Source organism: Streptomyces sp. NPDC002870 (genome assembly GCF_042888505.1).
Taxonomy (GTDB): domain Bacteria; phylum Actinomycetota; class Actinomycetes; order Streptomycetales; family Streptomycetaceae; genus Streptomyces.
This window is the reverse complement of sequence record NZ_JBIAPW010000012.1, coordinates 1-56572: the sequence shown is the minus strand read 5'-3', so window position 1 is coordinate 56572 and position 56572 is coordinate 1. Positions and strand designations below refer to the sequence as shown.

50 protein-coding genes and 1 pseudogene (1 of these 51 cut by a window edge) are annotated in these 56572 nt (G+C 69.9%); 27 read left to right on the top strand and 24 right to left on the bottom strand.

Features of this window, described 5'->3' with window-relative positions:
* From ACFYWY_RS17215 to ACFYWY_RS17205, 3 genes are all read left to right on the top strand, one after another.
* Window positions 1-1136, top strand: the 3' end of a protein-coding gene (locus ACFYWY_RS17215) for a PQQ-binding-like beta-propeller repeat protein (protein WP_389186507.1). The gene continues 1309 nt to the left of window position 1, outside the view; 1136 of the gene's 2445 nt are visible here — the last part of the coding sequence; its start codon lies beyond the left edge, outside the window; it ends in the stop codon at window positions 1134-1136.
* Window positions 1137-1242: 106 nt separating this feature from the next.
* Window positions 1243-1758, top strand: a complete 516-nt coding sequence (locus tag ACFYWY_RS17210) for a hypothetical protein (RefSeq protein ID WP_389186503.1) — start codon at window positions 1243-1245, stop codon at window positions 1756-1758.
* Between the two features lie 71 nt (window positions 1759-1829).
* Window positions 1830-2381 carry a hypothetical protein gene (locus tag ACFYWY_RS17205; RefSeq protein ID WP_389186499.1) on the top strand — a complete coding sequence of 184 codons (552 nt, stop codon included), beginning with the start codon at window positions 1830-1832 and terminating at the stop codon, window positions 2379-2381.
* A 115-nt stretch (window positions 2382-2496) separates the two neighbouring features.
* Here ACFYWY_RS17205 and ACFYWY_RS17200 read toward each other — a convergent pair whose 3' ends face one another.
* Genes ACFYWY_RS17200 through ACFYWY_RS17190 form a run of 3 tightly spaced genes read right to left on the bottom strand, consistent with a single transcriptional unit; the run spans window position 2497 to window position 4845 of the window.
* Window positions 2497-3273 (bottom strand): enoyl-CoA hydratase/isomerase family protein, encoded by a 777-nt coding sequence (locus ACFYWY_RS17200; protein ID WP_389186496.1) that lies wholly within the window; start codon window positions 3271-3273, stop codon window positions 2497-2499.
* Entirely contained in the window at window positions 3270-3695 is a 426-nt protein-coding gene (locus ACFYWY_RS17195) for a Zn-ribbon domain-containing OB-fold protein (RefSeq protein ID WP_389186493.1), read from the bottom strand. Before ACFYWY_RS17195 ends, ACFYWY_RS17200 begins: the two co-directional genes overlap by 4 nt.
* Window position 3696: 1 nt before the next feature.
* Complete coding sequence (locus ACFYWY_RS17190; protein WP_389186490.1) at window positions 3697-4845, bottom strand: lipid-transfer protein; 1149 nt, start codon at window positions 4843-4845, stop codon at window positions 3697-3699.
* A gap of 59 nt (window positions 4846-4904) precedes the next feature.
* Between ACFYWY_RS17190 and ACFYWY_RS17185 the strand changes: the two genes are divergently transcribed.
* Window positions 4905-6467 (top strand): FadD3 family acyl-CoA ligase, encoded by a 1563-nt coding sequence (locus ACFYWY_RS17185; protein ID WP_389186932.1) that lies wholly within the window; start codon window positions 4905-4907, stop codon window positions 6465-6467.
* A gap of 152 nt (window positions 6468-6619) precedes the next feature.
* Here ACFYWY_RS17185 and ACFYWY_RS17180 read toward each other — a convergent pair whose 3' ends face one another.
* The 3 genes from ACFYWY_RS17180 to ACFYWY_RS17170 form a co-directional block, all read right to left on the bottom strand.
* Entirely contained in the window at window positions 6620-7015 is a 396-nt protein-coding gene (locus tag ACFYWY_RS17180; RefSeq protein WP_389186487.1) for a hypothetical protein, read from the bottom strand.
* Window positions 7016-7200: 185 nt separating this feature from the next.
* Window positions 7201-10194, bottom strand: coding sequence for a BTAD domain-containing putative transcriptional regulator (locus ACFYWY_RS17175; RefSeq protein ID WP_389186484.1), 2994 nt, complete (start codon window positions 10192-10194; stop codon window positions 7201-7203).
* 178 nt (window positions 10195-10372) lie between these two features.
* A complete protein-coding gene (locus tag ACFYWY_RS17170; RefSeq protein ID WP_389186929.1) occupies window positions 10373-11149 on the bottom strand; it encodes a polysaccharide deacetylase family protein in 777 nt (258 codons plus the stop codon).
* Window positions 11150-11346: 197 nt separating this feature from the next.
* Here ACFYWY_RS17170 and ACFYWY_RS17165 point away from each other — a divergent pair, with 197 nt between their 5' ends.
* The 11 genes from ACFYWY_RS17165 to ACFYWY_RS17115 all read left to right on the top strand — a co-directional run bounded on the left by ACFYWY_RS17165 (window position 11347) and on the right by ACFYWY_RS17115 (window position 23472).
* Entirely contained in the window at window positions 11347-12573 is a 1227-nt protein-coding gene (locus tag ACFYWY_RS17165) for an amidohydrolase family protein (protein ID WP_389186481.1), read from the top strand.
* A 150-nt stretch (window positions 12574-12723) separates the two neighbouring features.
* The gene (locus ACFYWY_RS17160; protein WP_389186478.1) at window positions 12724-13137 is read left to right on the top strand and encodes a PaaI family thioesterase; all 414 of its coding nucleotides are present in this window, start codon (window positions 12724-12726) and stop codon (window positions 13135-13137) included.
* A 53-nt stretch (window positions 13138-13190) separates the two neighbouring features.
* On the top strand, window positions 13191-13832 hold the full coding sequence (locus tag ACFYWY_RS17155) for a pentapeptide repeat-containing protein (RefSeq protein WP_389186475.1): 642 nt from the start codon (window positions 13191-13193) through the stop codon (window positions 13830-13832).
* 149 nt (window positions 13833-13981) lie between these two features.
* The gene (locus ACFYWY_RS17150; protein WP_389186926.1) at window positions 13982-14890 is read left to right on the top strand and encodes an LLM class F420-dependent oxidoreductase; all 909 of its coding nucleotides are present in this window, start codon (window positions 13982-13984) and stop codon (window positions 14888-14890) included.
* An 11-nt stretch (window positions 14891-14901) separates the two neighbouring features.
* Window positions 14902-15675 (top strand): SDR family NAD(P)-dependent oxidoreductase, encoded by a 774-nt coding sequence (locus ACFYWY_RS17145; RefSeq protein WP_389186472.1) that lies wholly within the window; start codon window positions 14902-14904, stop codon window positions 15673-15675.
* A gap of 104 nt (window positions 15676-15779) precedes the next feature.
* On the top strand, window positions 15780-16901 hold the full coding sequence (locus ACFYWY_RS17140; RefSeq protein ID WP_389186469.1) for an LLM class flavin-dependent oxidoreductase: 1122 nt from the start codon (window positions 15780-15782) through the stop codon (window positions 16899-16901).
* Window positions 16902-17255: 354 nt separating this feature from the next.
* Window positions 17256-18995 carry an amidohydrolase family protein gene (locus ACFYWY_RS17135; RefSeq protein ID WP_389186466.1) on the top strand — a complete coding sequence of 580 codons (1740 nt, stop codon included), beginning with the start codon at window positions 17256-17258 and terminating at the stop codon, window positions 18993-18995.
* Window positions 18992-20452 carry an aldehyde dehydrogenase family protein gene (locus ACFYWY_RS17130; RefSeq protein WP_389186463.1) on the top strand — a complete coding sequence of 487 codons (1461 nt, stop codon included), beginning with the start codon at window positions 18992-18994 and terminating at the stop codon, window positions 20450-20452. Before ACFYWY_RS17135 ends, ACFYWY_RS17130 begins: the two co-directional genes overlap by 4 nt.
* Window positions 20453-20716: 264 nt before the next feature.
* A complete protein-coding gene (locus tag ACFYWY_RS17125; RefSeq protein ID WP_389186461.1) occupies window positions 20717-22276 on the top strand; it encodes an APC family permease in 1560 nt (519 codons plus the stop codon).
* 79 nt (window positions 22277-22355) lie between these two features.
* On the top strand, window positions 22356-22856 hold the full coding sequence (locus ACFYWY_RS17120; RefSeq protein ID WP_389186459.1) for a hypothetical protein: 501 nt from the start codon (window positions 22356-22358) through the stop codon (window positions 22854-22856).
* 112 nt (window positions 22857-22968) lie between these two features.
* Window positions 22969-23472 carry a DUF1203 domain-containing protein gene (locus tag ACFYWY_RS17115; protein ID WP_389186456.1) on the top strand — a complete coding sequence of 168 codons (504 nt, stop codon included), beginning with the start codon at window positions 22969-22971 and terminating at the stop codon, window positions 23470-23472.
* A 22-nt stretch (window positions 23473-23494) separates the two neighbouring features.
* Here the strand turns inward: ACFYWY_RS17115 and ACFYWY_RS17110 are convergent, their stop codons facing one another.
* Window positions 23495-25027: a CehA/McbA family metallohydrolase gene (locus ACFYWY_RS17110; protein ID WP_389186453.1), complete on the bottom strand. Its 1533-nt coding sequence runs from the start codon at window positions 25025-25027 to the stop codon at window positions 23495-23497.
* Between the two features lie 369 nt (window positions 25028-25396).
* Here ACFYWY_RS17110 and ACFYWY_RS17105 point away from each other — a divergent pair, with 369 nt between their 5' ends.
* The gene (locus ACFYWY_RS17105; protein ID WP_389186450.1) at window positions 25397-26224 is read left to right on the top strand and encodes an LLM class F420-dependent oxidoreductase; all 828 of its coding nucleotides are present in this window, start codon (window positions 25397-25399) and stop codon (window positions 26222-26224) included.
* A 184-nt stretch (window positions 26225-26408) separates the two neighbouring features.
* Here ACFYWY_RS17105 and ACFYWY_RS17100 read toward each other — a convergent pair whose 3' ends face one another.
* Together ACFYWY_RS17100 and ACFYWY_RS17095 are read right to left on the bottom strand one after the other, a co-directional pair.
* Entirely contained in the window at window positions 26409-26663 is a 255-nt protein-coding gene (locus ACFYWY_RS17100) for a DUF397 domain-containing protein (protein WP_389186447.1), read from the bottom strand.
* Window positions 26660-27514 (bottom strand): annotated as a pseudogene (locus ACFYWY_RS17095) (Scr1 family TA system antitoxin-like transcriptional regulator). The gene ACFYWY_RS17100 and the pseudogene ACFYWY_RS17095 overlap by 4 nt, the downstream one beginning before the upstream one ends.
* Before the next feature lie 124 nt (window positions 27515-27638).
* Between ACFYWY_RS17095 and ACFYWY_RS17090 the strand changes: the two are divergent.
* Complete coding sequence (locus ACFYWY_RS17090) at window positions 27639-28055, top strand: ATP-binding protein (protein ID WP_389186444.1); 417 nt, start codon at window positions 27639-27641, stop codon at window positions 28053-28055.
* A gap of 1010 nt (window positions 28056-29065) precedes the next feature.
* On the opposite strand, the gene ACFYWY_RS17085 is transcribed toward ACFYWY_RS17090, so the two are convergent.
* The 3 genes from ACFYWY_RS17085 to ACFYWY_RS17075 form a co-directional block, all read right to left on the bottom strand.
* The gene (locus tag ACFYWY_RS17085; protein WP_389186441.1) at window positions 29066-29410 is read right to left on the bottom strand and encodes a hypothetical protein; all 345 of its coding nucleotides are present in this window, start codon (window positions 29408-29410) and stop codon (window positions 29066-29068) included.
* A gap of 216 nt (window positions 29411-29626) precedes the next feature.
* Window positions 29627-30310 carry a transposase gene (locus tag ACFYWY_RS17080; RefSeq protein WP_389186924.1) on the bottom strand — a complete coding sequence of 228 codons (684 nt, stop codon included), beginning with the start codon at window positions 30308-30310 and terminating at the stop codon, window positions 29627-29629.
* A 4-nt stretch (window positions 30311-30314) separates the two neighbouring features.
* Window positions 30315-30989 (bottom strand): hypothetical protein, encoded by a 675-nt coding sequence (locus ACFYWY_RS17075; RefSeq protein WP_389186439.1) that lies wholly within the window; start codon window positions 30987-30989, stop codon window positions 30315-30317.
* A 173-nt stretch (window positions 30990-31162) separates the two neighbouring features.
* Here ACFYWY_RS17075 and ACFYWY_RS17070 point away from each other — a divergent pair, with 173 nt between their 5' ends.
* From ACFYWY_RS17070 to ACFYWY_RS17055, 4 genes are all read left to right on the top strand, one after another.
* A complete protein-coding gene (locus tag ACFYWY_RS17070; RefSeq protein WP_389186436.1) occupies window positions 31163-33769 on the top strand; it encodes a bifunctional FO biosynthesis protein CofGH in 2607 nt (868 codons plus the stop codon).
* 4 nt (window positions 33770-33773) lie between these two features.
* Window positions 33774-35096, top strand: coding sequence for an ATP-binding protein (locus tag ACFYWY_RS17065; RefSeq protein WP_389186434.1), 1323 nt, complete (start codon window positions 33774-33776; stop codon window positions 35094-35096).
* Window positions 35062-35412 (top strand): hypothetical protein, encoded by a 351-nt coding sequence (locus ACFYWY_RS17060; RefSeq protein ID WP_389186432.1) that lies wholly within the window; start codon window positions 35062-35064, stop codon window positions 35410-35412. Before ACFYWY_RS17065 ends, ACFYWY_RS17060 begins: the two co-directional genes overlap by 35 nt.
* 115 nt (window positions 35413-35527) lie before the next feature.
* Complete coding sequence (locus tag ACFYWY_RS17055) at window positions 35528-36643, top strand: ADP-ribosylglycohydrolase family protein (RefSeq protein WP_389186429.1); 1116 nt, start codon at window positions 35528-35530, stop codon at window positions 36641-36643.
* A gap of 85 nt (window positions 36644-36728) precedes the next feature.
* Here ACFYWY_RS17055 and ACFYWY_RS17050 read toward each other — a convergent pair whose 3' ends face one another.
* Window positions 36729-38309, bottom strand: coding sequence for a sodium:solute symporter family protein (locus ACFYWY_RS17050; RefSeq protein WP_389186426.1), 1581 nt, complete (start codon window positions 38307-38309; stop codon window positions 36729-36731).
* Window positions 38310-38619: 310 nt separating this feature from the next.
* Window positions 38620-39402: an SDR family oxidoreductase gene (locus ACFYWY_RS17045; protein ID WP_389186423.1), complete on the bottom strand. Its 783-nt coding sequence runs from the start codon at window positions 39400-39402 to the stop codon at window positions 38620-38622.
* Between the two features lie 84 nt (window positions 39403-39486).
* Between ACFYWY_RS17045 and ACFYWY_RS17040 the strand changes: the two genes are divergently transcribed.
* Complete coding sequence (locus tag ACFYWY_RS17040; protein WP_389186420.1) at window positions 39487-40341, top strand: hypothetical protein; 855 nt, start codon at window positions 39487-39489, stop codon at window positions 40339-40341.
* 186 nt (window positions 40342-40527) lie between these two features.
* On the opposite strand, the gene ACFYWY_RS17035 is transcribed toward ACFYWY_RS17040, so the two are convergent.
* From ACFYWY_RS17035 to ACFYWY_RS17025, 3 genes are all read right to left on the bottom strand, one after another.
* On the bottom strand, window positions 40528-40737 hold the full coding sequence (locus tag ACFYWY_RS17035; RefSeq protein WP_389186417.1) for a DUF397 domain-containing protein: 210 nt from the start codon (window positions 40735-40737) through the stop codon (window positions 40528-40530).
* Window positions 40738-40956: 219 nt separating this feature from the next.
* A complete protein-coding gene (locus tag ACFYWY_RS17030; RefSeq protein ID WP_389186414.1) occupies window positions 40957-41814 on the bottom strand; it encodes a helix-turn-helix domain-containing protein in 858 nt (285 codons plus the stop codon).
* Between the two features lie 252 nt (window positions 41815-42066).
* Window positions 42067-42798, bottom strand: coding sequence for a GPP34 family phosphoprotein (locus ACFYWY_RS17025; protein WP_389186411.1), 732 nt, complete (start codon window positions 42796-42798; stop codon window positions 42067-42069).
* Between the two features lie 246 nt (window positions 42799-43044).
* Here ACFYWY_RS17025 and ACFYWY_RS17020 point away from each other — a divergent pair, with 246 nt between their 5' ends.
* The 3 genes from ACFYWY_RS17020 to ACFYWY_RS17010 all read left to right on the top strand — a co-directional run bounded on the left by ACFYWY_RS17020 (window position 43045) and on the right by ACFYWY_RS17010 (window position 49067).
* The gene (locus ACFYWY_RS17020; RefSeq protein WP_389186408.1) at window positions 43045-45972 is read left to right on the top strand and encodes a serine hydrolase; all 2928 of its coding nucleotides are present in this window, start codon (window positions 43045-43047) and stop codon (window positions 45970-45972) included.
* Between the two features lie 258 nt (window positions 45973-46230).
* Window positions 46231-47988, top strand: a complete 1758-nt coding sequence (locus tag ACFYWY_RS17015) for an MFS transporter (protein WP_389186922.1) — start codon at window positions 46231-46233, stop codon at window positions 47986-47988.
* A gap of 185 nt (window positions 47989-48173) precedes the next feature.
* Window positions 48174-49067, top strand: coding sequence for an adhesin (locus ACFYWY_RS17010; RefSeq protein ID WP_389186405.1), 894 nt, complete (start codon window positions 48174-48176; stop codon window positions 49065-49067).
* A 129-nt stretch (window positions 49068-49196) separates the two neighbouring features.
* Here ACFYWY_RS17010 and ACFYWY_RS17005 read toward each other — a convergent pair whose 3' ends face one another.
* Window positions 49197-50609, bottom strand: coding sequence for an alpha/beta hydrolase family protein (locus ACFYWY_RS17005; protein WP_389186402.1), 1413 nt, complete (start codon window positions 50607-50609; stop codon window positions 49197-49199).
* 126 nt (window positions 50610-50735) lie between these two features.
* Window positions 50736-51380, bottom strand: a complete 645-nt coding sequence (locus tag ACFYWY_RS17000; protein WP_389186399.1) for a TMEM175 family protein — start codon at window positions 51378-51380, stop codon at window positions 50736-50738.
* A gap of 364 nt (window positions 51381-51744) precedes the next feature.
* Between ACFYWY_RS17000 and ACFYWY_RS16995 the strand changes: the two genes are divergently transcribed.
* Window positions 51745-52884, top strand: a complete 1140-nt coding sequence (locus tag ACFYWY_RS16995) for a hypothetical protein (protein WP_389186395.1) — start codon at window positions 51745-51747, stop codon at window positions 52882-52884.
* 34 nt (window positions 52885-52918) lie between these two features.
* Here the strand turns inward: ACFYWY_RS16995 and ACFYWY_RS16990 are convergent, their stop codons facing one another.
* The 4 genes from ACFYWY_RS16990 to ACFYWY_RS16975 form a co-directional block, all read right to left on the bottom strand.
* Window positions 52919-54406: a SpoIIE family protein phosphatase gene (locus tag ACFYWY_RS16990; protein ID WP_389186392.1), complete on the bottom strand. Its 1488-nt coding sequence runs from the start codon at window positions 54404-54406 to the stop codon at window positions 52919-52921.
* A gap of 485 nt (window positions 54407-54891) precedes the next feature.
* The gene (locus ACFYWY_RS16985; RefSeq protein WP_389186388.1) at window positions 54892-55203 is read right to left on the bottom strand and encodes a hypothetical protein; all 312 of its coding nucleotides are present in this window, start codon (window positions 55201-55203) and stop codon (window positions 54892-54894) included.
* Complete coding sequence (locus ACFYWY_RS16980) at window positions 55200-55451, bottom strand: hypothetical protein (RefSeq protein WP_389186386.1); 252 nt, start codon at window positions 55449-55451, stop codon at window positions 55200-55202. Before ACFYWY_RS16980 ends, ACFYWY_RS16985 begins: the two co-directional genes overlap by 4 nt.
* Window positions 55452-55466: 15 nt before the next feature.
* The gene (locus tag ACFYWY_RS16975; RefSeq protein ID WP_389186383.1) at window positions 55467-55691 is read right to left on the bottom strand and encodes a cold-shock protein; all 225 of its coding nucleotides are present in this window, start codon (window positions 55689-55691) and stop codon (window positions 55467-55469) included.
* Between the two features lie 224 nt (window positions 55692-55915).
* On the opposite strand from ACFYWY_RS16975, the gene ACFYWY_RS16970 reads away from it, so the two are divergent.
* A complete protein-coding gene (locus ACFYWY_RS16970; protein ID WP_389186381.1) occupies window positions 55916-56122 on the top strand; it encodes a hypothetical protein in 207 nt (68 codons plus the stop codon).
* A gap of 85 nt (window positions 56123-56207) precedes the next feature.
* On the opposite strand, the gene ACFYWY_RS16965 is transcribed toward ACFYWY_RS16970, so the two are convergent.
* A partial coding sequence (locus tag ACFYWY_RS16965) for a transposase (protein WP_389186378.1) occupies window positions 56208-56572 on the bottom strand: 365 nt, incomplete at its 5' end.

Below are 56572 nucleotides of genomic sequence, written 5' to 3'. Positions count from 1 at the left end.
GACACTGGCGCCCGTGGCGATTCCGGATGTCGAACGACGTCTGGGGCACGCCCGTGGTCGCCGGGGATCTCCTCTACGTCACCTCCTTCGAGGTGCACGCGCTGGACGTGGGCAGCGGCCGTCGCCAGTTCAAGACCCGGGACGTGGCCTGGGCGATGGCCGTCTCCGGCGGCCGTATCCATGCCTCCGACGGGCCTTCGCTCTACGCCCTCGACGCGACCAGCGGCCAGGAGCGGTGGCGGCTCCAGGCCGACGCCTGGGTCTTCTCCCTCAAGGTCGACCGCGGCACCGTCCTCACCGGCACCCGCGGCGGCGGCGTACAGGCATGGGAGGCGTCCAACGGCGAGAAGCTGTGGGAGACGACCGGGGCGCAGACGGACTTCGAGACCCCGGAGGCCGGGCCCGCGATCTTCGGCGACACGGTGTACGTGTGGAAGGACGCGAGGCTGCGCGCGCTGGAGGCCCGTACGGGCGTGGAGCGCTGGTCCTATCCCATCGGTGACGCGGCGTCCTGCGGCAATGTCCCCGTGCGGGTGCATCCCGCACCCGACGGATATGTATACGTCGCGGCCGGCACCCGCGTCCTCGCCGTCGACATCTCGAACGGCCTGGTCCGCTGGCACTTCGAGGCCCCCGCGGTGTTCCTCTCGCCGCCGGTCTTCGCCCCGGGCCCGGCGGTGACGGGCGGCGGCGTCTATCTCGCCGACTACCTCGGCACGGTGTACGCCCTGGACGCCACGACCGGCAAGGACCGCTGGCGTATTGCCACCGAGTCGCGCCAGTCCGTCGAGCCGGTCCTCGTGGCCGGCGGCAACATCCATGTGGGCAGCGGCAGCGCGCTGTACACGCTGGACGCGGTGACCGGCACCCCGATGTGGCGGTTCGCCGCGGGCGGCGACGTCATCGGAGCGCCGGTCGTCGCGGACGGCCGGGTGCACTTCGGCTCCGCGGACCATGTGCTCTACACGCTGGACGCGAGCGGCGGCCAGCTGCGCTGGAAACTCGCGACCGGCGGCGAGATCACCGGGTCACCGGTGGCGCAGGGCGGTGTGGTGTACGCGTGCAGCAAGGACCGGTGTGTGTACGCGCTGGACGCGGTCAAGGGGACGGCGACCGGGCGGGGCGGGGCTCGGTAGTCGTTGCCGGGGCCTCACCCAGTGCGCCTTCCGGCGCCCGATGGCGGGGCGCACTCCCCGGGCGTAGCGTCGTGATCGAGAGCGCGGCGTACCCGGGAGGCCGACGATGACACGCAACATCATCGGCTCGATCCTCGCTCTCGTCGGAGCGGCGGCCGCCGTATGGAGCCCCTTCCGTGTCTGGTACGACGGCCGTCACGGGCGCGACTACCGTGTCCAGGACCTGTTCAACGGCATCACAGAGACCAAGGCCGAACTGGCTGCCTCGCTTCTTCTGCCGTTCGCTGTCGCGGCCCTGTTGACCCTGATCGGTCTCGCCCTGCACTCGCGGCTGCTGGTCGCGCTGTCCGGGGTGATCGTGCTCGGCTTCACCGTGCTGTGGATGGTCCGCCTGGGCCAGGAGGCCGGCGCTCTCACCGTCGGCGGCGAAGGCGGCGGCGTCGGTGACGGAGTGGCATACGCCGTCGGCGGCGGTTTGCTGTTGCTTGTCGCCGCGGTCGTGATGAGCGGCCGTGTTCGCTCGGAGCCGCCGGAGACCGAGGCTCACACCCACCGCAGGCTGGACGGACCCCCGACGCACCCGACGCACCCGGGGGACCAATCCCCGCCCGGCCGCCCCTGATTCGCGACTGCTACGGTGTCGCGCGGTTGTCAGGTACATCAAGTACCTCAGTTTCAGGGGGAGAAATGGCTATGGTGCGTCGACGTCTCAAGCTCGGGGCCGTACTTGTCGTCGTGGTGCTCGCGCTGACCGGTTTTTCGACTTCGTCATCGGGCGGCAAGGGCGGCAGCGGTGGAAAGAGCAGGTCGAAGGGCAGCGGCGGCGGAGGCGGCGGCTGCTCCAGCTCCAAGAAGTCGAACAGCGGCTACCGCGACTACGACGATGACGACTACAGCTCTTCCGGCTCCTCCTCCGGTTCGGACTCGTACACCGACGAGCCCACCCCCACCCCGACGGAGAGCGGCGCCGCCCGGGCGTCCGTCCTCGACTGTGTGAAGAAGGGCCGCGGCAAGCGCAAGGCCGATACCTCGGCCACGGTGAAGGTTGTCTCGGACTCCTCGGTGGCGCACCGGTACGAGGTCGACGTGGTGTTCCTGGACGCCGCGGGCGATGTCGTCGACCGCGGTTACACCAAGGTCAGTCTGGACGGCGGGGAGACCGAGACCGTCACGGTCAGGATGCAGAGTCCCAAGAAGGTGTCGCGCGTGAAGAAGTGCGAGGCCGAAGCCCTGCTCGCCGACTGAGCAGCTTCTCCGGCGTTTGAGGTGCGGGGTCCCCCTACGCCCGCGGGGCGCAGGGGGTGGGGGCACCTCCCATGCCCGAAGGGCTATGGGGGAGGGCCGGGGGCGGAGCCCCCGGCTACCGCACCCGGTAGCTCCCCCTGCCCCGCCCGCCCTCGAAGAGCTCCGCCTGCCGCTCCGGCGGCAGATTCCCGAGTGCGATCAGGTGCGGGGCATGGGCGAGCGCCTGCGTCCTCGCCGCCTCGCGCGCCGACCACACCGCCCGTACGGTTCCCTGCACGGCCTCGGCCGGGTGCGACGCCACCACCGCCGCGGCCCGCAGCGCGGCCGCCGCCGCCTCGCCAGGTTCGGTCAACTCCGAGACCAGGCCCGTCTCGTAGGCCCGCCGGGCCGAGATCCGTTCCGCCGTCCCCATCAGCGCCATCCGCGCCACCTCGCCGAACGGCATCCGCTGCGCCAGGTAGATGGTCTCGTACGCGCTGACCATGCCGTACGTCGTGTGCGGGTCGAAGAACGTCGCATCCCGCGAGGCCACCACGAACTCGCTCTCGCCGAGCAGATAGAACGCCCCGCCGCAGGCCATCCCCTCCACGGCCGCGATCACCGGCTTCCACAGGTCGTTGGCCTTCGGCCCGATCGCGATCAGCGGATCGTCGATCGAGTACGGGGACGAGGGCTGCGGCACCTGGACCGAGCGGTCGATGCCGGTGCAGAACGCCTTGCCGCCCGCGCCGGTCACCACCACGGCCCGTACGGCGTCGTCGCGGCGGAACTCCCTCCAGGCGGCCGTCAGTTCGGCCGCCGTCTCCAGATCGATGGCGTTGTGCTTCTCCGGCCGGTCGAGCGTGACCAGCGCGACGCCCGTCTCCTTGTCGCTGTCGATGCGCAGACTCATGAGCGCTCCAGCAGCCAGCGCGGCACAGTGATGTCACCGAGCCGGGTGAACGCCACCCGCACCCCCGCGCCGATGCGCAGCCGCGCCGGGTCGACGGAGTTCAGCGGGGCGTCCGGCGCCTCGACCACATTGCCGGCCAGCCGGATGCGGGGGGCGTCCAGGAGCTCGACTACGACCGCGTTGTACGGCGCCTGGGCGGCGTATGCGGGCAGCAGCGGCGGATGGGGAACGACGTACGACCAGATGCGGCCACGCCCGCTCATCCTGCGCCACTCGCTGTCGAAGGACCTGCAGTGCGGGCAGCAGGGCCGGGGCGGAAAGCGCAGCTCGCCACAGGGCGCGCAGGCCTGGACGCGGAGTTCGCCCCGGGCGGCGTACTCCCAGAAGGGTGCGCCGTCCTCGTCGACGAGCGGTGCGAGCATCTCAACTCCTCAGCAGAACGGCCGAAGTGGGCACACCCTCGCCCGCGGTGACCAGGCAGGTCGCGGCGTCCGGGACCTGTGCGGTGGAGATGCCGCGCAGCTGCTTCACGCCCTCGTTGATGAGGTTGAAGCCGTGTACGTACGCCTCGCTCAGCCCGCCGCCGCCGGTGTTGAGGGGCAGCCGGCCGCCGATCTCCAGCGCGCCGCCCTCGGTGAACGCCGCGCCCTCGCCCCTCCCACAGAAGCCGTAGCCCTCCAGGGACAGCGGTACGAGCGGCGTGAACGCGTCGTAGATCTGCGCCACATCGACGTCCTGCGGCCCGAAGTCGGCGGTCTTCCACAGCTGGCGGGCCGCCGTCCAGGCGGGTCCGGTGAGCGGGTCGTCGTTCCAGTAGTTGACCATTCCGTGGTGCTGGGCGGGCAGGCCCTGGGCTGCCGAGTGGACGTACACCGGCCGGTGGCGGCAGTCGCGGGCGCGCTCGGCGCTCACGATCACGCAGGCCAGCGCGCCGTCCGTCTCCAGGCAGTTGTCGAAGAGGCAGAGCGGCTCACTGATCCATCGCGAGGTCATATACATGCCGCGGGTCAGCGGCCGTTCGTACATCACCGCGGCGGGGTTCTGGTTGGCGCGGTTGCGGCAGGCGAGGGCGACGTTGAAGAGATGGTCGCGGGTGGCGCCGTACTCGTGCATATAGCGCCGCGTCAGCATGCCGATCTCGTCGGCGGGCCGCAGCAGTCCGAAGGGCCGGGTCCACTGGCCGGGGGTGGGCAGCTGAACGGCCGTGTTCTTCCAGGGCCTTGGGCCAGAACCGCGTTTGCGCGAGCGCCAGGCGACCCCCACGCTCGCCTGGCCCGTCGCGATCGCCGCGGCGAGATGGGCGAGCGTGGCGCAGGAACCGCCGCCGCCGTAGCCGACCTTGGAGAAGAAGGTCACGTCTCCCGCGCCGATGGACTTCGCGACCTCGACCTCGTCCGTCTCCTCCATCGTGTACGAGGCGAAGCCGTCGACCTCGGACGGGTCGACGCCTGCGTCGTCGAGCGCGGCGACGATGGCCCGGCAGGCCAGGGTCTTCTCGGAATCGGGGAGGTTTTTCGCGAAGGCCGTCTGCCCTATCCCGGCTATCGCGGCTGCGTCCTTGAGGCTCGCCATGAGGGGGAGGGTACAGCTAATCTGACGGGTAGTCAGCTACTGCGGTGGAAGGGCTTGCGATGCGCGGCGACCTGGAGTGGGGCACCATCCCGAAGCTGGTACGGAGCGCTGCCGGACGGTACGGGCGGCGGGAGGCCGTCGTCGATGGCCGCACCCGTGTCTCGTACGCCGAACTGGGCGAGCGGGTCGAACGGGCGGCCGCCGCCTGTATGGCTTCGGGCATCGAACCTGGCGACCGGGTCGCCATCTGGGCCCCGAACACCCTCGACTGGATCGTCTCCGCGCTCGGCGCGGTCACGGCCGGTGCGGTGCTGGTGCCGCTGAACACCCGCTTCAAGGGCACGGAGGCCTCGTACGTACTCCAGCGCAGCCGGGCCAGACTGCTCTTCGTCACCGGCACCTTCCTCGGCACTTCCTACGTCGCGTCCCTGCGCCGCGCGGAGGTGGACCTGCCGCACCTGGAGCAGGTCGTGGTCCTCGCCGACAGTGCGCCCGAGGACTTCCGTACCTGGAAGGACTTTCTGGCGGGCGGCGACGGCGTCACACCGGCGCAAGTCCGCACCCGGGCCGACTCGATCGACTCCTTCGCCCCCTCAGACATCATCTTCACCTCGGGCACCACCGGCCGCCCCAAGGGCGCGGTCATCACCCATGCGCAGACGCTGCGCTGCTACGACGTGTGGAGCGAACTCGCGGGACTGCGCGAGGGCGACCGCTATCTGATCGTGAACCCCTTCTTCCACACCTTCGGCTACAAGGCGGGCATCATCGCCTGTCTGACGCGGGGCGCGACGATGGTGCCGCAGCCGGTCTTCAACGTGGACACGGTCCTGGCGAACATCGCCGCCGAACGCATCTCGGTGCTGCCAGGACCGCCGACCCTGCACCAGTCGCTGCTCGACCACCCGGCCCGCGACCAGCACGACCTGTCCGCGCTGCGCCTTGTGGTCACCGGCGCGGCGGTCGTCCCGCTCCAGCTGGTGGAGCGGCTGCGCAGCGAGCTGCGCATCGCCACGGTGCTGACGGCGTACGGCCTCTCCGAGGCGAGCGGCATCGTCACGATGTGCCGCCGCGGCGACGCCCCGGAGACGATCGCGACCACCTCGGGCCGCGCGATCCCCGGCACCGAGGTCCGCGTGACGGCCGCCGCCGGTGAACCGGGCGAGGTGCTGGTGCGTGGACACCACGTGATGCAGGGCTACTTCGAGGACCCGGAGGAGACGGTGAAGGCGTTCACCTACGACGGCTGGCTGCGCACGGGCGACGTCGGCGTTCTGGACGAGGGGGGCAATCTCCGGATCACCGACCGGATCAAGGACATGTTCATCGTCGGCGGCTTCAACGCCTACCCGGCGGAGATAGAGCAACTGCTGGGCCTGCACCCGGATGTGGCGGATGTGGCGGTCATCGGCGTCCCCGACGCGCGGCTCGGCGAGGTGGGCAAGGCGTATGCGGTACGGCACCGGGGCTCGACGCTCACGGCGGACGATCTGATCGCCTGGTCGCGGCGCGAGATGGCGAACTACAAGGTCCCGAGGGAGGTCGAGTTCGTCAGCGAACTGCCGAGGAACGCGAGCGGGAAGGTCCTGAAGGCGGAGCTGCGGTCGCGGCAACGGGCCTGACGAGCACGGGCGTCCACGGCAGACCGGACCCGGCGCGGGCGCGCGGCTGACCGGCGCGGCAGACCGGCGCGGCAGACCGGCCTGGACATACCGCGGCCGCGGCGGCTCCCCTCCGCGCCGCCGCGGCCGCACCCCGTTGTGAGGAGTCCCGATCAGCCCTTGGGCGGGACCGGCGCGTGGTGGTCGCCCTGGGTGGTGGCCCCACCGTCGCCCAGGAGCTTCGGCGGCGCGGGCGCGTGGTGGTCGCCCAGCGTCGTGATGGTGCCGTCCTTCGGCGGCGCCGGCGCGTGGTGGTCGCCCAGCGTGGTGACCTCACCGTCGCCCAGGAGCCTCGGCGGCGCGGGCGCGTGGTGGTCGCCCTGGGTGGTGGCTCCACCGTCGCCCAGGAGCCTCGGCGGCGCGGGCGCGTGGTGGTCGCCCTGGGTGGTGGCTCCACCGTCGCCCAGGAGCTTCGGCGGCGCGGGCGCGTGGTGGTCGCCCAGTGTGGTGATCTCTTCCTGCTTCTTCTCGTTGGTGCTCATCGCGTCCCCCATGGGATTGCTCGACATGAACCGAAGGTGGCCTTCTGCCCGGAGACTCCCCCGAGGGTCGCCGGACAGAAGGCCAGTGGACCTGTCGCCCCCCGCTGAGGTGACGGTCCCGGGATCCGCCTGCCCCCCGACGCGACGGATCGAATGCTGTTGAGCATGTCGGAAGAGCATAAACAATCGATGAACGCCCTGGCCCGGAGTTTTCAGGCGGCGCCGCTGAGGGGGGCGAGCAACTCCCGTACTTCCTCGGCCTCCGGGGCGCCCGACTGCTCGTGCAGGACCAGCGCCTCTCGCCAGCAAGCACGCGCGCGGTCCGCCTGGCCGAGGCTGTCCAGCGCCCTGCCCAGGGTGACCAGCACATTCGCCCGGATCCGGTCGCCGCCGATGCATCCGATCGCGAGCGCTTGCTCGGCATGCTGGGCCGCCCGCGCGGCGCGGCGGGCCGAGAGGTGGGCCTGCGCGATGCGGAAATGCGTGGTCCCCTCCCACAGGCGCTGCCGGTTCGCCTCGAACCGGTCCAGCGCCTCGGTCAGTTGCTCCAGCGCCTCGGTGTGCCGCCCCGCCTGGGTCAGCGCGACACCCAGGGCGTAGCGCGCATTGGCCAGCCGGAGCGGGTGTCCGATCCGGTCGTACATCGCGATGCCCTGCTCTGCCAGTGCGATGCCCTGCGCGGTGCGGCCCATGGCGACATGGATGCGCGAGAGGTTGCACAGGGCGCTGGCCTCTCCGGGCAGGTTCCCGTCGGCGCGTGACCCCTCCCGCGCCCGGCCCAGGTGCGCCTCGGCCTCCTCGTTGCGCCCCTGTATGAAGGCGATGATGCCGCGGTCGTTGTCGGACCAGTACACGGGCGCCGGGTCGTGGGCGCCCCTCGCGAGAGCGGCCGCCTGCTTGGCCTCCTCGTCGGCCTCCTCGTAACGGCCCGCCACCAGATGGACGTTGGTCACCGAAGTCCGCGCGCGCCCCTCGGTGCGGGCGTCGCCGACGGCGCGTGCCGCTTCGAGCGCCGCGAAGGCGACTGCCTCGTACACCTTGGAGTTCGCGCCGGACTCGGCCAGATCCTGTGCCGCCCACAGCAGATCGACGGCGGGGCGGAGCCGGGCGGCCCCGCCGGCAGCCTGCCGAGCGCAGGACAGGAGGCAATGCGCCTCCGCGTAGAACCAGTCCTGCGCAGCCTGCCGGTCGGTGAACTCGAGCCCCGCATGGCCGGTCGGCTCCAGGTGGGCGACCAGCCGGTCGCCCGGGCGCTCTATGGCGAACACCTTGGCCGTCGTCGCCAGATAGAAGTCGAGCAGCCGGGACAGCGCCAGCTCCCGCTCGTCGGGCCCTTCTGCCCCCCTGGGCGGCTGCCCGACCCTCCCCTGGTCTTCGGCATGGGCGACCCCGGCGCACGCACGCGCGTAGAGCCGTACGAGGTCGTGGTACCGGTAGCGCCCCGGCGCCGCCGACTCCAGCAGGGACGTGTCGACCAGCGCCTCCAGCAGGTCCTCCGTCTCCTGCAGCGGCAGGTCGAGCATCGCGGCGGCAGCGGCGAGCGAGATGTCGGGGCCGTCGGCGAGGCCGAGGAGGCGGAAGGCGCGCGCCTGCGCCGGCTCCAGCTGGCCGTAGCCCAGTTCGAAGGTGGCCTTCACCGCGAGGTCCCCGGCCTGGAGCTCGTCCAGGCGGCGGCGCTCGTCCGCGAGCTTGGCGGCCAGGACGGACACCGTCCAGGTGCGGCGTGCGGCCAGCCGAGAGGCGGCGATACGGATGGCGAGGGGGAGGAAACCGCAGGCCGCGACCACATCCAGGGCGGCTTTGCGCTCGGAGGTGACCCGCTCGTCGCCGACGATCCGGGTGAACAGCTGGAGCGCCTCCTCCGGCGACATCACATCGATGTCGACGAGGTGCGCGCCTGCCAGGTCGACCATCCGGACGCGGCTGGTGACCAGGGCCGCGCAGCCCGCCGTGCCGGGCAGCAGGGGGCGGATCTGCGCGGCGTCGCGCGCGTTGTCCAGCAGCACCAGGATTCGGCGGCCGTCGAGCGTCGAGCGGTAGAGCGCGGCCCGCTCGTCCAGGGTCTCCGGAATCGCGGAGTCCGGGGTGCCGAGGGCGCGCAGGAAGGCTCCGAGTACGGTCTCGGGCTCGGCGGCGCGGTTGCCCGCGCCCTGGAGGTCGACGTACAACTGCCCGTCCGGGAAGTGCGGGCGCGCCTCGTGTGCCACATGGACCGCGAGGGTCGTCTTGCCGACGCCGCCGATGCCAGCGAGCGCCGAGACGGCCATCACCGAGCCCTCGGCGCTGGCGAGCTGCCCGCCCAACTCGCGTACGAAGGAGGCGCGTCCGGTGAAGTCGGGGACGGTGGCGGGGAGTTGGGCGGGCCTGGTGACCTGGGGGGCCGGTGCGGGCTCCTCGCTGGGGCGGGCCAGTTCGGCGTCGGCCTGCAGAATGCGCTGCTGCAGCCGGGAGAGTTCGGGCCGTGGGTCGACGCCCAGCTCCTCGGCGAGCAGTCGGCGGGTGTCCGCGTACACGGCGAGCGCTTCGGCCTGCCGCCCGCTGCGGTACAGGGCCAGCATCAGCAGCTCGCGCAGCCGCTCGCGCAGTGGGTGCGCGGCGGTGAGCGCGGTCAGCTCCGAGACCGCCTCCGCATGGTTGCCGACCTCCAGGTCGAGGTCGAGACGGGTCTCCAGGAGCTGGAGCCGCCACTCCTCGAGGCGGGCCCGGTGGTTCTCGGCGTACGGCCCCGGCACATTGGCCAGCGGCTCGCCGTCCCACAGGCCGAGCGACTTGTTGATGAGCAGGCGGGCCTGGCCGCGGTCCCCGGCGGCACGCGACTTCTCCGCCTCGGTGGCCAACTCCTGTGCGACCGCGAGGTCGAGGGCATCGCGCTTGACTCGTATGGCATAGCCGCCCGACTCGCTGACCAGGGCGTTCACGGAGAGCACCTTGCGCAGCCGGGACGCGTAGGTGCGGACCGCGGCGAGCGCCTGCGAGGGCGGGTCCTCGCCCCAGATCCCGTCGATCAGCTCGGAGGCGGTCGCGGTACGGCCGTCGCGCAGCAGCAGCGCGGCCAGCAGGGCGCGTTGCTGCGGCGATCCGGACGGCAGGCTCTCGCCGCCGCGCCACGCGCGTACCGGGCCGAGCACGCTGAAGCGCAGTTCGCTGACGCCGCTCTGCGCCGGAGCCCGCTGCTCCGGTACGCGTGGCCCGCTGTCACGGTCCATAGCTGCCCCCTGCCCCCGTACTGCCGGAATCGCCCTCGACAGTCTGCCCTGTGCAAGGTGGCCCCGTCAGCAGCGGGGCACTTCCTGCTCCGCCCCTGCCCCTGCCCGGCCGCGCGCTGACCCGCGCAGGTGACGGTGGTGTGTGATCTTTGTGAGAGGGCGGTGTCGGGGGCGGCAGTCAGGGGCGGTACACCTCACCCGGGTTGGCCTTTCCGGGCTCGAGCAGCTCGGGCACGGTGACGAAGGCGTAGCCGCGCTTCTTCAGCTCGTCGATGATCCCTGGGACGGCGGGCACGGTCCCGTCGTATATGTCGTGCAGCAGGATGATGCCGTCGCGTCCGGCCTGGTCGAGTATCCGGCTCTTGATGAGCTCGGAGTCGGTGGTGGAGTAGTCCTTGGCGGTGGCGCTCCACAGGACCTGCGCGAGGCCGAGTTCCCGGCTGACCTCGGTGACATCGTCGTTGATCCGGCCCTGCGGCGGGCGCATCAGGGTGGGCTTGCGGCCGGTGATCTCTGCTATGGCGTCCTGCGTACGGGAGAGCTCGTCGCGTATCTCGTCGGTGCTCAGCTCGTCCAGACGGCGGTGGGACCAGGTGTGGTTGGCGACTTCGTGTCCCTCGTCGGCGATACGGCGTACGACGTCGGGGTGCTTGAGGACATGGTTCTTGCCGAGCAGGAAGAAGGTTGCGTGAACCTTCTTCGCCTTCAGGGTGTCGAGCAGCTGCGGGGTGTCCTTGCCGGGCCCGGCGTCGAAGGTGAGGGCTATGCACTTGGCCTCATCGCAGTCGACGCCGCCGTGCGCCGTCAGCGGTTTGGCGTCGGATCCGGCCTTGCCGGCCTGGTCCCGGGCGGCGCCGGGTGAGGTGGTCTCCATGGAGCAGCCGGTGAGCGTGAGCGCGAGGGCGGCGACGATGGCCGCGGCGACGGTCCTTTTGGGCATGGCCTCTACGGGCATGGCCTCTTTGGGCATGGCGAATATCCCCCCTTGGTGGATGGCAGACGCACGGAATGCGACGATCTGCCGCTGGTCGACCGTGCGCGCATCGCACTATACACACTATGTATAGACTGGGTTTATAGTTGCCCGGGGCTCACCTCTGGCTCATGTCGTACTAGCTGACGGATCGTCAGATCGGCGCTACCGTGGAGCCCATGGAGACCTTCCCGAAGATCATCTCGGTGGACGACCACACGGTGGAGCCCCCCAACGTCTGGCGGGACCGGCTCCCGTCGAAGTACCAGGACAGCGGCCCGCGGATCGTCCGGGCTCCCCTGAAGGAAATGACCTTCATGGGCGGCAAGTTCGCCCCGGTGATGGGCGCGCAGGGGGACGACGGGCCGATTGGCGACTGGTGGGTGTACGAGGATCTGCACCGGCCGCTGACCCGGCTGGACACGGCGGTCGGCTACGACCGCGACGAGATCAAGCTCGAGGTCATCACGTACGAGCAGATGCGGGTGGGGTCGTACAGCGTCCCGGAGCGCCTCGCCGACATGGACGTCAACCACGTCCAGTCGGCGCTCTGTTTCCCCACGTTCCCGCGCTTTTGCGGTCAGACCTTCACCGAGGCGAAGGACCGCGAGCTGGGGCTGTTGGGTGTGCGCGCGTACAACGACTGGATGGTGGACGAGTGGTGCGGCCCCGAGGCGCACGGCCGCCTCATCCCGCTCACGCTCATCCCGCTGTGGGACGCGGAGCTGGCGGCGGCAGAGGTCCGCCGCAACGCGGCCCGGGGCGTACGGGCGGTTGCCTTCTCCGAGATACCCCCGCACCTCGGCCTCCCGTCCATCCACACGGACGAGTGGGACCCCTTCCTGCGGGCCTGCGACGAGACGGGCACGGTGATCGCGATGCACATCGGCTCGTCCTCGAAGATGCCCTCGACGTCGGCGGACGCCCCGCCGGCCGTCGGCTCCACGATCACCTTCGCCAACTGCTGCTTCTCGATGGTCGACTGGCTGATGAGCGGTAAGTTCGAGCGCTTCCCCGGCCTGAAGATCATGTACGCGGAGGGCCAGATCGGATGGATCCCGTACATCCTGGAGCGCGCGGACGTGGTCTGGGAGGAGAACCGCGGCTGGGGCGGGGTCGCGGACAAGGTCTTTCGTCCGCCGTCCGAGCTGTTCGCCGAGCATGTCTACGGCTGCTTCTTCGACGACGCGTTCGGGCTGCGGAACCTGGACGCGATCGGGGTGGGGAATGTGCTGTACGAGACGGACTACCCGCACTCGGACTCGACATGGCCGAAGTCGAAGGAGGTCGGGGAGAGCCAGATGGGCCACTTGGCGGGGGATGCGGTGGAGCGGATCGTGCGGGGCAACGCGATCGAACTGCTGGGACTGACGGACGAGGGCCTGTGGGCGGGGCCCGGGGCCTGATGGCTGGGGGCTCGGGCGGGCGGGCTCGGGCTGCGGCGTGGTTCTGGTGGGGGCCTTCCTCTGACGGCTCCCACCAGCGGCCGGCACATCTGGGCAGCACCGCCCCGTACCGCGGTACCCGGAATCGGTATTCCGGGGCACCATCAGGGCATGACGCTGTCCCTCGCCGAAGCCGAGAAGATCCTTGCCGACAACTTCGCACCCTGGGTGCTCGATCTCGGGCTCGCCGTCGTCGAGACCGGCGAGCTCCATGCCGTGCTGCGGCTGCCCTGGTCCTCACGGCTCGCCCGCGAAGGCGGTGCGCTGTCCGGGCAGGCGCTCATGGCCGCCGCGGACACCGCGACCGTGATCGCCGTCGCCTCGGCACGCGGTGCGTACGGACCGATGACCACCGTCCAGCAGTCCACCAGCTTCCAGCGCGCGATTCTCGGCGCCGACGTGCTGCTCGACGCCCGGATCACCAAGCTCGGGCGCCGTATGGCCTTCGCGGACGTCACCATGACGGCCGACGGCTCCGAGGACGTCGCCGCCCGTGCCTCGACCGTGTACGCCCTGCTCGGCTGAGGCTGCCCGGCGGGCGAGCGCCGATGTCAGTGGCCGGGTGTTCAATCGGAGGCATGTCCAACAGACGCGAGCCTGCCAAGGCCGACCCCATCTCGCACCGGCCCCCCGTCCCCGACGAAGGGCCCGTCATCAGGGGCGAGGACTGGTACGGACGGGATCTGTCCGGGCAGAGATTCACCCGCCACACCTTGTACGACACCGACTGGACCGAGGTCGTCAACGACGGCGGCGTCTTCGACGAGTGCACCTTCTCCGGCGTACGGTTCAACGCCTCCCGGCACACCAACGCCGCCTTCACCAACTGCACCTTCAAGAGCTGCAACTTTTTCGACACCCGATTCGAGCAGTGCAAGGCCGTCGGAAGCCTCTTCCAGAGCTCCACCTTCAGCCTCTTCTCCGTCACCGGCGGTGACTGGTCCTTCGTCGGGCTGCCCGGTGCCGATCTGCGCAAGGCGGTCTTCGAAGGGGTGCGGATGCGGGAGGCCGACCTCACCGCCGCCCGGCTGGAAGGGGCCACCCTCGCGGGCGTCGACCTGTCCGGGGCCGTGCTGCACGGCTCGAAGCTCACCGGCGCGGATCTGCGCGGCAGCGACCTGTCAGCCCTTGATCCCCTCACCGTCGAACTCGCGGGCGCGAAGATCGATCTGGAGCAGGCCGCCGTCATCGCCACCACGCTGGGGTTCGACGTGAGCTGAGACCGGTTGCCGTCCGCGCACCCCTTGTCTGATGGGCCGTCAGGTACGACGATGGCCCCGCCCGGCTAGTTGACGGAGCGTCAGGTCAAGGCGGAGGAGGCGGCACGGTGCATGTGCAGGTACTGCCCAAAGGACGGCTGTCGTACGGGATGCAGCTCCCGGTCCAGTCGCAGAGCACCATCTACGCCGAGCCCTGGGAGGCCGACGCCGGCGCCGAGGACCTCGCCGAGATCGCCAGGGCCGCCGACCGCGCCGGATTCGCCTATCTCGCGAGCTGCGACCATGTCGCGATCCCGCGGCGGCTCGCCGGCGCCATGTCCACCGTCTGGTACGACCCCGTCGCCACCCTCTCCTTCCTCGCCGGGATCACCGAGCGCGTCCTGCTGCTCAGCCATGTCGCCGTCGTCGGGCTGCGGCACCCCCTGGTGACCGCCAAGCAGTACGCCACCGTGGACCATCTCTCCGGCGGGCGGCTGATCCTCGGGGTCGGGGCAGGGCATGTGGCGGAGGAGTTCGAGGCGCTGGGCGTCGACTTCGCCCGGCGCGGGGCCGTGCTCGACGAGACGATCGACGCGCTCAGGGCGGCACTCGGCGAGGAGGAGTACCCCGAGTTCGCCGGGGAACGGTTCTCCTTCAGCGGGCTCGGGCAGCGGCCCCGGCCCGTCCAGCCACGGATCCCGGTCTGGGTCGGGGGCTCCTCGCCCGCCGCCGTACGCCGGGCTGCCCTACGGGGCGACGGCTGGCTGCCTCAGGGTGACCCGCGTGCCGAACTCCCCGACCAGATATCCAGGTTGAGGATGTGGCGAGGAGAGGCGGGGATCACCGAACCCATCGAGATCGGGGCCATCGCCGAACCGCTCTACGTAGGAGACGCGACGTGGGAGGTCGGGCGGCGGACCCTGACCGGCAAGCCCGACGCCATCGCCGAATCGCTGCGCGCCTACGCCGCGATGGGCGTGCACCAGATCCAGGTCCGGTTCCGCAGCCGGAGCCGTGCCGAACTCACCGACCAGATCGCGGCGTTCGCCGCCGACGTTGCTCCGCACCTTGACAGTTAGGGAGTACGGACATGGGCAAGCTCGACGGGCGCGTCATCCTCATCACCGGCGCGGCGCGCGGTCAGGGCGAGGAGGAGGCGCGGCTCTTCGCGGCGGAGGGTGCCCAGGTGGCGCTCGCCGATGTGCTCGACGACCAGGGCGAGGCCCTCGCCAAGGAGCTGTGCGAGGAACTCGGCGAGACCACGGCCGTGTACGCCCATCTCGATGTGAGCCAGGAGTCCGACTGGATCGCCGCCGTGGCCGCCGCGAAGGAGGCGTTCGGGAAGATCGACGGGCTGGTCAGCAACGCGGGGATCCTGCGCTTCAACGAGCTGGTGTCCACGCCGCTGGCGGAGTTCCAGCAGATCGTCCAGGTCAATCAGGTCGGCTGCTTCCTCGGTATCCGCACTGTCGCGCCCGAGATCGAGGCCGCAGGCGGCGGGACGATCGTCAACACGGCCTCGTACACGGCTCTGACCGGCATGGCGGGCGTGGGCGCGTACGCCGCGACCAAGCACGCCGTGCTCGGTCTGACCCGGGTGGCGGCCGTCGAGCTGGCTGCCAGGAACATCCGGGTCAACGCGGTCTGTCCGGGCGCGGTGGACACCCCGATGAGCAACCCCGACGGTGTGGACCCCGCGGCGGTGCGTGAGCTGTACCAGAAGCTCGTGCCGCTGGGCCGGATCGGGCGGCCGGAGGAGGTGGCGAAGCTGGCGCTCTTCCTGAGCAGCGAGGACTCCTCGTACATCACTGGGCAGCCCTTCGTCATCGACGGTGGCTGGCTGGCGGGTGTGAGCCTTTTCTGACCATGCGTCAGAACCATCTATTGACGCTGCATCCGCGCGGTGGAACAGTCGAGCCAACTGGAATCTGACGGTTCGTCAGAAACATAGGACGGCGGTGAACCACCTTGGAATTCGGACTCTTTGTACAGGGATACGTCGGCAAGCGCGCCGAGACCGACCCGCTCGCCGAGCACAAGGCGCTGATGGAGGAGACCGAGTACGTCATCCAGGCGGACAAGTCCGGTTTCAAGTACGCCTGGGCCTCCGAGCACCATTTCCTGGAGGAGTACTCGCACCTCTCGGCGAGCGACGTGTTCCTCGGCTACCTCGCGCACGCGACGGACCGGATCCATCTGGGCTCGGGCATCTTCAACCCGCTGGCGCCCGTGAATCACCCCGTGAAGGTCGCCGAGAAGGTCGCCATGCTCGACCATCTCACCGAAGGCCGCTTCGAGTTCGGGTCGGGCCGCGGTGCGGGCAGTCACGAGATCCTCGGCTTCCTGCCCGGCATCACCGACATGAACCACACCAAGGAACTCTGGGAAGAGACGATCGCGGAGTTCCCCAAGATGTGGCTCCAGGACGAGTACGTCGGCTTCCAGGGCAAGCACTGGTCGCTGCCGCCGCGCAAGGTGCTGCCGAAGCCGTACGGGAAGTCCCACCCGGCGATGTGGTACGCGGCCGGGTCGCCGCCGTCGTACGCCATGGCCGCGAGGAAGGGGCTGGGGGTGCTGGGCTTCAGCGTGCAGAAGGTCTCCGACATGGAGTGGGTGCTGGAGCAGTACAAGACGGCGATCATCGAGGCGGAGCCGGTCGGGGACTTCGTCAACGACAACGTGATGGTGACGTCGACGGCGATCTGCGCGCCCACGCACGAGGAGGCGGTGCGCATAGCCGCCGGCGGCGGTCTGCACTACCTCCAGTCGCTTGTCTTCCGCTACCACGACACGTTCCCCAGGCCGGAGGGTTTCCCGGTGTGGCCGGAGACTCTGCCCGAGTTCAACGAGGAGATCATCGAACTCCTCATCGCCGAGGAGCTGTTGATCTGCGGTGATCCGGACGAGGTGCTGACCCAGTGCAAGCGCTGGGAGCAGGCGGGGGCGGATCAGCTCTCGTTCGGGCTCCCGATCGGGATCTCGCGGGAGGACACGCTGCGGTCGATACGGCTGATCGGGGAGCATGTGATCCCGAAGATCGACACGGATCCGGTGCACCGGACGACGCGCTTCCGCCAGACGTCTGCCTGAGCCGAATGTCGGGGCTCCGCCCCGGACCCCGCGCCTCAATCGCCGGCGAGGCTGGTTTCGGGGCTCGGCCCCGGACCCCGCGCCTCAATCGCCGGCGGGGCTTGAAAATCAAGCCCGTTGGGGGTCCCCCCGGACGAAGTCTGGGGGAGATTGAGGACACGGCCGGAGGCCGTACGCGGGTCTGGGGGCTTGCCCCCAGTCACGGGAAGCGGCGCCCCGGCCCACCAGAACGGCGGCGGCCTCCCGGACCGCCGTCCCCGCTCCGGCCGGGGCGCGCGCACCCGGCAGCGGCCTGCCGCACCGCCGCCCCGGCCGGAGCCACCGATCACCGGCGTACGGAAGGGAATTCACGTCATGCTCGACCACCTCATTCGCTCCGCGACCGTCGTGGACGGGACCGGCGCACCCGCGTACGTCGCCGACGTCGGGATACGCGACGGGCGCATCGCCCTCATCGCCGCCCCCGGGACCGTCGCCGAGGAGGCCAGGACCAGCGAGGATGCGTCCGGGATCGTCCTCGCCCCCGGCTTCGTCGACCCGCACACGCACTACGACGCGCAGCTGTTCTGGGACCCGTACGCCACCCCCTCCATGAACCACGGCGTGACCACCGTCGCCGGCGGCAACTGCGGCTTCACGCTCGCCCCGCTCAACCCCGACCGTCCCGAGGACGCCGACTACACGCGCCGCATGATGTCCAAGGTCGAAGGCATGTCGCTGGTCGCCCTGGAGGACGGCGCGCCCTGGAACTGGCACACCTTCGGTGAGTATCTGGACGCTCTGGAGGGCCGGATCGCCGTCAACGCGGGCTTCATGGTGGGCCATTGCGCCCTGCGCCGGCATGTCATGGGGCCAGACGCGGTCGGCGGGCAGCCCACGCCCGGGCAGCTGGACGAGATGCTCAGGCTCTTCCACGACGCGATGGACGCGGGCGCGTGGGGGCTCTCCACCACGCAGTCGTCCACCCACTCCGACGGCGACGGCCACCCGGTCGCGTCCCGGCACGCCAAGCCGGAAGAACTCCTCGCACTGTCCAGGGCCGTCGCCGAGCACGAGGGCACGCAGCTCGAAGCGATCGTCGCGGGCTGCCTGGACCAGTTCGCGGACGAGGAGATCGATCTGTTCGTCGAGATGACCACGGTGGCCGGACGACCGCTGAACTGGAACGTTCTCACCATCGACGCATCCGTTCCCGAGCGCGTACCGCGCCAGCTGATACCGAGCGAGCGCGCCCGCGAGTCCGGCGGACGCATCGTCGCCCTGACCATGCCGATCCTCACCCCGATGAACATGTCGCTGGGGACCTTCTGCGCGCTCAATCTCATCCCCGGCTGGGGCGAGATCCTCTCCCTCCCCGTCGCCGAACGGATCGAGAGACTCCGCGATCCCGGCGTACGCGCCCAGATGCTGTGCCGCGCGAACAGCAAGGAGGCCGGAGTCTTCCGCCGCCTCGCGAACTTCGGCCGCTACGTCATCGGCGACACGTACTCCAAGGAGAACGAGGGTCTCAGCGGGCGGGTCGTGAAGGACATCGCGGCCGAGCGCGGCCAGGACGCCTTCCAGTGCCTCGTCGACATCTGCGCCAACGACCAGCTGCGTACGGTCCTGTGGCCGATGCCCACCGACAACGACCCGGCGAGCTGGGAACTGCGCAAGCAGACCTGGCAGCACGAGGACGTCATGCTCGGCGGCTCCGACGCGGGCGCGCACCTGGACCGGATGTGCGGTGCGCCGTACACCACGCGCTTCATCGGCGACTGTCTGCGCGGTCGGCGGCTCGTCGGCCTGGAGGAGGCCGTGAAGATGCTGACCGACGACCCGGCGCGCCTCTTCGGCCTGCGCGAACGCGGCCGCGTCCAGGAGGGCTTCCACGCCGACCTCGTCCTCTTCGATCCGCAGCGGATCGAGGCGGGCCCGGCGACCCTGGTACACGATCTGCCCGGCGACAGCCCGCGGCTGGACGCGAAGGCGATCGGCATCGTGTCGGTGCGGGTCAACGGCGTGGAGACGATACGGGACGACCAGGTCACCGGGGCGGTGCCGGGCACGGTCCTCAGGTCCGGCCGCGACACGAGGACGGTGAGCACCAAGTGACCGGCCCGCAGCAGCTGTTCATCGGTGGCGAGTGGGTCGAGCCCGACGGCGGGCACTACGAAGTGGTCAACCCGGCCACGGAGGAGGTCGTCGGCCTTGCGCCCGAGGCGAGCCGGGACCAGGTGTACGCGGCGGCGGAGGCCGCCCGCGAGGCCTTCCGTACGTGGTCCCGTACCGCCCCCGAGGAGCGCGCCCGGATCCTCGACGCTGCCGCCGACGTCATCCAGCGCGAAGCCGAGCCGTACGCCCTCCTGGCCCGCGCCGAGTCCGGCGCGACCACGGCGACCGCGCGCGGTATGCAGGTCGCGGTGGGCGCGGCCCGCTTCCGGCGGTACGCGAAGGGTGCGCTGGAACCCGTGGAGCAGGGGCTGCCGCCGCAGATCAACGCTGCAGGCCCGATGGGCAGGGCGGGCGTGTTCGGGGCCCTCGCCGTGCGCCGCCCGGTCGGCGTGGTCACCTGCATCACCTCGTACAACAACCCCTGGGCCAACCCGGCGGGCAAGGTCGCGCCCGCGCTCGCCATGGGCAACACGGTCGTCGTGAAGCCGGCCCCACAGGACCCCCTCTCCGTCTACCGGATGGCAGAGGCCCTGGCGGAGGCGGGTGCGCCGCCCGGTGTCGTGAACGTCGTGACCGGCTCCGCGCCGGCCGTCGGCGAGGCCGCCGTCGACTCCCCGGAGGTCGACATGGTCAGCTTCACCGGCTCGACTGCGGTCGGACGGCGCATCGCGGAGGTCTGCGGCCGTGGGATGAAACGCCAGCTGATGGAGCTGGGCGGCAAGGGCGCGGCGCTGGTCTTCGACGACGCGGATGTGGATTCCGCGGTGATGGGCATCGGCACCACGTTCTCCTTCTACAGCGGCCAGATCTGTACGGCGCCGACGCGGGTGATCGCGCAGCGCGGCATCTACGGCCTGCTGATCGAGAAGCTGTCGGGCTACCTCACCCATGTGAAGGTGGGCGACCCGGCGGAGCAGGGCACGGTGGTCGGCCCGGTGATCTCCGCCGCCCACCGTGACCGGGTGGAGTCGTACATCGAACTGGGAAAGAAGGAGGGCGCGCGGCTGGTCGCGGGCGGCGAGCGCCCGCCGTCACCGGACCGGGGCTTCTACGTCGCGCCGACGCTCTTCGCCGACTGTACGAACGACATGCGGGTGGTCAGGGAGGAGATCTTCGGCCCGGTGGTGGTCGTGGTGCCCTTCGACGACGAGGAGGAGGGCGTCGCCCTGGCGAACGACAGCGACTACGGCCTGATCGACTACGTCTGGTCGGGGGATGTGGCCCGGGCGTTCCGGGTGGCGGGGCAGCTGCGGGCCGGCGGCGTGGGGGTGAACACGATCGGCCGGAACATGGAGGCGCCGTTCGGGGGGTTCAAGAAGAGCGGTGTGGGGCGGGATGTGGGTTCGTACGCGCTGCATGCGTACAGCGAGTTGCAGGCGGTGGTGTGGCCGGGGTGACGGCCGTGGGGAAAGCAGTGGGGAGCCGTGGGGAAAAGGGTGCGGGAAAATGGGTGCGGGAAAATTTGAAACCTGACAAAAAGGACAGTGCTGCGGTTTTCGCATCCCGGAACGATGACGCCGCGACCTGCGGATGGGTGCGTGTGCGGCGATGTTCGTCTTCCATTCATAGATCGTTCGTCGATCCGGACCATGGAACTCAAGAAGTCATGGCCGGAGTCAGCCCCTCCGGATGTGGAAACCGCAGCACTTAACGTCCTCCTCATGACTCAGCTGGAAGCACGGCCCCAGGCCGGAGACGCGGTAAGGGACGTGCCCGAGACGGGCGTACGCGCCAAGGGACTGGGCGGCAACTCGGTCGGGCTGATGGGCAGTGCCGTCATCGGCATCTCCACCGTCGCCCCCGTCTACTGCCTGACCTCCACCCTCGGTTCCACAGCCGGCGAGGTCGGCCTGCAGATGCCCGCGGTGTTCCTGGCGGGCTTCCTGCCGATGCTGCTGGTCGCCTTCGCCTACCGCGAGCTGAACCGCGTGATGCCGGACTGCGGCACCTCCTTCACCTGGACGGTGAAGGCCTTCGGCCCGCGCCTGGGCTGGATGTGCGGCTGGGGCCTGGTGATCGCGACGATCATCGTCCTCTCGAACCTGGCGGGAGTGGCCACGTCGTACTTCTGGCTGCTCGCGGGCGAGATCACCGGCAGCGACGCAGTCGCCGCGCTGGACGAAAGCAAACCCGTCCACATCCTGACCTGCCTCATCCTGATCGCGATCGCGACGGCGATCAGCTACCGCGGCATGACGGCGACCAAGGGCGTGCAGTACGCGCTGGTGGGCCTCCAACTGCTGGTGCTGGCGATCTTCGTGGTGATGGCCTTCCAGAAGGCGGGCAGCGGAGCCTTCGACACCGGCATCGATTTCTCCTGGTCCTGGATGAACCCCTTCGCGGTCCAGTCCTTCGCCGCCTTCACGGCGGGAGTCTCGCTCTCGATCTTCATGTACTGGGGCTGGGACGCGTGCCTGACCGCCAATGAGGAGACGACCGGCAGCGAGAAGACGCCCGGCCGCGCCGCCCTCATCGCCATGGTCGTCCTGGTCGGCTCCTACCTCGCGACCGGCATCGCCGCCCAGATGGCCGTCGGCTCCGGCGACAGCGGCCTGGGCCTGTCGAACGAAGAGACCTCCGGCAACGTCTTCGCCGCCCTGGCCGGCCCGGTCATGGGCCCCGGCCTCGGCATCCTGCTCTTCGTCGCGGTCCTCGCCTCTGCGGCGGCCAGCCTCCAGACGACGTTCATCCCGGTCGCCAGGACGGTCCTGGCCATGTCGGCGTACGAGGCCCTGCCGCCCTCGTACGCCCGCGTCCACCCGCGCTTCAAGACGCCGGGCCGCGCGACGGTGGTGGCGGGCATCGCGACCGGCGTCTTCTACACGGTGATGACCCTGGTCAGCGAGAACGTCCTGGTCGACACGATCTACGCCCTCGGCCTCATGATCTGCTTCTACTACGCGCTGACGGCGTTCGCCTGCGCCTGGTACTTCCGCCGCGAACTGTTCGTATCGGCGCGGGACTTCGTCTTCAAGGGCCTGTTCCCGGTGGTGGGGGGCATCCTGCTGGCGGCGGTCTTCTGCAAGACGCTGTACGACATGTGGGACCCGGCGTACGGCAGCGGCTCGGCGGTCTTCGGCGTCGGCTCGGTGTTCGTGATCGGGGTCGGGCTGCTGCTGCTCGGGGTGGTGCTGATGGTGGCGATGCAGCGCCGGAGCCCGGCGTTCTTCCGGGGCGAGGTGCTGACGAAGGAGACCCCGGCGCTGGTCGTCAGCGACTAGGTCTCTGTCCGGGCGATCGCGGCGATCCGGACGGGCGCGGTGACAGCGTGAGCCGCGGGCGGCCCGGCAAGCTGAGGGGATGAGACGTCGCAACCCCGAACCGGCAGAAGCAACTGCGTGGAACTATGCCGGGGCGGTCTACGGCTCGCTCCTCGCTGCCTCGGTCATCGCCACAGCGGGAACGCTGGGCTCCTTCCCCCGGCTCCAGCTCGTGGTCATGCTGCTCACCACCGGACTGGTCTTCTGGATCACGCACGTCTACGCCCGCCTCGTCGGCGACCGCCTCGCACATCAGCCACTGTCGTGGGAGACGATCCGCCACGAGGCACGCACGGAATGGCCGATCGCTCAGGCCGCGCTCCCGCCGGCCGCCGCCGTGGCAGTGAGCCCTTCCCTGGGGCTCGGACCCGGCGACACCGCGTGGCTGGGGCTCGGCGTCGCTCTCGCCGAGCAGGTCGCCTGGGCCACCGCGGGGGTGGTCAAAGCCGGTGCCCCTCGCCGCCTGGTCGCCGTCACCGGTACGGTCAACCTCCTTCTGGGGCTGGTCATCGTGGGCGCAAAGGCGGTAGTCCAGCACTGACCCGCGGTCGGGCCGTGTCCGCCGAGCGTCATGTCCGCCGAGCACAATGTCCGCTGAGCGCCATGTCCGTTTCCCGCCGGAAGCCGGCCGCCTCACGCGCCACGCTGAAGGCATGACATCGACCCTCTGGACCGCCCGCCCCATCGATCCCGCCGCTCTCAAGCAGCTCCGCGACACCGACGACGGGGGCCGCCCCTGCGTCCCGTACGCCGATACCGAAGGCGGCGAAGTCCTGCGCTGCTGTCTGCGGCCGAGCGGGATCGGGGAGCGGATCGCCCTCGTCTCGTACGCGCCACTGCGGAGATGGGCCGCCGAGACGCGGGTCGAGCCCGGGGCGTACGACGAGCAGGGGCCCGTCTTCATCCATGCCGAGGAGTGCGCGGGGCCGGGCGAGCAGGACGGGTACCCCTTCGCCCGCCCCGGGGCCCTGCGGGCTCTGCGGCGTTACGACGCCCGGGGCCGCATCGCGGGAGGCCGCCTCCTGGAGATTCCGGAGGCGGCCACGGAAGGGTTCGACGCGGCGTTGGCGGAAGCCTTCGCCGATCCCGAGGTGGTCCTGGTTCATGTCAGGGCCGTGGAGTACGGCTGCTTCCACTTCGAGGTGCGCCGGCCCTGAGGGAGTCGCGTTCCGTCATCCCTCAGCTTCCGAGGAAGACCGGGTTCGTGAACGCCACCAGCGGACCCGGCAGTCCCGGCACCACCGGCGCGCGCCGCACCTCGGCTCGCACATACGCCGCGTACGACGCCGTCGTGCCCCACTCCACCGTGCCCGTCCCCGACGCCGGCAACGCCGATGTGTGCAGCACGCCCTGGTCCGTCACGATGCGGGCCGAGCAGTTCGGCGCGCCGCTGACCTCCAGGCGTACCGTCACCGGGTCGTCGGCGTCGACGCGCAGCCGTTCGCCGATGCCCGCGTGCCGGCCGCGCCCGCCCGCAGCCGAGAAGGACAGTGACACCGCGGAGGACTCGGCGACGTACGAGTGTCCCGCCCGGATGCCGTCCAGGATCGCCTCACGGGACAGCTCGTCGGCCAGCACCACGGTCTGCGGCGTGCCGACGGGGTCCGGGTGGCGGTGCGCGTCGCTGTTGCCCATCGCCGGGGTCCAGGGCTTTCCGGAGCGTGCGGACGCGACCAGCGTGTTGTCCCAGGCCTGCAGCGAGACCTCGTCGTCGGGGGTGTACGCGCCGTTCCACACCTCCACCGCGTCCGCCTGGCCGAAGCCGAACTTCCAGTTGCAGCCGATGCAGGTGGCGTGCGGGTGGGCCGGGACGACCAGGCCGCCGGAGCGCCTGATCTCGCGGGCGTAGTGGCCGAAACGGTTGTCGCGGGCCCGGTAACGCCAGTCGACGAAAGTCCCGGGGTCGGTGCCGAGCGCGACGAGGTGGCCGTTGCGCGTCGTCACCTCCTCGCCGGTGAGGACGAGCAGGTCGTCGCCCCACTGTCCCTCCCACGCCCGGTGCGCCGCATGGGTGTTGTGCTCGGACGTGTTGATGAAGTCGAGGCCGGCGCCGCGTGCGAGCGCGGCGATCTCGGCGGGGGTGCGCTTGCCGTCCGAGTACCAGGAGTGCAGATGGCAGTCGCCGCGGTACCAGGCGCGGCCGCGGCCCTTGGCCCGCTCGGGGGGGTAGACCGGCTTGGGGGTCTTGCCGGGCGCGCCGTACCGGAGCGTGATGGTGACCTCGTACGCGAGACCCTGCGGCGCGACCGTGTACGGGCCCAGCGCGATGTACCAGGTACCGGCCCGCACCGGGCCCGGAATGTAGCCCGGCGTCGCGTCGTCCGCGCGGATGAAGAACTCGGTGCGCGCCCCGCCCGACCAGCCGCGGAAGCCGCGCCCGCCGAGCTCCGTGCCGCGCTCGTCGAAGATGCCGATGTCGAGGGCGTTGCCTTGCGTGCCGGCCGGGACGACGGGCCGCTCGTAGGTGTACGCGACGTGGATCTCGCGTACGCCTCGCGGGACTTCCACCGGCAGATACACGAAGTCGGGGGAGCCGGGCGGCAGCGTGCCGCGTACGACCTCGGTCTGCCCGTCGCTCTGGCCGGACTGCCCGTCGTTGTTCGGTGCGGCGTTCGCGAAGCTCACAGTGCCCAACGTAAGCGCAGCGGCCGCTCCCGTCACCAGCAGTCCGCGTCTGTCCATGGCGTGTTTCGCGTGTTCGTCGTTGCACATGCCGTCGGCTCCCAGGCTGAGGAGAGGGGCAGAAGTGGTGCACTCAAACCCTCGTATTGAGCCGTGAACTGCTGTTCAAGGGAAGGGGGGTGGCAGGGGGCGAGGCGATGGCGGGACAGTGCTGTGCGCCTGGCCTGCGGTGGGTGCGGGCTTGGCCTGGACTCGGCGTGCGCTTTTGGCCTGCACCCGGCGTGCACCGGGCGTGCGCCCTTCTTTGCCTGCACCGGCGTGCACGGGGCGGGTGCATTTGGCTGCACCCGGCGTGCACCACGCGGGTACTCTCGGCCCGCACCCGCCGTGCACTCGGCATCTGTCGCCGGACGGCGTACCTTGGGCCCGCCACCAGCGCCGACGACGACGGAGGAGCTCATGAGGATCTCGACGACGATCTTCCTCACGGACGAGACGATCACGCCCGTGCGGCTGGCGCGCGAGCTGGAGGAGCGCGGCTTCGGCGGGCTCTACCTGCCGGAACACACCCATATCCCGGTGGAGCGAACGACCCCGTACCCGGCGGGCGGCGAGCTGCCGCCCGAGTACGGCCGCACCCTCGACCCCTTCGTGGCCCTCGGCCAGGCCGCGGCGGTCACGTCGCGCCTCGGCCTCGGCACCGGCATCACGCTGGTCGCCCAGCACGACCCGATCGACCTGGCCAAGCAGATCGCGACCCTCGACCACCTGTCGGGCGGGCGGTTCACATTCGGCGTCGGCTTCGGCTGGAACAAGGAGGAGGCCGCGGACCACGGCGTGGAGTGGACGACGCGGCGAGAGCTGGGGCGGGACCGGATGGCGCTGATGCGGGCGCTGTGGGCGGCCGAACCGACCGCGTACAAGGGCGAGTTCGGGGCGGTGCGGGCGTCGTACGCGTACCCGAAGCCGGCGGGAGGCGCGCCGCGCACGCTGATCGGCGGGGCGGCCGGGCCGAAGCTCTTCTCGCACATCGCGGAGTACGCGGACGGCTGGCTCCCGATCGGCGGGCGTGGCCTGACGGAGTCGGTGCCGGTGCTGCGCGAGGTCTGGGAGAAGGCGGGCCGCGACCCGGGCGCCTTGCAGGTGGTCCCGTACGCGGTCCTGCCGTCGCCGGGGAAGCTGGCGCACTACGCGGAACTGGGCGTGGAGGAGGTCGTGCTGCAGCTGCCGCCGGCGGGGGAGGCGGAGGTCCTGGGCGTGCTGGACGAGTACGCGCAGTACGTGTGACCCCCGGCGGGCCCGGGCGCCTGCACGGTGGGCGCCCGGGAGGCGGCGGCGCTGCCGGCGGCGAGCAGGACGGCAGCGGGGAGCACGGCGGCGGCCAGCGCGGCGACGGCGATCAGGGGTGATGTCTTCATGCACCCGAGCCTGCCGACCAGGCCCGACAGGGTGCCGAAGACACGCACGGACCTCAGCCGGTCGGGTGCCGCCGGGCGTACAGGACGAAGGCGGACCAGGTGGCGGGGGTGACGGCGAGCTGGGGGCCTTCGATGACCTTGGAGTCTCGGACACGGACGGCGGCGGGTGTGGGGGCGACCTCCAGGCATGCGCCGCCCTCGCCACTGCTGTAGCTGGACTTGCGCCACGCGTAGGCGATCTCGACGCATGTGCCACCTTCGGCACCGCTGTAACTGCTCTTGAACCAGTGGAGTTGCTCAGTGCTCATCGTTCTCCCAGCAACTTCTCGATGAGGGCCAGTGACTCCCGGGGCGTGAGAGCCTGCGCTCGGATGATCCCATAGCGTTCGGTGAAGGTGCGGACTTCTTCCGGGTCGGTGATCAGTCGAGAGTGACCGTAGATCTCCGTGTACGCGACCTGCTGCCGCCCCTTGGGCGTCAGCAGGATGAACGCGCCGTCCAGGCTGGGGTGTTCCTCGCGATCTAGCGGCATCACCTGGAGTTCCACGGTCCGCAGCCGGCCGAAGCGCAGCAGCTGACGTAACTGGTTCTCATGGACGGCCTGTCCGCCGATCAGTCGCCGCAGCAGGGCCTCTTCCAGTACGTAACTGAAGATGGGCGCGGGCCAGCGCTCGAAGATCTGCTGGCGAGCGAGTCGGTCGACCACCCGCTTCTCGATGGTTGCCTCATCCAACAGAGGCCGTCGCTGGGTGAAGATCGCCCTTGCGTACTCCTCGGTCTGGAGCAATCCGGGCACGGCCTGGTTGCTGTAGTCGTGCAGAGCGACGGCCTCCGCCTCCGCCCGCGCATAGTCCCGGAACCAGTCCGGATGCCGCGTCCGCGCCTTTGCCTGTGCCTACCGTACGTCCTCCACCGCGGCCTTCAGCACACCCCCGGCCGTCAGCAACTCATCGGCCCGCTCCAGGAAATCGGGCTGCGGAGTCCGTACGCCCCGCTCCATCGAGGAGATCAGGTCCTCCCCGCAGTGGGCTGCAACGCCCAGCTCCCGCTGACTCAGCCCGGCGTTCTCCCGGAGCACCTTGATCTGCTTGCCGAGAGCGCTGAAGAGATGCGCCGTCCCGTCCACTTCAGCCGGTCGCTCGGGCCGTTCTTCCGTCATGCCGTACCGCCTTCTCCGGTCACGGCCGACGTTCCGTACAGCCCGCCGTCCGTACCCGTACAGTTACCCAGCGTCGCGATCTCCCTCCTGGTCAGGGTACGGCGAACCAGCCACGCTGAGTGACATGAAGGCCGAAATCAGTCTCCCCACCGCCGAGTTCACCCAGTGCTTCAGCGCCACGCGCCGAGGCGCCCGCCTCGCCCGGCACCTGGCCCTGCATCAGCTCGACGAGTGGGGCATCCCGTACGGCAGCGACCTCTCCGACTCGACCGCGGTGATCGTCGCCGAGCTCACGGCGAACGCGGTCACCCACGCCCGCGTCCAGGGTCGCGACTTCGAGCTGCGCCTCACGCTCGCCCCGACGACCCTCCGCATCGAGGTCTCGGACCCGCGCGGGGAGTGCGAACCGGAGCCGCGGCAGTCGGCGCCGGAGGCCGAGGACGGCCGCGGACTTCAGCTCGTCGAGGCGCTCGCCACCTCCTGGGGCACCAAGGGCCGAGTGATCGGCAAGACGGTCTGGGCGGAAGTGGCGGTGTCGTAAGGGTGCTGTGGGCACCGGCCGAGGGCGTTGGTACTGACTTCGGAATACATTCCGAATCGCGCGGCTCACGCGCCGGCTGCCGGACGAGGACGACGGCGAGGTGGTCGCTCCGTGACGCCGAAGCGTGGGGACAGTGTCGCCCCGCCCCCGGTCGGTGCGGAATGGCGCTTACGGTTCGTGACGAATGACGCCGCCAAGGAGTAGGGCGACGGCGTACGTCCCAGTGCCTGAGGACGGTGGCCGCCGGTTCCTCTATGCGCTCGGGAGCGCCGATGAGGTTCTCGAAGGAGGCGAGGCGGCGGTGGGCGTGAGGGTTCGGTTTTCGCGAACTGTCGCGCTTGCTCGCTGCGTGAGCGGCACGACCATTCGCGAAAACGCGGCCGCTGTTTCATACTCCGGCAGGCGTACGGGCATTTGGGTAATTAGGTCTGTTGCGAGACGGCCGGTACCGTGTCCGGCCAGATCCATGAGCCCGAGAATCTCCGGCGTTTTGGACCTGATGGCCAGGAAGAGGGTGACGGGGTCTGTCCCAGCGTGAGGAATAAGTGCCTTGCAGTCCTGCCCGAAGGCGACCTCGCGCTGAGTCAGGCCGATCCGGAATTCTGACGTCAGGCTCATCCCTCGTACCACGAAGATGACCGTGCCCTTCGGGGCCAGCCGGGTTCCGTTCTCAGCTCCGAGGGACGTGATTTTTCGATCAGATTCGTCCAGCCATGGTGACTTGAGGCTCGCGGCCGAAATCCAGGGGATGTCGCCGTCCCAGTAACACGGCTCGCTTGTTTTCGGCGTCCGGCCTTCTCCGGCGACACGTACTGCATAAGCCCTAGCAGAGTGTCGAAGCCCTGCGCCAGGTGGGGTCCGCGGGGGCAGCCATAGAGGAATCGTGACCGCCCCCGCGGTGTGATAGCACCGGCCGAGCGTGGACTTCGGATTGCGCTCGTTACCGTAGTCGGTGAACCGGCGCTGATCGTTCAGGTCCGGTCACTTCGAGCACACCGACCGGTAACCCATCAGCCTACCTTAATAGAGGTTATGGTGGCCCCGATTGACGTCCACCGGCCGTTCACACGCCATTCTGCGCCGCCGCCGCTCCACTGACTCCCAAGCACAGCGCTCTTGCCACGGTAGGTACGAGCCGACTTCACATTGAGGTTCGTGCGGTAGTGGCCGGTGCCGTAAACGCAGAGCCTCCCCCTGCTCGTATCGAGGACCAGGTTAGTCGACTTCGTTGCCGACTTGCACCACTTGCCGACCGCCGCGGCCTCTGCAGGGCTAGCCTGCAGCGTGAGCATGCTCCCCAGTGCGACTGCCGCGGCCACGCCGCCGAATGCCGTCCGCTTGACTGTCCGCTTCATCTTTACTCCTTCTGTACGCACACCCTGTGGTGCGCCGGTCCAATGTGGCTTTACGCGCCTACTAAGCTAGATCGTAGACCGCTGTTTACGCAAGGGCCTTAGCCTCATATATCCGAAGCTGATTGAACTGCTCAATCGAGAATTGAATTCTCGGCTCTGCCGCTCAAAAGAGCAATGAGCGCTGGAGTCGACGGAACGAATTTGGCTGTCGGCCTATCAATGAGGGTTGCTGTAGAGCCCTTCCCGTATGTGATGCCGCAGCGCGCCTCCGGGACGCAGCGCATCGGACGGGCGGTCGGCCTTATCGGGGTCTTCAAAGTTGAGCCGTGCGGAGGTGTCCACGGGCTCGGCGAGTGGTGAACAGCGTGTCCGTAGACGCTGACTGTCAGCGTTGCGGAATCTGAACGCGTTGCGGGCGACGAGCTTGATCACGCGGTTGATCCCTTCGCTCTTGGCGTTGCTGTGACCGGTGTCGATGAACGCGCCGATCTCGGGCCACCAGCGGTCGACGGTGGTGGCGAGCTGGCGGACTTCGGGGATGTCGAAGTCTGCGCACCAGGTGAGGAACTTCCAGCGGGCGTGGCCGACTTGGTGGCGGTCGGCACCGGTGCGGGCCAGGGCGAGGAGGGTGCGCAGGTTCTCCTTGGCGATCCAGGCCGTCAGCAGCGTCTGCCCGATCTCCCCCTCGCCCAGGAGCGTGTTCCACATGGCGGCGAACTGGTCGTCGGTGAGGTCCTCGCGGTTGCGCAGAAGCCGCCGTCTGGCCTTCCACTCCGGGTCGCTCGCCCGTCCGCGCCGACCCCGGGTCTCCGCGGTGGTGCGGCGCCTGACCATGGACAGCATGTTGTTGGCGAGCTGGACCACGTGGAAGTGGTCGACCACGACGGTGGCGTGCGGCAGGACGTTAAGACGTGATCGGCTGCCGTATCTCGGCGCGGATGTCGAGCGTGAGCTGCGCCAGTTCGGCCAAGTCGAAGTCCTCTGGCTTGGGCAAGCCGGGGAGCATCAGCTCGACGGACGCCTTGGTGTTGCCGTCGGCCCACACGCACATTGCGAACGGCGCGGGGGTGTCGGTGTCGGGGTAGGCGAGCACCTGGCATCCCACCTTCACCGGGGCACCCGCCGGGGTCATGTCCTTGGCCCGGACCAGGACTGCTGTGCCCTCGGCCGTGGCGGGGCCACTCAGCGTGCTGCCGCGTGCCTTGTCCGGGTCACGGATCTGTCCCCAACCACCCGTGATCGTAAGGGTTTTGCCATCGGCGGCTGTGTACTCGCCGTGTGCTCCGTGCGGATCGCGGAAGTTGCTGTCGGGGGATAGACGGAATGCCTCGTCCACCATCCAGCCCTCGCCTCCCACCCGCTGATATGCGCCGTTCACCAGGGTCTTCGGCTCGGTGAGCCGGTACTCGGAGCTCGGATTCTCGGAGCTCGGACCGATCGCGATCACCGCGAACACGAGACCGCCAAGCAGGACGACGCCCCCGGCGACGATCGCGAGGACCTTGCGGGTTCGGGTCCGACGCGGTGGCAGGGCCGGCTCGTCCAAGCGGGGCGGCTGTTGGGGCTGGGGCATGGCCATGACCGTCGAAGATACTGACACGCGGCCGATCCCGGCCGACAGTCACCCATCAGCAACTTCTGGGCCTGCGGAAATCGCTCGTCCTCACCCACCTCGCGCTGCAGATCACCGCCGCGACAGCAATCCTCGCCCAGGCGTGATGTGCCCGCAGCCTCCGCTCGTATGCTCGATCCATGACGGATCACCAGCCCGGACGACCTGGACGGCCCACCGAGAACGCCATGCGCCGTGCCCTCAAGCGGGCCAGGGACGGCGTCGCCCTCGACACCGCCGAGGCGGCCGTGCTGCTGCAGGCGCGTGGGGACGATCTGCTCGACCTCGCCGCGTCCGCCGCGCGCGTGCGGGATGCCGGGCTGGAGGCCGCGGGGCGGCCCGGGGTCATCACGTACTCGAAGAGCGTGTTCATTCCGCTGACCAAGCTCTGCCGCGACAAGTGCCACTACTGCACCTTCGCCACCGTCCCCGGCAAGCTGCGCCGCGCCGGGCACGGGGCGTTCATGTCGCCCGACGAGGTTCTCGACATCGCCCGCCGCGGGGCCGAACTGGGCTGCAAGGAAGCGCTCATCACCCTGGGCGACAAGCCCGAGGACCGCTGGCCCGAGGCGCGTGAGTGGCTGGAGGCCGAGGGCTACGACGACACCATCGCGTACGTACGGGCAATGGCGATCCGCATCCTGGAGGAGACCGGGCTGCTCCCGCATCTCAACCCGGGCGTCATGACCTGGACCGACTTCCAGCGGCTCAAGCCGGTCGCGCCGTCCATGGGCATGATGCTGGAGACCACGGCGACTCGGCTGTGGAGCGAGCCGGGCGGGCCGCACTACGGGTCTCCCGACAAGGAGCCGGCCGTGCGGCTGCGCGTGCTGGAGGACGCCGGGCGCAGTTCCGTGCCGTTCACCAGCGGGCTGCTGATCGGGATCGGCGAGACGTACGAGGAGCGGGCGGATTCGCTGTTCGCGCTGCGCCGCATCTCCCGTGCCTACCACGGCATTCAGGAACTGATCATGCAGAACTTCCGCGCCAAGCCGGACACGGCGATGCGCGGCATGCCGGACGCCGAGCTGGACGAGCTGGTCGCCACCGTCGCCGTCGCGCGGCACATCATGGGGCCGTCCGCCTGTCTGCAGGCGCCGCCGAACCTGGTGGCGGGCGAGTACGCGCGGCTCATCGGCGCCGGCATCGACGACTGGGGCGGCGTCTCGCCGCTCACGCCGGACCATGTCAATCCCGAGCGGCCCTGGCCCCAGATCGACGAGCTCGCCGGGCATTCCGCGGCCGCCGGCTTCGAGCTGCGCGAACGCCTCGCCGTCTACCCGGAGTTCGTGCAGCGTGGCGAGCCCTGGCTCGATCCGCGGCTGCTGCCGCACGTCCGCGCGCTCGCCGATCCTCAGACCGGGCTGGCGAACGCGGACGCCTCCGTCGAGGGCCGTCCCTGGCAGGAGCCGGACGAAGGTTTCACCGCCTCGGGCAGGACGGACCTTCACCACACCATCGACACCGAGGGCCGTACCTCCGACCGTCGTGACGATTTCGACGACGTGTACGGCGACTGGGACGCGCTGCGCGAGGCCGCCGTGCCCGGAATGGTGCCCTCTCGTATCGACACCGACGTGAAAGCCGCGCTCAAGCAGGCCGCCGACGATCCGGCCAAGCTGACGGACGACGAGGCCCTGGCCCTGCTGCACGCCGACGGCCCCGCCCTCGACGCGCTCACGCGGATCGCGGACGAGCTGCGCCGCGACACGGTCGGCGACGACGTCACGTACATCGTCACGCGCAACATCAACTTCACCAACGTCTGCTACACCGGCTGCCGTTTCTGCGCCTTCGCCCAGCGGCGTACGGACGCCGACGCCTACACCCTCTCCCTCGAACAGGTCGCCGACCGGGCCGCGCAGGCGTGGGACGTCGGCGCGGTCGAGGTGTGCATGCAGGGCGGCATCCACCCCGACCTGCCGGGCACGGCGTACTTCGACATCGCCCGCGCCGTGAAGGAGCGCGTGCCGGGCATGCATGTGCACGCCTTCTCGCCGATGGAGGTCGTCAACGGCGCGTCGCGGACCGGCCTTTCGATCCGTGAGTGGCTGACCGCCGCCAAGGAGGCGGGACTCGATTCCATCCCCGGGACCGCCGCCGAGATCCTGGACGACGAGGTCCGCTGGATCCTCACCAAGGGCAAGCTGCCCACCGCCACCTGGACCGAGGTCGTCAAGACCGCGCACGAACTGGGCATCCGTTCGTCCTCGACCATGATGTACGGACATGTGGACCAGCCCCGGCACTGGCTCGGCCACCTGCGCACGCTCGCCGGGATCCAGCAGGCCGCACTGGATTCCGGGCGGCAAGGCTTCACGGAGTTCGTGACGCTGCCCTTCATTCACACAAATGCGCCGGTGTATCTGGCGGGGATCGCGCGGCCGGGGCCGACCACGCGGGACAACCGCGCCGTCACCGCCATGGCCCGCCTTCTCCTCCACCCCCACATCACCAACATCCAGACCAGTTGGGTGAAGCTGGGCGCGGAGGGCGCGGCCGAGATGCTCCGCTCCGGGGCCAACGATCTCGGCGGCACGCTGATGGAGGAGACCATCTCCCGGATGGCGGGCTCCAGTTACGGCTCGTACCGCTCCGTTCAGGATCTGATCGCCATCGCGGAGGCGGCGGGCAGGCCGGCCCGGCCGCGTACGACTCTGTACGGCGAGGTCCCTGAGGAGCGCGTGCGCGCCGCCGCCGCGTCCGACGGACATCTGCCCGAGCTGCTGCCGCTGCTGCCAGACTGACCGCATGAGTGCCGGTGCCGCGAGACTGTCGATGCAGGAACTGATCAACATCCGCAGGCGCGCGGGATTCGTGGGAAGGCGCGATGAACTGGCCGTCTTCCGCGAGAACTTCGACGTGCCCCCGGAGGACCCGCGGCACCGCTTCATCTTCCATATCCACGGCAACGCGGGTGTCGGCAAGACCTCCCTCGTCCGCGAGCTGGTGCAGAGCGCGCGTCAGCGCCAGGCGCTCACCGCCGTGCTCGACGAGTCCGTGAACAGCGTGCCGGAGGCGATGGAGGCGATCAGCGCCCAGTTCGCCGAGCAGGGGCAGGTGCTCAAGGCCCTCGACCGGCAGCTGGCGACCTACCGCCAGCGCCGGTACGAGGCGGAGGCCCTCACCGCCAACGCGGCGGCGGACGGACAGCCGCAACCGCAGCCCTCCGCGGGCAGCATGGCCGCGGCCCAGGCCTCTCTGATCGGACTCGGCATGGTGCCGGGCGTCGGCGCGCTCGCCGGAGCCGTCGACCCGGCGCAGGTCGCCCGCGGAGCCGATCACGTAAGGGCCGTCCTCGCCACCCGTTTCGGCAAGCAGGAGGACGTACAGCTGGTCCTCAACCCCCTCCGGGCCCTCACTCCGGTCCTGGTCGCCGAGCTGAACCGGGTCGGGTCCGGGGTCCCCTGGATCACGCTCTTCTTCGACACGTACGAACGCACGGGGCCGTTCCTCGACGCCTGGCTGCGCGATCTGATCACCACCGGGCAGTACGGCTCGCTGCCCGCCCATGTCGTCGTCACCCTCTCCGGGCAGCGGCCGCTCGACCCCAACTGCTGGGCCGACTACGCCGACTTCGTCACCGACCTCCCGCTCGCGCCCTTCACCGAGCCGGAGGCCCGCCGGCTCCTCGCCGCAAAGGGCGTGGTGGACGAGGAGGTGGTACGGGACGTGCTCAGGCTCTCCGGCCGGCTGCCCGTCCTCGTCTCCACCCTCGCCGAGAACCCGGGCGCGGTGGACGACCCCAGCGCCACCGCCGTCGAACGCTTCCTGAAGTGGGAGCAGGACCCGGTCCGCCGAGCCGCCGCCCTCGACGGCGGTGCACCGCGCACGGGCGAGCGTCTATCTGCATCTCGACCGCCCGGAGGAAGCGCTGACAGCCCTCGGGGAGGCCGCCGGGGACGACCAGGACGCGAACCACCTCACCCTGCTCACCCGCGCTCACCGCAGGACGGGCCACTTCGCCCGGGCGAGGGAGGCGGCCGAGAGGCTGCTCGCGGTGGACGCCCGCCACGGCTCGCTGGAGCTGGCTCTCACCGTGAGCTGTACGGAAGGACTGGCGCAGGCCGGTGACTTGTGGCGAGCGGCGGAAGGCCACAGCGCCGAGGGGGCCGCGGGGGCAGCCGGGGCTGCGGCGGGCGACCGCACAGGCGAACTGCTGCTGCTCGCGTGCGCACGCGGGGACTGGCCCCGGGCCGACACCCTTCTCGCCGACCTGCTCGCCGGGAGCCCCACCTGGACCAGGGTGAAGGACGCGGCGGACGACCTGACCGAACTGCTCGCCTGCCCGGACGCGGCCCGACCCGAACTGACCCCGAGGCTGCACCGCCTGACCACGGCGCGGAACGCTGTCCTCAATCTCCCCCGGACGAAGTCTGGGGGAGATTGAGGACAAAACCGGCCACCCCGCCGCCCCCCTCACCCTCGCACCCCCGAACCCCCCATTCCCGTTCGATTACAGTGCTGCGCCAGGCATACGTTCGAAGTCCAGGGAGGGACGCGCGGTGAGCGCAGCAGCCACAGCCGTCTGGGGCCGGGCCGAGCAGCAGGACTTCCGCGCCCGCGTGCGCGGCGCCCTGCTCGGCGGCGCCATCGGCGACGCGCTCGGCGCCGGGGTCGCCGCCCTCACCGTGGACGAGATCCGCACCGCCCACGGCCCCGACGGCGTCGCCGACCTCGTGCCCGCCCACGGCCGCCGCGGCGCCGTCACCGCCGCCACCCAGCTGACCCTGTTCACCGTCGACGGGCTGATCCGCGCACAGGTCCGCCGGGACACCGGCGCCTGGCACCCGCCCACCGATGTGCACCGCGCCTATCTGAGATGGGCCGCCACCCAGCGCGACTGGGGCCCCGACGAGCGCCGCAAGGACAATGGCTGGCTCGCCCGCGAGGAATGGCTCTACACCCGCCGCGACCCCGCCAAGGCCTGCCTCATCGGGCTCGGCGACGAGACCATGGGCACCCTCGAAGCACCCAAGAACCCCGCCGCGCGCGACGCCGGCGCGCTGGTGCGCTCCGCGCCGTTCGGGCTGCTCGTCGGCTGGGAGCCGCAGCTGGTGTGCCAGCTGGCCGTGGAGTGCGCGGCGCAGACGCACGGCCACCCCACCGCGTATCTCTCGGCCGGCGCGCTCGCCGTCATCGTGCACGGTCTGGCCCGCGGCGAGACCCTCGACGGCTCGGTGCAGCGCGCCCTCGCCCAGCTGGCCGCGCGCCCCGGCCACCAGCCCGTCACGGACGCCCTCAAGCATGCGCTCGGCGCCGTACGCCAGGGCATTCCGAGCCCCGCCAGGATCGCCTCGCTCGGCGAGGGCCACAACGCCGAGGACGCCCTTGCCATCGCCGTCTACTCCGCTCTCGTCGGCGAGGACATCCGGCACGGCCTGCGTCTCGCCGTCAACCACGACGGCCCCTCTCAGACCACCGGCGCCGTCACCGGCTCGCTGCTGGGCGCCCTGCACGGCGAGACCGCGCTGCCGCCCGCCTGGCTCTGCGAGCTGGAGGGCCGCCCCACGATCCTCGAGCTCGCCGACGACTTCGCGATGGAGATGACCCAGGGCCCGGCCCTGCACGGCCCCACGGTCACCGCGCCCGGCTGGCTGTCGCGCTACCCGCGCAGCTGATGCACGTACGAGGGCGTACGAGGCGTACGAGGGCCCGGCTCCCCTCCTCGAGAACCGGGCCTTCGTACGCGGCGAAGAGCGGGCGTCAGCCGTCCGCGCCCTCGCGGCCGAGCACCTTCGCTTCCGCGGGTTCCGCCGGCGCCGGCACCGCGCCGGCGGCGAACGCCGAGCCCGGGCCGTCGTCCGAGTTGATCCGGGCGATGAGGTCGTCGCGCTCGGGAGTGTCCTCAGGCTTGATGATGCCGATCAGGATGTAGAGGACGAGCGAGACCGCCAGCGGGATGGAGACCTGGTACTGCAGCGGCACGCCGCCGTCGACGCTCCAGCTGATCGGGTAGTTGACCAGCCAGAAGGTGACCAGGCCGAGCCCCCAGCTGACCAGCGCCGCCGTCGGTCCGCTCCTGCGGAACCAGGGCAGCATGCCCAGCATCAGCGGAATCGCGATCGGGCCCATGAGCCCCGCCACCCACTTGATGACGACCGTGATGATGTCACCGAAGAAGTCCGAGTTGACCTGGGTCGCGATGGCCATCGAGAGACCGAGGAAGAGCAGCGTGGCCCAGCGGGCGGCCAGCAGCCCCGCGCGGGTGTCCCACTCGCGGGCCTTGTGGGACACGGCGGGCATGATGTCGCGGGTGACGACCGCCGCGATCGCGTTCGCGTCGGAGGAGCACATGGCCATCGTGTGGGAGAAGAAGCCCACGATGACCAGGCCCAGCAGACCGTGCGGCAGCAGCTGTTCGGCCATCAGCGCGTACGAGTCGGCCGGCACTTTCGTGTCGATGATCAGCGGTGCCACCCACATCGGGAAGAACAGCACCAGCGGCCAGACGAGCCAGAGCACGGCGGACAGCCGGGCGGACCGCTCCGCCGACTTCGCGGAGTCGGTGGCCATGTAGCGCTGCGCCTGGTTCCACATGCCGCCGTTGTACTCGAAGGTCTTGATGAAGAGGTAGGCGATCAGGAAGACCATCATGTACGGGCCGGCCAGCGGCTCCGCGTGGCCCTTGAGCTCAGGCTCGTCCCAGACGTTCCACAGGGAGCTGAAGCCGCCGAGTTCGGCCATGACCGCGACGAGCATCGCGATGCCGGCGATGAACTGGATGATGAACTGGCCGAGTTCGGTGAGGGCGTCGGCCCACAGACCGCCGACGGTGCAGTACACGGCGGTGACCGCGCCGGTGATCAGGATGCCCGTGTTGAGGGAGACGCCGGTGAAGACGGAGAGCAGTGTGGCGATGGCGGCCCACTTGGCGCCGACGTCGACGATCTTCAGCAGTACGCCGGACCAGGCGAGCGCCTGCTGGGTGGGCAGGTCGTAGCGGTTCTTGAGGTATTCGAGCGGCGAGGCCACATGCAGCTTCGAGCGCACGCGGTTGAGCCGGGGCGCGAACACCCGCGAGCCGATGGCGATGCCGATCGCGATGGGGAATGACCAGGTGACGTACGAGGTGACGCCGTAGGTGTACGCGATGGCCGCGTAGCCGGTGAACATCACCGCGCTGTAGCCGGACATGTGGTGCGAGATGCCCGACAGCCACCACGGCATCTTGCCGCCGGCGGTGAAGAAGTCGCTGACGTTGTCGACGCGCTTGTGCGACCAGAGTCCGATCGCGACCATCACACCGAAGTATCCGATGAGCACGGTCCAGTCGAGACTGTTCATGTGCCCCCTCCTGGGGTCCGCCTTGTGAACGTCAAAGCTCTTCGTCAGTACGTCCGATCAGCGGCGCCCCCGTGCGGGAGCGGGGACTTCGGGGATTGAACCGCCTGTCCGGGCGGTGGGTCAAGGGGAAACGTGGTCAGGGATGTGAACGCAGGTCAGAAAGCAGAACGATTTTGCTTGGTCTTGACCTTCCTGGGCGTTGTCGTGAACGTGACGGCGGCCACACGATGAGCAGGCACTTCGTCAGGCTCCGCAGATACGACAAGACCGCACGGGATGCGGGTCCCGTGCGGCCGAGAAAAGGAGGGGCCTACCGCATCAGTTCACCGGCGTTGACCAGTAGCGACTGACCCGTGATCGCCCGGGCCCGGTCGGAGGCGAGGAAGGCCGCGGCCTCCGCGACATCTCCGTCCGTGGCCAGCTCGGGCAGCGCCATCCGCTCGGTGAGCCGCCCCAGCACCTCGTTCTCCGGTACGCCCTCGCTGTGCGCGGTGAACTGGACGTACGCCTGGACGGGCGGCCCCCACATCCAGCCCGGCAGCACGGTGTTCACCCGGATCCGGTCCGGGCCCAGCTCGCGCGCCAGCGAGTACATCGCCGACGTCAGCGCGCCCTTGGACGCCGCGTACGCCGCCTGCCACACCTGTGAGGGCGCCGCCACCGCCGACTGCGTACCGATGATGACGACCGAGCCTCCCCGCACCTTCAGCGCCGGCAGGCAGGCCCGGGTCATCCGCAGCGTTCCCAGCAGGTTCACATCGATGACCCCCTGCCAGGTCACGAAGTCCGCGTCCGCCAGGCCGCCGAAATAGCTGTCCCAGGCGGCGACATGGACGACCGCGTCGATCCGCCCGAACCGCTCGAGCGCGAGCGCGGCCAGCGCCTCGCACTGTGCCTCGTCGGTGATGTCCGTCGCCCGGTACGCACTGCGCGAGCCGTCGGGGTCGATCTCTCCGGCCGACTTGGCGAGATTCCCCTCGGTGCGCGCGCCGAGGACCGCGTTGCCCCCGTCCCGTACGACGGTGGCGGCGATTTGATGGCCGAGTCCGGCCCCGACGCCGGAGACGATCACGGTCTTCCCGTTGAGCAGCATCCGAGGCCTCCCGGCTATGGCGGTTCGTCTGACGGGGCGTCAGAGTAGGTCCCTGCGCCGACGGAAGGAAGGGGAGCGGACATCGTGAGCGAGGACACGCGCAACGGGGACACGCGCAGCGAGGTGTACGGGGAGCTGGCGGGCGTCGGGCCGTACGGGGTGCGCCCCGGCCACGCCCTGATCACCATGGTCGAACCGCACCCCGGCCATGAGTACGCGTACAACCGCTGGTACGAGGACGACCACTACTACGCGGGCGCGATGGCGATGCCCTGGATGTACGCGGGCCGGCGCTGGGTCGCCACCAGAGACCTCCAACTGCTTCGCTACCCCGAGAAGTCGGCGGTGGCCCAGCCCGTCACCACGGGCTGCTACATCTCCACGTACTGGATCACCGAGGGCCGCTACGGCGACCACATGAAGTGGACCGTCGGCATCAACAAGCGGCTGAACCGCGACGGCCGCGTCCACCAGGACCGTACGCATGTCTTCACGGCCTTCCAGGACCATGAGGCGACCGTCTACCGGGACGGCGCGGCCGGCCCGCGCGACTACCACGCGCTGGACCATCCGTACGCGGGCCTGGTGGTGGAGGTGATCGACGCCGACGGGCCCGAGCAGCGGGCCGAGCTGCTGGAGTGGCTGCGTACGAAGCATCTGCCGAAGCGGCTGGCCGGCTCCTGCGCGGCGATGGTGACGGTCTTCCGGCCGACTCCGCTGCCGGGCGACCGGATGACCTATGTGAAGCAGGTGGAGGGCGTCGACACCCGGCTGACGCTGCTGTGGTTCCTCGAGGCGGACCCTAGGGAGATTTGGGACTCTGCGTTCGCTGGTCTCGACGCAGCGGTCGTCGAATCGGGGCTCGGGCGGGTGGAGCTGGTTGCTCCCTTCATCCCCACGGTTCCCGGCACCGACCGCTACGTCGATCAACTGCGCTGAGCCGGAGCGCAAGGCGGCAGCGCGAGACGGAAGCGGGTGGGGATGGCCGTCGGTGCATGGCCGAGCCCCCTCGGCCGGGACGGCGGACCAGACGAGAGGGCTCTGTCAGTTGGTGCTCTTGGTGCTCTTGGCGCTCTGTGCCGCGTCGGTTCGCGGTGTTACTCGGCGTGCTCCTCGGTGTCGTGCTCAGCCGAGGTCGAACGCGCTGTGCCCCACTTCGTTCACGAACGCGCTCCACGACTCGGGGACGAAGGTGATCGACGGGCCCGCGGGGACTTTGGAGTCCCGGACGGCAATGGCCCGAACGACGGGGGACTTGACCTCTACGCATGCGCCGTTTCCCGTGGAGTACGAGGACTTCGTCCAGGTATCCGTGGCGCCCTGAATGATTGCCATGTTCGCTCCGCTTCGGCAAGTGGTGTGATTTGCGCCAACGTTCTTGTTGGCGTGATCGACGCTACTCGCCGCGATGGATGCGCGAGGCAGCCGTTCACTCGACCGGATGGCATATTCCATGCGCCTCTTCCGCCGCGCCGTGGCGGGGGTGTACCGTGCGACCCCCCTCGCCGCAGAGACCTTTCAGCGGACGAACCGGCCGACGTGTCACCGGCCGTGTCAGCGCGCGTAGTCCTTGGCGATGTCCGCGATGAACTGCCTGGTGTGCTCCACGTTCAGGGCCTGGGCGCGCAGATGCTCGTACATGACGCTGTACTTCTGCACATCGTTGGCCTTCTCCAGGTACAGGTCGCTCGTCACGCCCTCGATGTAGACGACGCTCGAGTCGGAAGTGTCCGGGAACTCCAGGATCGCGTACTGGCCGTTGATGCCCGGGTGGGCGCCCATCTCGAAGGGCAGCACCTGCACCGTGACATGCGGCAGCTGGGACAGCTCCACCAGATGCTCCAACTGCTCGCGCATCAGCTGCTTGTCACCGACGAGACGGCGCAGCGCGGCCTCGTCGATCACCACCCACAGCCGCAGCGGGTGCTCGGCGTCCTTGATCCGCTCCTGGCGGCGCACGCGGACACTGACCCGCTTCTCCACGTCGGTGGCGCCGCTCTCGGGCAGCGCGCCGGCGATCAGCGCCTCGGCGTACTGCCGGGTCTGCAACAGGCCTGGGACGACCTGGGGTTCGTACACCCGCAGGCTGGCCGCGTCGGTCTCCAGGCCGATGTAGACGCTGTACGGGATGTCTCCGAAGGCGTGCCACCAGCCCTGCTGGCGGGAGTCCTTGGCCATCTGCATCAGCGAATCGACTATCCGGTGGTCCTCGACCTCGTACACCCCGCAGAGGTCGCGGACGTCGCGCTGGCTGATCGAGCGGCGGCCGTTCTCGAGGCGGCTGATCTTCGACTGGGAGACGAGAAGGCGCTCCGCCACCTCTTCTGCCGTCATGCCCTTGAGTTCGCGGAGCCGGCGCAGCTCCTGGCCCAATCGGCGTCGCCTGACGGTGGGGTTGACGTTGGACGCCACGGAAACTGCACCTCCGGCTGCGTAGCTGAGCGTATCTATTGCTCAGCAGATTGCCACCAATGGTCGTGGCTGCGCTGCCAAATGGCCACACAGGATGCATGCGCGAACGCGCGGGGCAGCGCTGCGGCTGCCCCGCGCGTCCTGCGCGGCTCCCGAACCGGGTCATGGGGACGTCGGTGCGGCGGATCGTGTTCGGTTGTTCCTGGAACGCGTGGTGCGCTTGGCGCCGTTGGTGCCGTTCGAGCTGCTGCGTCAGTGCGCGGCGACGCGGGCCATGCTTCCGCGGCGTGGTTGCATCGACATGGCCGCCGTCGGCTGCCGGCTGCCGGCCTGTGCGGTGGGATTACGGCGTGGCTGAGCGGCCACACCGTTCTGAACGTCCATCACGGCGTGCGCCACGAGTCCGCCCATCGGGTCGTGCCTGATGAGATCCCGCAGACGGGACCTCGAGGAACGTCCTTCATTCCCGGGGTAGAGGTGCTTGCCGAGTCCGACCGCGTGGGCCAGCGCGGCGAGCGCCGCGGTCCGCGGGTCCGGCGGTACGCCGGTGCGGATCGCACTGTCCAGCCGGGCCCTGATGTCCCGGCTGATCGCCGTCTCCGTCGCCTGGTAGCGAGTCGTCGGCAGCACTCCGCACATCTGGCCCGCCACGGCATGCACCATGCCGCACCGCTCCAGATGCGAGAGGTAAATCTGGCGCAACCCCAGTCGGGGCCCGCCAATCCAATGGACCGCCCGAACCGGGCTGCCGCGTCTGCGCAGCAGTTCCAGCGCGGAGTCCAAAGTCGGATCTCCGGTCGGCCGTGGCATCACCACGGCGATACGATCCCCGTCTGGGGCTATCCGTCCTGCCAGAGCCAGCTCTACTAGCTGGGCTCCGGCCAGGCCGAGGTCGAGCGACTGCGGCTGCGCTGTGGTACCCGTGGTCGGGTCCAGAGCGAGCAGCAGAAGCTCCTCCGGAATTGTTCTGCGGCTCCTGCCCATCCATGCCTCCCCGCGTGGATGAATGACAGGGTGACCCCTCTCACATTGGTCTGTCGAGAGCGCCTGGGTGGTTTCTGTGGGAACCGGTAGGTATGTCGTTCTCGTCTATGCGCAGGGGCCGTGTTCTCACACAGGACACTGGTAGATGGTTCGGACAACACGGGCTGTCGTCTTGACGGCGCCCGTGCGACGTGAATATTGCGCTACACGCACAACGCGGGACGCAAGACGCGGGACGCAAGACGTATGACTCATGAAGGAGGCACGGTGGCGGGCGAGTCCCCCGACAAGTCGGAGCAGCGGAAGTCGTCGGGGGAGACGGCTCCGGGTGAACGCGACCCGCGTCTCACCGTGTTCCGCCAGGCATCGCCGGGGGCGAAGGCCCCCGCGGTTGACCAGCCGACGGCTGTCTTCAAGTTGCCACCGTCCGAACGGAGCGGCGGACCGGGCGCGGACCAGGATGCCGGGCCGGACTCGCGGTCCGGCGCGGAGCCGGGCACGGAGTCGGGATCGGTGGAGAACGACACGAGGCTGCGCGCGGCGGTGGCCGCGTGGGTGGCGAGCGCGGACGGGGATGCGGACGCCGACGCGTCTGACGCCGTGCAGCAGGACGGCGACGGGCGTGTGGACGCGTCTGCGGGCGCCGGCGACGCGGATGCGGGCGAGGGGTCGGAGTCGCAGGCGGAGGCCGTGGACGGGGACGCTCCGGTCGTGGTGGACGCCTCTGGCGACGACGGCGGGACTGAGGATGCGTCTGACGCCGTACGGCGGGACGCGTCTACGGACGCCGACGACGCCGACGAGGACCTTCCGGTCGCGGTGGACGCCTCCGGGGACGACGGTGCGGATGCGTCTGACGCCGTGCAGCAGGACGGCGACGGGCGTGAGGACGCGTCTGCGGGCGCCGGCGACGCGGATGCGGGCGAGGGGTCGGAGTCGCAGGCGGAGGCCGTGGACGCTCCGGTCGTGGTTGACGCCTCTGGCGACGACGGCGGGACTGAGGATGCGTCTGACGCCGTACGGCGGGACGCCCCTGTGGTCGCCGACGACGCCGACGAGGACGTTCCGGTCGTCGAGGATGCCTCCGGTGACGACGGTGGCGCTGAGGATCCGTCTGACGCCGTAAGGCGGGACGCGTCTGCGGGTGAGCAGGCGGAGTCGCAGGCCGAGGCCGCGGACGGAGACGCTCCGGTCGCCGAGGAGGCTCCGGTCACGCCGACTGGCGAGACCAGTGCTGCCACCGAGGACGCCGCTGACGACGCGACCGCCGGAGCGAAGGACGACGCAGCGCCGTCCGCCAAGGACAAGGCCGCCGACGCAGAGGAAGCCCCCGGCAACGGGACCCCCGACGACGCGACCGCCGGAGCGAAGGACGACGCAGCGCCGTCCGCCAAGGACAAGGCCGCCGACGCGGAGGAAGCCCCCGGCGACGAGGCCCCCGACGACGCGACCGCCGCGCCGAGCGCCGACGCGTCGACCGACCCCGCGCCGAGCGCCGACGCGCCGCAGAGCAAGGCCGCCGGTTCGGCGGCATCCGCCGCGGCGAAGGGTGAGGACGCCAAGCCGGGCGCGTCCCCCGACACCGAGACCAAGGCCGCGCCCGCCGCGTCCGGATCTGCGGAAGCAAAGCCGTCCAAGCCCGCTGTCGATCAGCCCACCGCCATCTTCAAGGCTCCCCGGCGGCCCGCCGTCGACCAGCCCACCACCGCGCTCAAGGTGCCCCCGGCGCCGCGGCCCGAGTCGCCCGCCGAGCGGACCAGCACCTTCGTGCCGCTGCGAGCCGAAACCGCAAGCGCCCCCGCCCCCGCTCCCGCCAAGCCGGAGGCATCCGCTCCGCCCGCCTCGCTGACCGAGGCCGAGCGGACCAAGCAGCAGCCCATGCCGCCGCTGCCGCCGCTCGACCTCCTCGCCGAGCTGACGAACACCCCGCCCCCGCCCCAGACTCCCGTCCGCACCGTCGTGCGGCGGATCAAGATCTGGACTCCACTCGTCGTGCTGCTGCTGATCATCTTTGCGATCGTGCAGGCTTTCCGTCCCCTTCCCGCTCCCGAGCTCGCCCTCTCCACCGAACCCGCCTTCACCTTCAAGGGCGGGCCGCTCGCCCTGCCTTGGCCCGACGAGGGCCAGGGGGCCGTCGAGGTCGAGGGCGTCGGCAGCATCGGGACGTACGGCGCGCAGAAGCCCGCCCCGATCGCGAGCGTCGCGAAGACGATGACGGCGTACGTGATCCTCAAGAACCACCCCATCAAGGGCAAGGAAGTCGGCCCGAAGATCACCGTCGACCAGCAGGCCGAGGACGAGTCGAAGCTCGGCGACGAGTCGACCGCGCAGATCTCCAAGGGGCAGCAGTTCACCGAGCGGCAGATGCTGCAGCTGCTGATGATCCCGTCCGGCAACAACGCCGCGCGCCTCCTGGCCCGCTGGGACGCCAAGTCCGAGGCCGAGTTCGTCAAGAAGATGAACGACGCCGCCAAGGAACTCGGCATGACCAACAGCACCTACACCGACCCCAGCGGCCTGAAGGCCACCACCGTCTCCTCCCCGCAGGACCAGCTCAAGCTGGCCAAGGCGGTCATGCAGTACGACGTGTTCCGGGAAATCGTCAACACGACCATCACCACGATCCCCGGCATCGACGGGCAGATCAGGAACAACAACGACAGGGCCCTGCTGAAGGAGGGCGTGGGCGGCATCAAGACCGGTTCGTCCACCCCGGCCGGCGGCAACCTGCTCTGGTCCGCCAACGCCCTGGTCGACGGCGAGGTGCGCCGCATCGTCGGCATCACGATGGGCGTCCAGAAGGCCGCCATCCTCAACGACAAGCTGGAGCTGGCGATCACCCACAGCATCGAGGTGATCGAGGCTGCCCAGGAAGGCGTGACCTCCGCGGCCGTCATCAAGAAGGGCGATGTCGTCGGATACGTCGACGACGGCCTCGGCGGCCGGACCCCCGTAGTCGCCACCAAGGAGCTCAAGGCGGTCGGCTGGGCGGGTCTGAAGGTCGAGATCGAGCTCGCCGACGGAGGCAAGGCGGTCCCGCACTCGGCCAAGGCGGGCACCGTCGTCGGCCAGGTGTCCGTCGGCTCCGGCACCGGCAGGGTCAGCGCACCGGTCGCGCTCCAGCTTGACCTGGCGGAACCTGGATTGGGCGCCAAGCTCACCCGCATCGGTTAGCACCAGACCGCGACGCGGGCGTCCCGGGGCCCCGGGACGCCCGCGTGTTAGCGTCCCGGGGCAACTTCGGGGCGCCGGGACAGCGTCCTTGTACATGGAACGTCAGCACGGAACGTCAGCAAACGTCAGCACGAAGCACGTCGGAGGTTGGCAGGCCGGGGGAGAACGGCACAGCCGGGGAGGACGGGGAGAGCCGCAGTGACCACCGTTGAGCCGAAACAGGCGGACGGCAGCAGCAGCCCCGACGCGGGGCCGCGAATACGTTTTCCCCTGCGCGGCAACGCGGACCCCCGCCCCCTCGATGACCTCCGCGACCGGCTGAGCCGCCACCCCGTACTCCTCGCGACCGCACTCGCCGCGCTCACGCACCTGATCTGGTTCTTCTTCCTCGCGAACAGCGGCGGCGACATCGCGGCCCAGGATGCCTGGGCCGAGTTCGTCGGCCGCCATCCCGACTCCGCGTACAACCTCGCCTGGTACGGCGGGATGCATCCGGTCTCGTACAGCGTCGTCTCGCCGTATCTGATGTCCCTGCTCGGCGTCCGCTCGACGATGATGGTCGCCGGTACGGTCTCCGCCGCCCTGACCGCACTGATCCTGGTCCGCGTCCGTGCCGTCCGCAATCCCGTGGCCTGCTCGCTGGCCGGGGTCTTCGCCTTCCTCTGCAACGCGCTGTCCGGCCGGGTGACCTTCGGCCTCGGCATGATGTTCGCGCTCGGCGCGGTGGCCGCCGTCTTCTGCTGGCCGCACCGGTGGAGAATGAACCGCTGGGCCAAAGCGGGGGTGGCGGCCCCGCTCGCCGGCCTCGCCACCGCGTCGAGCCCGGTCGCCGGGCTGTTCCTCGGCGTCGTCGCGGCGGCGCTGTTCCTGAACCGCCGCCGGCCCGCCGCGTACGCCCTCGGTGTCGCCCCGGTCGTGGTCGTGGCGCTCTCGGCCTGGCTGTTCCCCTTCTCCGGTACGCAGCCGATGTCGCTCTGGTCGACCTCGTTGCCGTTCCTCTACGGGGCCTTTGTCCTTGTTCTCATACCGAAGGACTGGCGCACGGTCCGCGCCGCCGCAGCGGTCTACACCGTCGGCACGCTGCTGACCTGGGCGTTCGATTCCCAGATCGGTTCGAACGTGTCCCGGCTCCCGATGCTCTTCGCGGGCGTGGTGCTGCTGGCGGCGCTGCCGTACACCGTGCCGCGCTCCCGCAAGTGGTACGCGCTCGTCATCACCTTCCTCGGGCTGAACTTCTGGATCGGCTACAAGGCCGTGGACGACATGGTGCGTACGGCCCCGACCGCGTCCTGGAACCGTGAGCTCGCACCGCTGGTCAACCGGCTCCAGCAGGTCCGCGCCGAGCGGGGGCGGGTCGAGGTGGTTCCCGCAAGCAGCCACCGCGAGGCGTCGGCTCTCGCTCCGTACGTCAATCTCGCCCGCGGCTGGAACCGGCAGGCGGACATGAAGCGCAACCCCCTCTTCTACGACGACGACAACACGCTGACCTCGGCCGGCTACCGGGCCTGGCTGGACCGGTGGGCGGTCCACTATGTGGTGCTGCCGAAGGGCTCGCCCGACTCCAGCGGGGCGAAGCAGGAGGCGGAGCTGGTGCGTGAGGGGCAGCCGTATCTGACGCGGATCTGGAGCGACGCGAACTGGCAGCTGTTCGCGGTGAAGGACCCGATGCCGCTGGCCGACCCGCCGGCCACGGTGGACCAAGCGGGCGCGGGCGAGCTCACGATCCAGGTGAAGACGGCGGGCCGGGTGCTGATCCGGGTCCCGTATTCGCCATGGCTGAGCATCGTCGACGAGCAGGGTCAGAAGGTGAAGGGGCCCGAGGAGACGGAGGAGTCGAAGGCGCGCGAGGAGGGGCAGAAGACCTTCGACAACCGCAACGGCTGCCTGCTGAAGGCGGAGGAGGACACGGAGGGCGACGAGTGGACCGAACTGCTCGCGCCCGCCCCGGGTGTCTACCGGCTGGCGGCCCCCTACCAACTGCCGCGCGGGACGCCCTGCCCCGACGAACTCCGCTGACCCGGCACGGTCGCTGGCCCCATTACCGGCGTTAACACCTATCTCCGCCTGCCGCGCTGATGCATAGTGGACTCCCTTGGCATACCGCGTGGTTGGCCTACTGGTTCAGGTGTGACATGGCATGCGAACGATGCGGTGGCAACGGCAGGGGCGCGCTGCCAGGTCTGAGTTGTCCGGAGTGCGGTATGGGCGGTGTGGGCGGTAGGGATGACCGGGGCGGTCGGGCCGCGGGCGGGGCGTGGGTTGCACGCGAGACGCTGGCGGGTCGCTTCTCCCTCCTCTCCCGTACCGGAAAGATCCTGCTGACCGGGGCAGTTGTGCTGACCACGCTCGCCCTGGTCGTCTCGGCGATCACGCTGTACGAGGACGACTCGGCCGCGACCGGGACAGCCGACGACGCCGACTTCGCCCCCGGCGACCTCGGTGGCGCCCCGCAGCGCATCCAGCCCACGGCACTGCCCGGCACCTCCCCGTCTCCCTCGCCGTCCGCCTCCCGCTCCCCCCTGCCGACCCCGACCCGGATCGGCCCGCGCGAGCCGAAGCCTCCGCAGAATGCCAACGGCCCCTCGTACAGCGCCTGGGCGGGCCCCGGCTGCACCGGCGGCGGCCGCTACAGCGAGCGGGGTCGCTACAGCGACGGGGACGACGGCTGGTACACGGTGAAAGAGGGCGGCCACAAGGGCGACGGCTGCGACGGCTCCTTCACCGCGATCCCCATCTCGGGCAGCTCGACCAAGGACAGCGGTGGCTCTGCGACCTGGTCCTGGTACGTGGGCAGCGGCTACACGACCTGCTCGGTGTCCGTCGTCATCCCCGAAAGCGATCGCGACCGCGATGTGGCGGGCAGGCCGACGACGTACAACGTGCTGGCCGATCCCGACAACGGGGACAGCGCGATCAAGTCCTTCGAGATCGACCAGACATCGCTGCGCGGCAGCGGCCTGGTCGTCGAGAAGGTCCCGGTCCGCGACCAGCAGCTGGCGGTGCGGCTGGTGGACCGCGGCGAGGACTGGGGCAGCGGCGAACGCGACGGGGCGCACCACGCGGCGGCCCAGATGAAGGCGGACTGCCGCGCCTGAGGGGCGAGTCGGCGCGGCTCAGGGTCTGGGCCTCGGCGCGGCTCAGGTCCTGGCCTCGGCGCCCGGCTCAGGGCCGGACCTCGGCGCCGGGCACACACCCTGGCCCGTGACGAGGAGCAGCCGCAGAAGTCAGCTGCCCGACAGCTTCTCCTGCAGCCAGTCGAAGACGACCTCGCAGTGCTGCTGCGGGGCCATCGGGGAGCAGTGCAGCTGCGCGCCGGTGGCCGTGGTGAGCTTCACGTAGTCCTTGGGAGCCGTCAGTTTGTCGAACATCTGGCGCGGCTGACCGGGATAGAACTGCTCGTAGTCGTAGTCGAGGACCAGCGTGGGCATCTTGATGCGGCCCACGACCTTCGTGATGTCCAGCGACTCGATGAGTTTGGCGGGGGTGTAGAAGTCGCTGAACATCTTGCCCTCGCGGGCGTCGAGCATCGCCGGCACGGAGAAGGGTTCGATGCGCTTCTTCATCGTCGCGGCCGCGGCCGGAGGCAGCTCGGGGACGACCTCCTTGTTCCAGATGTTGTTGGTCTCCTCCTTGTCCGGGGTGAGGATCTCCCGGATCTCCGGAGGAAAGCCCAGCCAGGGCGCGAGCGCGCCGGGCATCGCCACCAGAGCGGCGATCCTGTTCTCGAAGGCCGCGGCCCGGGGAGCCAGGTTCCCGGCCATACTCAGCCCGGTCAGGGCGATCTTGCGGGTGTCCACGTCCGAGCGGGCGGCCAGCCAGTCGACGAGCGGCGTGACGACGGTCTCCCAGCGTGGTGTGAAGACCACTTGGTTCACGTAGAGCAGCTGCCCCTGGCCGGGCCCGTCGTACACGAGGGCGTTCCAGCCGCGTTCCAGAGCGGCCGCGACGCCGTAGGTCCACATGTCGACGTTCGGTCCGTCGCTGCCGTTCGTGAGGATCACGGTGGGTCGCCGCTCGCCCGAGTCGTCCGGCCGGAAGAACCACACCGGAAGAGGGGTCTTCCCGTACGGGATGTCCGCCGTCGTCGGTGCCGGATCGCACAGCTCGCAGAATTTGTCCCAGGCGCCGCGCCCGGCCTTGTACAGCTGCTCCTCGCGGCCGGGGTCGTCGGAGCCGAGGACGAAGAACAGTGCCTGGCCGTAGTACTGGGCGGCCCGCAGCGCGCGGAAGCGTGTGGTCTGTGTCCCGGGCTTGCTGCCCTGGGGCGCCTCCATCAGCTGATCGCCGAGTTTCCCGAAGGTCTCGGCGTACGTCTGCGCGGAGACGCCGGCCTTGTTGATCGCGTTCACGGCGGTGAGCACCTCGCCCACCTCACCGGCGCCGTAGCCGGACGCACCGAGCGCGAGGAGCCCGCCGAAGTTGAACTCCGGGTCCTTGAAGAGCGTCATCACCCCGGGCGTGGGACCGCTCGCCCGGGCGGAGGCCGATGCTGTGGGACTGGGGGTGGGCGCATGCGCGGGAGACGTGCCCGACGGGGTGCACCCGGCGGCCAGCACGGCCCCGGCCCCGCCGACGAGCCCGGCAAGCGTGGTGCGTCGGGTGGGGCCGGATGTGCGATCACCCGATGCGTACGTCATGCCAGCCGAACGTACGCGCCGCGCCACCGGGCCTGTCTCCGCAACACCAGCTGTTCCCTCGAACGGCGCTTCACACAGTCCCTGCCCCAACCGCGCCCAGGCAGGCGATCTCCGTACGGAGTCCTGCTAGGCGGACCGTTGGGCGGCCGCGCGCAGGCGCTTGCCCCGCCTGCCCGTCAACACCTTGACCGGGATCAGCACTGCCCACCACAGCTTCGCGCCCGTCGGGGAGACGAAGGCGAGCGGCACGGCGACGGCGAAGACCACCGCTGTCGATGCCAGATCGACCACATCGTTGCGGGCGACGGGATCGGGCAGCGTCGTGCTGCCCAGCCACGGGCGCTTCCACAGGACGACCGTCAGCGCGAGTTGCGTGGCCCCCATGGCCGCGACGGCGGCGGAGTAGACGGCCACCGACTGCGGCAGGTCCCCGTACTCGGCCAGCAGGGTGGTGGGGAAGGGCATCAGGGCGATCAGCCCCAGGTTCAGCAGCCCGAGCCTGATGACCGTCCCGTCCACCTCCCGGACGTACCGGAACATCTGGTGGTGGCCCCGCCAGAACGCCGCGATGACCACAAAGCTGAGGGCGTACGCCCACACGTTGGGCGTCACATCGCTCAGTGCCTGCTCGAAACCATCGGGGTCCAGATCGGCGGGCAGCGCGATGTCCAGCGCCAGCAGCGTCATCGCGATGGCGAACACTCCGTCCGACAGCGCGAGGAGCCGGGCTGCGCTGCCCTCGTCGTCCCGCACTCGCTGGTGGCCGTTCACAGCGCCACCCTAGGGTTAAGGGTCCCCAAATATTCCGATTGATCCCTCATGCGGCACCGCGGCGAGCAGTGGCGCGCCGAGCCCGGCCGGGCCGCGGCGCTCGCCGAGTACTCCGAACGGCTCGGCCTGATCAGGCCTGTGACGTCCGGTGAGCGGAGAGTAGTGGGCGGGGTTAATGTGGCCGGCCGAAAAGGGTATGCCCATGCGCTTCGTCTCCAGCCGCACTCGCCTCAGCAGGGCCGTCGTAGCGACGTGCGGCGTATCGGCGCTGCTCGCCGCGTCCGCGACAGCCGATTCGAGTGCCGCTGTCACCGAGCCGCGGCCCCCCGGGAGCGCAACGTCCGGTGGGGGCGCGGTCATTACGGTGACGACTGCCAAGGTCGGCGCGCCCGGTAACCCTTCGGTGGGCGTGGTCCCGTTCACGGACGCCGTATACCGGTCGTGCGCGGATGCCCCCACGACCTCGAGCGGCTGTCTGATGGTCGGCGGCGTCAGTTATCCCTACGAGATCGGACAGCTCGAGGTCACCGTCGGACAGTGGGTGGCGTTCCTGAACACGGTCGATCCCGAAGGACGCAATCGCCATGACCTCTATGTCGAGACCGAGAGTTCGACAGGGTGGCCGAAGTACGGCCAGGTCAACTTCTCCGCCGACGCCGGCAACGGCAGCCACTACTCGGTCGGTCATCCGCAATGGGCAGACAAGCCGTACGGCTTCGCCGACTTCCTGGACGCGGCGCGCTTCGTCAACTCGCTCTACAACGGCCGCTTGATCTCCAAGCAGGCCGGCGGCAATGGCGGATTCGGCCACGTCACCTACAAGGTCAGACTGTCGACGCGGACCGAGCGCGGGATGTACGACCTCGCCCGGCCGGATGCGACCCGGGCCCGTGATACCGGCTTCGTCGTGCCGAGCCAGAACGAGTGGATCAAGGCGGCCTACTACGACCCGAGGGGCGGCGGCACGTACTCGTACTGGAAGTACCCGACCAACCCCGGAGTCTTCGGCGACGGTGCCGCGACCGCCCCCAACCCCACGGTCCTCAACCCCACCACCGGCGACGTCACCAACGCGGCGACCCAGCCACTGGCCTCGTACCACGCCGGCGACCAGCCGGCACCGAGCTGGTGCCCCGGTCAGGTACAGCCCGACGCCTGCGCCACCGTCAACCCGATCGGGCTGGACCCCCTCACCTACGCCGATCTCTACGAGGGCAGCCTCGGCACGGCCGGCCAGGCGCGGACCACCTCGCCGTGGGGCACTCTCGACCAGGGCGGCAACGCGGTCGAGTGGACCGACACGATCACGGCGGCCCCGTCCGGACGGGACTCCGGGCGGGTCTGGCGGCGACTGCACGGCGGGATCTCCAATGCGCCGGCCTTCCAGATGTGGCCGTCGGCGGTCGGACTGCAACCGCAGGACAACGTGTTCTACAGCCACACCTATCCGTGGCTGGGCATCCGGATCGGAGTGATCGGCGACCTGGCGCCCGGCAAGTCCTGAGCGAAGTCGCGAGGCGTACTGCCGACGCCGGAGCTCATGGTCCGGCCCGGGCGATGAGCAGGGCCACGTCGTCGTGGTGTCCCGGGTGGCGCAGGGTCTGCAGAAGCAGGTCGCAGGTTTCGTCCAGCGAGCGGCCCGGGTCGTCGAGGACATCGAGGAGGGCGTCCAGGCGTTCGTCGATCGGCTGGTCGCGGGTCTCGACCAGGCCGTCGGTGTAGAGGACGAGCTGGTCGCCGGGCTCGATGTCGAGGCGGGTGGTGTGGAAGCGGACGCCACAGCCGCCCAGCGGTGCGCCGGTGGGCAGGTCGAGAAGCTCGCGCTTGCCGTCCGCATGGAGGAGGACGGGCGGCAGGTGCCCGGCAAGGGAGACCCAGCACTGGGCGGTGTGGGGGTCGTAGACGGCATAGACACAGGTCGCGATGGTGTCCAGCCCATCGGTGGCGCGGTCGAGGTGGTGCAGAACCTGGGTGGGGTCGAGATCGAGATCGGCCAGCGTCCGGGTGGCGGTGCGGAGTTGGCCCATGGTGGCCGCGGCTCCTACGCCGCTGCCCATGACGTCACCGACGACGAGGGCGGTCTTGTCGCCGTTGAGGGGGATGACGTCGAACCAGTCGCCGCCGATCTCGATGGTGGCCTGGGCGGGACGGTAACGAACGGCGACCTCCAGACCCGGTCGCTCCGGTGGCGTGTGGGGCAGCAGGCTGCGCTGGAGGGTGAGGGCGGCGCGGCGTTGCTCTTCGACGGCGCGGTGCCGCTCGGTGACGTCAACGCTGGAGGTCGCCACTCCGAGCACTTTCCCGTTGGGGGCTTCGAGCCGGTAGAACGAGACCGACCAGGCGTGGTCGTTGTCCGGGTCGGCCGGGGTGCGGCCGGCGGTGTACTGGTCAAGGACCGGGATGCCGGTGGCCAACACCTCGCGCATCGCCGATTCGAAGGACTCGTCCAAGAAGGGCAGCACCTCATGGGCATGCCGGCCGACATGCTCGGCGGCAGGCACACCGTTCATCCGCTCCTCCGCCGGGTTGACCGTGATGTACCGGAGGTCGGTGTCCAGCACGCCCAGCCCGATCGGCGACTGGGACACGAGCCGGGTGGACAGGGCCAGGTCCCGTTCGACTTGCCGCAGCGTCGCCTGGTCCGTGGCCAGGCCCAAGGCGTAGAAGTTCTGCTGTTCGTCCTCCAGCCGCATGTTGCGGAACTCCACCAGGCGCGTGCTGCCGTCCTTGTGCCGGATGGGGAAGACTCCCGCCCAGCTGCCGCCGCCCGCCATGACCTGGGCGAACAGCTTCAGGACCTGCTCCAGGTGCTCCTCGTGGACCAGCAGGTGAGCGGCGGACCGGCCCAGGGCCTCCTCGGCGCCGTAGCCGAACAGGTTTTCGGCTTCTGGGCTCCACAACCGGATCCGCCCCTCGGGGCCGAGGACGACGGCGGCGACACTGAGCACATCGAGCAGGCCGCCCGGCTCGGACGGGGCGGCCCCCGCCAGGCCGGGATCGTCCCGGAAGGGCTCGGTTGCAGCCATGTCCCAGGCTCTCCTTCCGGCCACCGCTATGGCGTGCTGCCTGGTGCTGGCCAGGACCATGCACCTGCGTAAGTGGTCCCGGCCTCCCCATCGTCCCCCTCCACCGGCCACTCACGCACCCGAAGCGGATCCGGAGCCCGTCCGCTCACGCACCGATCACGCACCGCTCATGCAGTGCTCACGCAAACGGTCCCGGACGAGGAGTCCGAGGCCGAGTAGAGCCCCTCCCTGGGGGAGAAACCCCAGGTCAGCGCGTTACTTCTTCGCCGGTGATCGGCAATTTCTTCCCCGGGAAGCAGTGTGCCGTCCATGACCAATGCCATGGCTGCGACGAACAGCGCGCCTACCCGAGAGAGGTAAACGCGCTGGTCAGACACTGTGCCCCCAGCGGATTCGGACCTGCGGTCCTGTGGGTTTCACAGCGATCCCCGCACACCACGGCAGATCGGCCGGGCAGAGGGATCGAGATCAGTGCTGGGGCCAGTTCAACTCGCCGACGATCGCACCCACTGCACGAGTTCTGCCAGCGCGTTGACGAGATCCTCGCGTCTTCGGAGGTCACGGTGTACGGGGCGGACCTGACCGCTCCCGACGTCTGCGTGATCGAGTTCCGCCTCGCCGGTGTCCCAGACGGTGATGGTGGCAATACGGGCATCGGTGCTCAGGGTCGCCCAAGCGCTCGACTTGCTGCGGCCGTCGTCCGGGGACATGCCGAGCTCACAGCCGATTGACGCTGCTCGGAGGCCGGCCGCCTCGTCTGTGCACCAGGCGGCAAGCGCTTGAGGGAAGTCGGTCATGCTCCCTCCTCCGGGAGGATCCGCGTCGGATCGTCGGCCGGCGCGAAGGAGGCCAACCGGCTCGGGGCGCGGACATCGTCGTCGTCGGTGGCCCAGCCGACCGCTGCGGAGATCACGTAGTCCGTGCGGTCGTCCGCGCTCTCTAGCATGTGGACACGGTCACTGCGACCGAACCTGCCGGTGCCCGCGGTGATGCGGGCGCGTTCCTCTGCGGTGGCGCACCGGATGACGAGCCCGTCGTAGATCATTGTCAGGTTTGGATGTCAGGCGGGGCGAGGCACGATGCTCACGGCCCGGTAGTCGTAGCCGTCCTGTTTGAAGCCGGGGGCTTCCCACGAGAGATCCACTTGCTGGCCGGGCGACAGGGCGCGGAACCCGGCCATCTGGATGTCGGAGAAGTGGCCGAAGCAGCCGCCCGGGGTCTCGGGGGAGTCGAGTACGCCCCACCCTTCCTCGTCGTACCACTCGCGGACAGTCGCAGTCACCATGGTCGGAACCCTACGGGTTTGTCTGCGGCGGCAGTCCGGGTCCTGAGCTTGGGAATCACCAGGGGTGGGGTGGGACGAGGACCAGGAGGAGGGCGTACCCGGCGGCCCCCGAAGTGTCTGGGGCCGCAGGTCTCACCGAGATTTGCAATCTGGCCGCGGTGGGATGAGTAGCCGTTGATCGCCTACCAGTACGATCCCTTGTCCATCAGCTCTGAGGAGGACGTATGACCGCCGACGTATCCGTGCAGTTCACGTACACGGTGACACTGCGGGAGATATCCGACGGGTTGAAACTTCAGATGCGGCACAGTCCGGTTGGCCGGTGGGGTTATCGCGTCCTGTGGGTCGTGGGCATCTTCCTCGGCCTGGTGATCGCGATCAACGTTGCGGCCAAGGGGATCGACTCCCCTGCCCTAGTAGGACTCCGTTAGGTTGCTCTGGCTCTTGGGTTCTGGCTGGTGGTGGATGTTCTGGGCAGGGGGCGGTGGCAGGTGGTGCAGGTGCCGGTCCAGCAGTTCAGCAGGTCTTGGATGGCGTCGAGGATCTGGTAGAGGGTGAGTCCGCTGTATCGGCTTTTGGGGCCAGGCGCTGTTCGGTGAGGAACGCGTGGGCGGCGGTGGCCAGGGTGACGTGGTGATGCCACCCGGTCCAGGAACGGCCCTCGAAGTGGTCCAGGCCGAGGCCGTGCTTGAGTTCCCGGTAGTCGTGCTCGATGCGCCAGCGGATCTTGGCCAGGCGGACCAGTTCAGCCGGCGCGGTGGCGGCGGGCAGGTTGGACAGCCAGTAGTCGGTGGGTGCTTCGGCGCCTTCGGGCCACTCGACCAGCAGCGTGACCTCGGGCAGGACACCGTCCCAGAAGCCCTCCTGCGCGGTGGCGGCGG

Excerpts from the sequence above, each read along its gene's own strand:
- ACFYWY_RS16990 (WP_389186392.1), bottom strand. The coding sequence starts at position 54,406 with ATGGCTGCAACCGAGCCCTTCCGGGACGATCCCGGCCTGGCGGGGGCC.
- ACFYWY_RS17160 (WP_389186478.1), top strand. The coding sequence starts at position 12,724 with ATGACGCTGTCCCTCGCCGAAGCCGAGAAGATCCTTGCCGACAACTTC.
- ACFYWY_RS17020 (WP_389186408.1), top strand. The coding sequence starts at position 43,045 with ATGACTCATGAAGGAGGCACGGTGGCGGGCGAGTCCCCCGACAAGTCG.
- ACFYWY_RS17110 (WP_389186453.1), bottom strand. The coding sequence starts at position 25,027 with ATGTGCAACGACGAACACGCGAAACACGCCATGGACAGACGCGGACTG.
- ACFYWY_RS17050 (WP_389186426.1), bottom strand. The coding sequence starts at position 38,309 with ATGAACAGTCTCGACTGGACCGTGCTCATCGGATACTTCGGTGTGATG.
- ACFYWY_RS17190 (WP_389186490.1), bottom strand. The coding sequence starts at position 4,845 with ATGGCGAGCCTCAAGGACGCAGCCGCGATAGCCGGGATAGGGCAGACG.
- ACFYWY_RS17210 (WP_389186503.1), top strand. The coding sequence starts at position 1,243 with ATGACACGCAACATCATCGGCTCGATCCTCGCTCTCGTCGGAGCGGCG.
- ACFYWY_RS17035 (WP_389186417.1), bottom strand. The coding sequence starts at position 40,737 with ATGGCAATCATTCAGGGCGCCACGGATACCTGGACGAAGTCCTCGTAC.
- ACFYWY_RS17100 (WP_389186447.1), bottom strand. The coding sequence starts at position 26,663 with ATGAGCACTGAGCAACTCCACTGGTTCAAGAGCAGTTACAGCGGTGCC.
- ACFYWY_RS17195 (WP_389186493.1), bottom strand. The coding sequence starts at position 3,695 with ATGCTCGCACCGCTCGTCGACGAGGACGGCGCACCCTTCTGGGAGTAC.
- ACFYWY_RS17205 (WP_389186499.1), top strand. The coding sequence starts at position 1,830 with ATGGTGCGTCGACGTCTCAAGCTCGGGGCCGTACTTGTCGTCGTGGTG.
- ACFYWY_RS17155 (WP_389186475.1), top strand. The coding sequence starts at position 13,191 with ATGTCCAACAGACGCGAGCCTGCCAAGGCCGACCCCATCTCGCACCGG.
- ACFYWY_RS16975 (WP_389186383.1), bottom strand. The coding sequence starts at position 55,691 with ATGGTGACTGCGACTGTCCGCGAGTGGTACGACGAGGAAGGGTGGGGC.
- ACFYWY_RS17145 (WP_389186472.1), top strand. The coding sequence starts at position 14,902 with ATGGGCAAGCTCGACGGGCGCGTCATCCTCATCACCGGCGCGGCGCGC.
- ACFYWY_RS17200 (WP_389186496.1), bottom strand. The coding sequence starts at position 3,273 with ATGAGTCTGCGCATCGACAGCGACAAGGAGACGGGCGTCGCGCTGGTC.
- ACFYWY_RS16970 (WP_389186381.1), top strand. The coding sequence starts at position 55,916 with ATGACCGCCGACGTATCCGTGCAGTTCACGTACACGGTGACACTGCGG.
- ACFYWY_RS17090 (WP_389186444.1), top strand. The coding sequence starts at position 27,639 with ATGAAGGCCGAAATCAGTCTCCCCACCGCCGAGTTCACCCAGTGCTTC.
- ACFYWY_RS17165 (WP_389186481.1), top strand. The coding sequence starts at position 11,347 with ATGGAGACCTTCCCGAAGATCATCTCGGTGGACGACCACACGGTGGAG.
- ACFYWY_RS16980 (WP_389186386.1), bottom strand. The coding sequence starts at position 55,451 with ATGATCTACGACGGGCTCGTCATCCGGTGCGCCACCGCAGAGGAACGC.
- ACFYWY_RS17135 (WP_389186466.1), top strand. The coding sequence starts at position 17,256 with ATGCTCGACCACCTCATTCGCTCCGCGACCGTCGTGGACGGGACCGGC.
- ACFYWY_RS17025 (WP_389186411.1), bottom strand. The coding sequence starts at position 42,798 with ATGGGCAGGAGCCGCAGAACAATTCCGGAGGAGCTTCTGCTGCTCGCT.
- ACFYWY_RS17175 (WP_389186484.1), bottom strand. The coding sequence starts at position 10,194 with ATGGACCGTGACAGCGGGCCACGCGTACCGGAGCAGCGGGCTCCGGCG.
- ACFYWY_RS17185 (WP_389186932.1), top strand. The coding sequence starts at position 4,905 with ATGCGCGGCGACCTGGAGTGGGGCACCATCCCGAAGCTGGTACGGAGC.
- ACFYWY_RS17115 (WP_389186456.1), top strand. The coding sequence starts at position 22,969 with ATGACATCGACCCTCTGGACCGCCCGCCCCATCGATCCCGCCGCTCTC.
- ACFYWY_RS17065 (WP_389186434.1), top strand. The coding sequence starts at position 33,774 with ATGAGTGCCGGTGCCGCGAGACTGTCGATGCAGGAACTGATCAACATC.
- ACFYWY_RS17010 (WP_389186405.1), top strand. The coding sequence starts at position 48,174 with ATGGGCGGTGTGGGCGGTAGGGATGACCGGGGCGGTCGGGCCGCGGGC.
- ACFYWY_RS17180 (WP_389186487.1), bottom strand. The coding sequence starts at position 7,015 with ATGTCGAGCAATCCCATGGGGGACGCGATGAGCACCAACGAGAAGAAG.
- ACFYWY_RS17045 (WP_389186423.1), bottom strand. The coding sequence starts at position 39,402 with ATGCTGCTCAACGGGAAGACCGTGATCGTCTCCGGCGTCGGGGCCGGA.
- ACFYWY_RS16985 (WP_389186388.1), bottom strand. The coding sequence starts at position 55,203 with ATGACCGACTTCCCTCAAGCGCTTGCCGCCTGGTGCACAGACGAGGCG.
- ACFYWY_RS17075 (WP_389186439.1), bottom strand. The coding sequence starts at position 30,989 with ATGGCCATGCCCCAGCCCCAACAGCCGCCCCGCTTGGACGAGCCGGCC.
- ACFYWY_RS17105 (WP_389186450.1), top strand. The coding sequence starts at position 25,397 with ATGAGGATCTCGACGACGATCTTCCTCACGGACGAGACGATCACGCCC.
- ACFYWY_RS17085 (WP_389186441.1), bottom strand. The coding sequence starts at position 29,410 with ATGAAGCGGACAGTCAAGCGGACGGCATTCGGCGGCGTGGCCGCGGCA.
- ACFYWY_RS17070 (WP_389186436.1), top strand. The coding sequence starts at position 31,163 with ATGACGGATCACCAGCCCGGACGACCTGGACGGCCCACCGAGAACGCC.
- ACFYWY_RS17005 (WP_389186402.1), bottom strand. The coding sequence starts at position 50,609 with ATGACGTACGCATCGGGTGATCGCACATCCGGCCCCACCCGACGCACC.
- ACFYWY_RS17125 (WP_389186461.1), top strand. The coding sequence starts at position 20,717 with ATGACTCAGCTGGAAGCACGGCCCCAGGCCGGAGACGCGGTAAGGGAC.
- ACFYWY_RS17170 (WP_389186929.1), bottom strand. The coding sequence starts at position 11,149 with ATGCCCGTAGAGGCCATGCCCAAAAGGACCGTCGCCGCGGCCATCGTC.
- ACFYWY_RS17120 (WP_389186459.1), top strand. The coding sequence starts at position 22,356 with ATGAGACGTCGCAACCCCGAACCGGCAGAAGCAACTGCGTGGAACTAT.
- ACFYWY_RS17150 (WP_389186926.1), top strand. The coding sequence starts at position 13,982 with ATGCAGCTCCCGGTCCAGTCGCAGAGCACCATCTACGCCGAGCCCTGG.